General features: G+C 46.4%; 41 protein-coding genes (1 of these 41 cut by a window edge). 14 read left to right on the top strand and 27 right to left on the bottom strand.

The window, feature by feature from the left end; translation table 11 throughout:
- The 3 genes from dgcN to Xkoz_RS00405 form a co-directional block, all read left to right on the top strand.
- A protein-coding gene (gene dgcN / locus Xkoz_RS00415) for a diguanylate cyclase DgcN/YfiN (protein ID WP_099140242.1) crosses the window boundary here: on the top strand, nucleotides 1-881 show its 3' portion. The gene continues 382 nt to the left of window position 1, outside the view; 881 of the gene's 1,263 nt are visible here — the last part of the coding sequence; its start codon lies beyond the left edge, outside the window; it ends in the stop codon at nucleotides 879-881.
- Nucleotides 878-1,363, top strand: coding sequence for an outer membrane lipoprotein YfiB (gene yfiB / locus Xkoz_RS00410; protein ID WP_099140241.1), 486 nt, complete (start codon nucleotides 878-880; stop codon nucleotides 1,361-1,363). The genes dgcN and yfiB overlap by 4 nt, the downstream gene beginning before the upstream one ends.
- Before the next feature lie 341 nt (nucleotides 1,364-1,704).
- Nucleotides 1,705-2,679, top strand: coding sequence for an EAL domain-containing protein (locus tag Xkoz_RS00405; protein WP_099140240.1), 975 nt, complete (start codon nucleotides 1,705-1,707; stop codon nucleotides 2,677-2,679).
- A 95-nt stretch (nucleotides 2,680-2,774) separates the two neighbouring features.
- On the opposite strand, the gene Xkoz_RS00400 is transcribed toward Xkoz_RS00405, so the two are convergent.
- The 3 genes from Xkoz_RS00400 to Xkoz_RS00390 all read right to left on the bottom strand — a co-directional run bounded on the left by Xkoz_RS00400 (nucleotide 2,775) and on the right by Xkoz_RS00390 (nucleotide 4,917).
- Complete coding sequence (locus Xkoz_RS00400) at nucleotides 2,775-4,016, bottom strand: type II toxin-antitoxin system HipA family toxin (protein ID WP_099140239.1); 1,242 nt, start codon at nucleotides 4,014-4,016, stop codon at nucleotides 2,775-2,777.
- The gene (locus Xkoz_RS00395) at nucleotides 4,009-4,284 is read right to left on the bottom strand and encodes a helix-turn-helix domain-containing protein (protein WP_099140238.1); all 276 of its coding nucleotides are present in this window, start codon (nucleotides 4,282-4,284) and stop codon (nucleotides 4,009-4,011) included. The genes Xkoz_RS00400 and Xkoz_RS00395 overlap by 8 nt, the downstream gene beginning before the upstream one ends.
- A 357-nt stretch (nucleotides 4,285-4,641) precedes the next feature.
- Complete coding sequence (locus Xkoz_RS00390) at nucleotides 4,642-4,917, bottom strand: PAAR domain-containing protein (protein WP_099140237.1); 276 nt, start codon at nucleotides 4,915-4,917, stop codon at nucleotides 4,642-4,644.
- Between the two features lie 347 nt (nucleotides 4,918-5,264).
- On the opposite strand from Xkoz_RS00390, the gene Xkoz_RS00385 reads away from it, so the two are divergent.
- From Xkoz_RS00385 to Xkoz_RS00365, 4 genes are all read left to right on the top strand, one after another.
- Nucleotides 5,265-5,594 carry an ArsR/SmtB family transcription factor gene (locus Xkoz_RS00385; protein ID WP_244183352.1) on the top strand — a complete coding sequence of 110 codons (330 nt, stop codon included), beginning with the start codon at nucleotides 5,265-5,267 and terminating at the stop codon, nucleotides 5,592-5,594.
- Nucleotide 5,595: 1 nt separating this feature from the next.
- Nucleotides 5,596-5,799, top strand: coding sequence for a YeeE/YedE family protein (locus Xkoz_RS00380; protein WP_099140236.1), 204 nt, complete (start codon nucleotides 5,596-5,598; stop codon nucleotides 5,797-5,799).
- A gap of 601 nt (nucleotides 5,800-6,400) precedes the next feature.
- Complete coding sequence (locus Xkoz_RS00375) at nucleotides 6,401-7,969, top strand: hypothetical protein (RefSeq protein WP_099140235.1); 1,569 nt, start codon at nucleotides 6,401-6,403, stop codon at nucleotides 7,967-7,969.
- 850 nt (nucleotides 7,970-8,819) lie between these two features.
- On the top strand, nucleotides 8,820-10,484 hold the full coding sequence (locus Xkoz_RS00365) for a cyclic peptide export ABC transporter (protein WP_099140233.1): 1,665 nt from the start codon (nucleotides 8,820-8,822) through the stop codon (nucleotides 10,482-10,484).
- Nucleotides 10,485-10,596: 112 nt separating this feature from the next.
- Here Xkoz_RS00365 and nuoN read toward each other — a convergent pair whose 3' ends face one another.
- The 14 genes from nuoN to hexA form a co-directional block, all read right to left on the bottom strand.
- Complete coding sequence (gene nuoN, locus Xkoz_RS00360; protein ID WP_099140232.1) at nucleotides 10,597-12,054, bottom strand: NADH-quinone oxidoreductase subunit NuoN; 1,458 nt, start codon at nucleotides 12,052-12,054, stop codon at nucleotides 10,597-10,599.
- 6 nt (nucleotides 12,055-12,060) lie between these two features.
- Nucleotides 12,061-13,581, bottom strand: a complete 1,521-nt coding sequence (nuoM, locus tag Xkoz_RS00355; RefSeq protein WP_099140231.1) for an NADH-quinone oxidoreductase subunit M — start codon at nucleotides 13,579-13,581, stop codon at nucleotides 12,061-12,063.
- Nucleotides 13,582-13,600: 19 nt separating this feature from the next.
- Entirely contained in the window at nucleotides 13,601-15,445 is a 1,845-nt protein-coding gene (nuoL, locus tag Xkoz_RS00350) for an NADH-quinone oxidoreductase subunit L (RefSeq protein ID WP_099140230.1), read from the bottom strand.
- Nucleotides 15,442-15,744, bottom strand: coding sequence for an NADH-quinone oxidoreductase subunit NuoK (gene nuoK / locus Xkoz_RS00345; RefSeq protein ID WP_099140229.1), 303 nt, complete (start codon nucleotides 15,742-15,744; stop codon nucleotides 15,442-15,444). Before nuoK ends, nuoL begins: the two co-directional genes overlap by 4 nt.
- Nucleotides 15,744-16,274 carry an NADH-quinone oxidoreductase subunit J gene (gene nuoJ / locus Xkoz_RS00340; RefSeq protein WP_099140228.1) on the bottom strand — a complete coding sequence of 177 codons (531 nt, stop codon included), beginning with the start codon at nucleotides 16,272-16,274 and terminating at the stop codon, nucleotides 15,744-15,746. The genes nuoK and nuoJ overlap by 1 nt, the downstream gene beginning before the upstream one ends.
- Before the next feature lie 12 nt (nucleotides 16,275-16,286).
- Nucleotides 16,287-16,829, bottom strand: a complete 543-nt coding sequence (nuoI, locus tag Xkoz_RS00335; protein WP_099140227.1) for an NADH-quinone oxidoreductase subunit NuoI — start codon at nucleotides 16,827-16,829, stop codon at nucleotides 16,287-16,289.
- An 18-nt stretch (nucleotides 16,830-16,847) separates the two neighbouring features.
- Nucleotides 16,848-17,822: an NADH-quinone oxidoreductase subunit NuoH gene (gene nuoH / locus Xkoz_RS00330; RefSeq protein ID WP_099140226.1), complete on the bottom strand. Its 975-nt coding sequence runs from the start codon at nucleotides 17,820-17,822 to the stop codon at nucleotides 16,848-16,850.
- Nucleotides 17,822-20,545 (bottom strand): NADH-quinone oxidoreductase subunit NuoG, encoded by a 2,724-nt coding sequence (nuoG, locus tag Xkoz_RS00325; RefSeq protein ID WP_099140413.1) that lies wholly within the window; start codon nucleotides 20,543-20,545, stop codon nucleotides 17,822-17,824. Before nuoG ends, nuoH begins: the two co-directional genes overlap by 1 nt.
- A 96-nt stretch (nucleotides 20,546-20,641) precedes the next feature.
- Entirely contained in the window at nucleotides 20,642-22,006 is a 1,365-nt protein-coding gene (nuoF, locus tag Xkoz_RS00320; RefSeq protein WP_099140225.1) for an NADH-quinone oxidoreductase subunit NuoF, read from the bottom strand.
- The gene (nuoE, locus tag Xkoz_RS00315; RefSeq protein ID WP_099140224.1) at nucleotides 22,003-22,548 is read right to left on the bottom strand and encodes an NADH-quinone oxidoreductase subunit NuoE; all 546 of its coding nucleotides are present in this window, start codon (nucleotides 22,546-22,548) and stop codon (nucleotides 22,003-22,005) included. Before nuoE ends, nuoF begins: the two co-directional genes overlap by 4 nt.
- Nucleotides 22,549-22,550: 2 nt before the next feature.
- Entirely contained in the window at nucleotides 22,551-24,350 is a 1,800-nt protein-coding gene (gene nuoC, locus Xkoz_RS00310) for an NADH-quinone oxidoreductase subunit C/D (protein WP_208615182.1), read from the bottom strand.
- 76 nt (nucleotides 24,351-24,426) lie between these two features.
- Nucleotides 24,427-25,101 carry a NuoB/complex I 20 kDa subunit family protein gene (locus Xkoz_RS00305; RefSeq protein ID WP_099140222.1) on the bottom strand — a complete coding sequence of 225 codons (675 nt, stop codon included), beginning with the start codon at nucleotides 25,099-25,101 and terminating at the stop codon, nucleotides 24,427-24,429.
- 15 nt (nucleotides 25,102-25,116) lie between these two features.
- Entirely contained in the window at nucleotides 25,117-25,593 is a 477-nt protein-coding gene (locus tag Xkoz_RS00300) for an NADH-quinone oxidoreductase subunit A (protein WP_099140221.1), read from the bottom strand.
- Nucleotides 25,594-26,310: 717 nt separating this feature from the next.
- Nucleotides 26,311-27,303 (bottom strand): transcriptional regulator HexA, encoded by a 993-nt coding sequence (hexA, locus tag Xkoz_RS00295; protein WP_099140220.1) that lies wholly within the window; start codon nucleotides 27,301-27,303, stop codon nucleotides 26,311-26,313.
- A 798-nt stretch (nucleotides 27,304-28,101) separates the two neighbouring features.
- Here hexA and Xkoz_RS00290 point away from each other — a divergent pair.
- Entirely contained in the window at nucleotides 28,102-29,316 is a 1,215-nt protein-coding gene (locus Xkoz_RS00290; RefSeq protein ID WP_099140219.1) for a pyridoxal phosphate-dependent aminotransferase, read from the top strand.
- Nucleotides 29,317-29,757: 441 nt separating this feature from the next.
- Nucleotides 29,758-30,339 (top strand): 5'-deoxynucleotidase, encoded by a 582-nt coding sequence (gene yfbR, locus Xkoz_RS00280; protein WP_099140217.1) that lies wholly within the window; start codon nucleotides 29,758-29,760, stop codon nucleotides 30,337-30,339.
- Nucleotides 30,340-30,506: 167 nt separating this feature from the next.
- Here the strand turns inward: yfbR and Xkoz_RS00275 are convergent, their stop codons facing one another.
- The 3 genes from Xkoz_RS00275 to yfbV form a co-directional block, all read right to left on the bottom strand.
- Nucleotides 30,507-32,336, bottom strand: coding sequence for an SLC13 family permease (locus tag Xkoz_RS00275; RefSeq protein ID WP_099140412.1), 1,830 nt, complete (start codon nucleotides 32,334-32,336; stop codon nucleotides 30,507-30,509).
- A gap of 222 nt (nucleotides 32,337-32,558) precedes the next feature.
- Nucleotides 32,559-33,218: a sugar phosphatase gene (locus Xkoz_RS00270; RefSeq protein WP_099140216.1), complete on the bottom strand. Its 660-nt coding sequence runs from the start codon at nucleotides 33,216-33,218 to the stop codon at nucleotides 32,559-32,561.
- A gap of 100 nt (nucleotides 33,219-33,318) precedes the next feature.
- Nucleotides 33,319-33,774, bottom strand: coding sequence for a terminus macrodomain insulation protein YfbV (gene yfbV, locus Xkoz_RS00265; protein WP_099140215.1), 456 nt, complete (start codon nucleotides 33,772-33,774; stop codon nucleotides 33,319-33,321).
- A 264-nt stretch (nucleotides 33,775-34,038) separates the two neighbouring features.
- Here yfbV and ackA point away from each other — a divergent pair, with 264 nt between their 5' ends.
- Together ackA and pta are read left to right on the top strand one after the other, a co-directional pair.
- A complete protein-coding gene (gene ackA / locus Xkoz_RS00260) occupies nucleotides 34,039-35,241 on the top strand; it encodes an acetate kinase (protein ID WP_099140214.1) in 1,203 nt (400 codons plus the stop codon).
- A 212-nt stretch (nucleotides 35,242-35,453) separates the two neighbouring features.
- A complete protein-coding gene (gene pta / locus Xkoz_RS00255) occupies nucleotides 35,454-37,598 on the top strand; it encodes a phosphate acetyltransferase (RefSeq protein ID WP_099140213.1) in 2,145 nt (714 codons plus the stop codon).
- An 85-nt stretch (nucleotides 37,599-37,683) separates the two neighbouring features.
- Here pta and Xkoz_RS00250 read toward each other — a convergent pair whose 3' ends face one another.
- Genes Xkoz_RS00250 through Xkoz_RS00220 form a run of 7 tightly spaced genes read right to left on the bottom strand, consistent with a single transcriptional unit; the run spans nucleotide 37,684 to nucleotide 46,032 of the window.
- Nucleotides 37,684-38,361, bottom strand: coding sequence for a hypothetical protein (locus Xkoz_RS00250; RefSeq protein ID WP_099140212.1), 678 nt, complete (start codon nucleotides 38,359-38,361; stop codon nucleotides 37,684-37,686).
- Between the two features lie 45 nt (nucleotides 38,362-38,406).
- Nucleotides 38,407-39,831: an amino acid permease gene (locus tag Xkoz_RS00245; RefSeq protein WP_099140211.1), complete on the bottom strand. Its 1,425-nt coding sequence runs from the start codon at nucleotides 39,829-39,831 to the stop codon at nucleotides 38,407-38,409.
- Nucleotides 39,832-39,866: 35 nt separating this feature from the next.
- On the bottom strand, nucleotides 39,867-40,853 hold the full coding sequence (astE, locus tag Xkoz_RS00240) for a succinylglutamate desuccinylase (protein WP_099140210.1): 987 nt from the start codon (nucleotides 40,851-40,853) through the stop codon (nucleotides 39,867-39,869).
- Between the two features lie 12 nt (nucleotides 40,854-40,865).
- The gene (astB, locus tag Xkoz_RS00235) at nucleotides 40,866-42,209 is read right to left on the bottom strand and encodes an N-succinylarginine dihydrolase (protein WP_099140209.1); all 1,344 of its coding nucleotides are present in this window, start codon (nucleotides 42,207-42,209) and stop codon (nucleotides 40,866-40,868) included.
- 16 nt (nucleotides 42,210-42,225) lie between these two features.
- The gene (astD, locus tag Xkoz_RS00230) at nucleotides 42,226-43,707 is read right to left on the bottom strand and encodes a succinylglutamate-semialdehyde dehydrogenase (protein ID WP_099140208.1); all 1,482 of its coding nucleotides are present in this window, start codon (nucleotides 43,705-43,707) and stop codon (nucleotides 42,226-42,228) included.
- A gap of 58 nt (nucleotides 43,708-43,765) precedes the next feature.
- Nucleotides 43,766-44,797: an arginine N-succinyltransferase gene (gene astA / locus Xkoz_RS00225; protein WP_244183363.1), complete on the bottom strand. Its 1,032-nt coding sequence runs from the start codon at nucleotides 44,795-44,797 to the stop codon at nucleotides 43,766-43,768.
- Between the two features lie 23 nt (nucleotides 44,798-44,820).
- On the bottom strand, nucleotides 44,821-46,032 hold the full coding sequence (locus Xkoz_RS00220) for an aspartate aminotransferase family protein (protein WP_099140206.1): 1,212 nt from the start codon (nucleotides 46,030-46,032) through the stop codon (nucleotides 44,821-44,823).
- Between the two features lie 1,001 nt (nucleotides 46,033-47,033).
- On the opposite strand from Xkoz_RS00220, the gene Xkoz_RS00215 reads away from it, so the two are divergent.
- The 3 genes from Xkoz_RS00215 to Xkoz_RS00205 all read left to right on the top strand — a co-directional run.
- On the top strand, nucleotides 47,034-48,668 hold the full coding sequence (locus tag Xkoz_RS00215; RefSeq protein WP_099140205.1) for a cyclic peptide export ABC transporter: 1,635 nt from the start codon (nucleotides 47,034-47,036) through the stop codon (nucleotides 48,666-48,668).
- Between the two features lie 502 nt (nucleotides 48,669-49,170).
- Complete coding sequence (locus Xkoz_RS00210) at nucleotides 49,171-52,410, top strand: non-ribosomal peptide synthetase (RefSeq protein WP_099140204.1); 3,240 nt, start codon at nucleotides 49,171-49,173, stop codon at nucleotides 52,408-52,410.
- Nucleotides 52,411-52,445: 35 nt separating this feature from the next.
- Nucleotides 52,446-57,671: non-ribosomal peptide synthetase (locus tag Xkoz_RS00205; protein WP_141554390.1), on the top strand; the 5,226-nt coding region annotated here is incomplete at its 3' end.

The raw sequence follows: 57,671 nt of genomic DNA, 5'->3' as shown, positions 1-57,671 counted from the left end.
CGCTGATCCTGCCTATTTATCACCATCAGCAAAAAGTAGGATCAGTCTGGTTAATGGGGAACAGCGATCACATCATCAAATTTATTTATCAGGCTCTGCTGGTGCTATTTGCCTGCCTGCTGTTCAGCGCCGTCATTTCACTTTACCTTTCATTGCGTATGCACGATGGCATCGTCAGATCTTTGCAAAACATTACGGCCGTCGCCCATGATGTGCGGCAACGACGGGCATTTTCACGACGTGTACCTTCCGCCCATATTGCCGAACTGCATGAATTAAGTCAGGTTTTCAATCACCTGCTAGAAGAGTTGGAAGAATGGCAACACCATCTGCAAACAGAAAAAGCGGCTTTAACCTGGCAAGCACAACATGATTCCCTGACCGGCCTGCCAAATCGGGCAACTTTCGAACGTGTCCTTTCCACGGTCATGAACGATAAATTTATGCGTGAAAGTGCAGCGATATTATTTATTGATGGCAACAGGTTGAAATATGTCAACGATATCTACGGGCATGCTGCCGGCGATCACGTCCTTGTCACAATTGCCGCCACCTTAAAGCGCAGGGTAAGAAAAACAGATACCGTTGCCCGACTTGGCGGAGATGAATTCGCTATTCTGTTGCCTTCTGCCAACCTGGAAGATGCAGAACGCGTCGCAAAAAATATTATCCATGCCATGGATACCCCCATTCTCCTCCCGAACGGGCAGCACCTGCGTATCACACTTAGCATCGGCATTGCATTATCCAACGGTGAGCTAACGGCAGATCAACTACTCTCTGAAGCTGATGCGGCGATGTATCACATAAAACAACGAGGCGGGGGCTGGTATTCCGCTGATACAACAAAATTAAACTATCTATCAAGGACTCCCCTATGAGCAGAAACCGTTATTATGTCTTTATCTTTGCATTGATCGGCATGTTCTTTCTCAGCGCCTGCCAGAATAAAGCGGCGTTGACAGCCGCACAAATCGCTGCCCTTAAGCAACAAGGCTTTCGACAAACTGATGAAGGCTGGCTATTTGGCCTGTCAGAAAAAGTGTTGTTTGGTAACAACCAATTTCATTTACGCCCGGAAGGTGAGGCAAGATTAAAAGAACTCGCCAATGTGTTATCTAAAGTGGGTATCTACCACGCACGCCTTGATGGTCATACTGACAACTATGGAGAAGTGAGTTACAACAATCAATTGTCGTTGAAACGAGCTAACACAGTGGCAGACGCACTGACACGGGGAGGCATGCAGCGCACCAATCTGACAACCCGTGGATTAGGCCCAAGCCAACCTATCGCCGATAACCGAAGCTCAAAAGGTCGGGCGGAAAATCGCCGGGTTGCCATTGTGATAACGGCACCGTAATAGCCATGCGATAAATCAGGCCAAATAAATTTTAACCCAATACGATTTATGACAAGAAACCTGACAATATATTGATATATATCAAATAATAATTTTGCCACGGATGGCGGGTAATATTGATTTATTTTGATCATCCCCAGCAATTTTGCGATTTTTTTCCCAAATCTTGCCGTATAACCATATCGCTATTTCCTGTCGCTAAATTCTTCCTGTAACATAGCCAAGATTATTTTCTCAAAAAAAGAACCTCTTTTTTTGTAATCAATAAGTTAACAAAATTTTGCATAGTTTGGATAACAGGCCTACTGTTAAGTCATGAGCTTTATCAAAAAGGAGAAATGATGGGGCTGGATCTGAAATCATACCGATCCCTGTATCGGATATTTGTGATGTTATTCATTGCCATCACTGCCAGCACAGGATTTATATTCTGGGGATTATTTTCCAATTATCAGGATAATATCCAGCCAGATAGGGAATTAGTCTGTATATTTATTTTCCTGTCTCTGCTTACATTCATCTCTGCGGTGTTTTTTTATCAACATACCAAAACCATTACTATTCCAGAATATCGCCTGAAAAAAGCAATAAAAAACAAGCAATTCATTCCCTACATACAGCCCATTATTTGCAGTCAAAACAATCAAATCATGGGTTGTGAAATTCTTGTTCGCTGGCAACACCCGACTCTTGGTCTATTGGCGCCAAATAAATTTATCGCCCAAATTGAAAAATCAGATTTGATTATTCCCTTAACGCATAACCTAATCAGTCAAGTGCGAGATTATTTTGCGCCCATTGCCCATCAATTACCTGCACACTTCCATTTTAATTTCAATATCAGTGCAAGGCATTATAAGGATATTCAGTTAGTTAATGATTGCCAAAATTTTCTTAACTCATTTCCAGACAACGCTGTCAAACTGATATTGGAAATTACCGAACGAGAATTGTTGGAACTCGATGATCAGACTGTTGGCCTATTTAAAAAGTTGAATGAATTAGGCGTATTAATTGCTCTGGACGATTTTGGTACAGGTTACTCTAATTACAACTATTTAAGAAAATTTAATATTAATCTAATCAAAATCGGACATAATTTTGTTAGCAAAATGGATACTGATACGGTTTCAAAACATATTGTGGAAAATATCATTGATCTTGCCTTGAGATTGCATCTGGAAATTGTGGCGGAAGGGGTTGAAGACCAGAAACAAGTCGATCAATTAAGGAACTATTCTGTCAATTATTTGCAAGGATATTACTTTGACCGCCCAATGCCGTTAAACGCGTTCGTTAAGAAATGGTTACAATAAGCATTATCCCTGCAAAACGCCTTCAGGTATATTTAGCGCAAAAATTGTGACTATGCGACAACTTTTAGCTATTTGTTGTCATTAACACTATAACGTCATATTTTCAGTTCTACCCATTTTTGCTCCATATGCTTGCCAATGGTAGTAGCTAATGCTTTATCGATTCCCAACTCTTTGGCAATTGATTGAAAACGACACGTTTCGTCATAAATCTCTTCAAGAATATTTATCAAAGGCGTAACAGCAGAAAATCCCGCTTGCCCAGCTAATTTCTCCAGTGCTGTAGGGGTAATTACTCTATCATTGCCATTAAATGAAGTCATATGCTCGTTATAAAGGGATGGCATATACACCACATCATAAAACGGAGAAAGTCGCCAATTATCAGAATCATCAGACAAATAAGCAAAATTTTTAGCGTGATCATCCTGATTTACGGTGAGATAGTTAAACAAAGCACGTTTCAACAGTTTTTGAGCCTCCTCCACCCCACACAGAAGCCTTGTAACTTTAACCAAGTCAATGTAATCCAAAGAGGGTTCTCTAAATGGTACATCCAGCAATCCACACGCTGAAATCATGTGATAGCAGCCTTGTTCCGAACGATCAAACCGCATTTGCTGTAACCAAAAGCGCCCATTTCCCGCATCCAATAGTTCGAAATCAGGTACTTCAATTCCAACATTTCTCGCCATTTTCATATAGGCATATTCAACAAGACTTTCTGAATGTTTCAAAGAAAATCGATCTGATGTCAATTTAACAATCAGTTTTTCCCCAATAGCATCAGCATAGGTTGAAAATCGACCATCAGCACATTTTGTCACATTGAGTTTGGGGCGAGCACCACCAGAACCGCTAGCATCCATAAGGGAGTTAAGAAAGTCAGATCCCATACCTTCGAATTCTCTGACGGCTTCTTTACCAAGCGTGATAAAATCGATATCTCTCTCATTAGGATCAGAAAAAGACATTGCTGGCTCATAGTAAAGCGCACCGGAACATTGTTCACCCATATAAGCCAACCGTTCTAAAGCCGTCACCATTTGGGGATTATGATCATTTGCCCGAAACACCCGATCCATTAAATATAGTCCCCAACCATCAGGTAGACTATCACCAAAAACGCCATGTAACCCATAATGAGGTTCTTTGGGCGCTTTTTGTAATGCAGTATCTGCCTTAATCAAAAAAGGAGAGATTGATTTCGGATGACTGGCAAGATATGACTCATCATATTGAAAATAAACCCCCTCTTTATTTTCTACCAATTGCCCTACCAGCATGTTACTTCCATCAGAAAACTTCCTTCTGACATTCAATGGTGTATTAAGCATTTTTCAGTACCTCAGCAATCGTGGTGGGTTCACGCTTACGTTCCTTAGTGAGTTCATGTAGTGGACGTAATTCACCTATTGCTTCCAATAACATAAGAAACTGCCGTAATGAAATATTTCCTGTACGCTCAAATTTTCTGATCGTGCTATACGGCACACCAGAACGCTTAGCCAGCTCTTCGACAGATGATTTTTGCTGTTTACGTTGCCGCTTGAGAAAATCTTTTAGTTCATGCTGCACATCATAGGCAGTATAGAGAGAAAGCATTGGCATCATTCCTGTTACTATTATGACAATATTCGATAATTATAACGAAAAATTGTCATAATAATAGCAATTATAGAGATAGAGGCAATCGGCAATGACGGACGCATAAAAACACAATAATTCATCTATACCCATCGCCTTTCAAGATGCGTCTTAGTATTTCCCCGCGCAGCGGGGAGAAATCAGGTTTCATATCGTGTTGTAAATTGCAACTTGAAGTTTAATGCGTATATATCTCATCGCACCACCTCAATTTATTATAATTATCAATTGAAAGGTGATGCAGTTGAAATAAGTAATAACCTGGGATTAAATTCAAATTATCAAAATAATATTGAATACCTCTATTTTTGCTGCCTATTTTTGGTAGCTATCAGGAATAGAATGGATAAGACCAGAATGACAGGGGCAAGTAGTCTGACTATCTAATGTGCCGGCTAATTTTATTCCTTTATCCAGGAAAGAGCCGACGCCCCCCACAATGGCATATTTCCCCGAATACCTTCCACATGTCACGGCAGAACCTTCAATTGCCGCCTGTTTTCCATAAAATTTAATATTGCTACTTCCGGTCAGAATGGCGCCGCCACATGTCGTTTTATCACCAACCGTCAAAAAATTTCCTTTTGCCATTTTATTTTCTCTTGTTTTAGTCTCAATTTTCAGTGAAATAACGGTTCATTGTTGAGTGCAATACTTAAATATTTTAGTCCGCTTTTACTTTACAGTATACTTATTGTACATACTGTTTACTGAAAATATCAAACTCATTAATCTAATTTAATGGAAAGAATACAGAATAATATATTGATTATATTTATTCATAGCAGCCCACGTTGCCGCTTATGTGAGTGTTGATATCTCCCCGCTCAGCGGGGGAGATATCAGACGCATCCTGAAGATGAAAGCGCCTCCATCCCTTGCATTTAATTTATAAAATTATATTATATAAAAAAGTAAAATATTAAGGTGCGAATATAATGACCGTGAATAACCCCTTACAACAAGCCATGCGGGAAGCTGCCGAAGGGGCGGCAGATGTGTTACGCGCACTTGCCAATGACGACCGTTTACTATTGATGTGCCAGCTTAGCCAAGGAGAAGCCTCGGTCGGACAACTTGAAGAAGCAGTAGGTATCCGCCAACCCACTTTGTCACAGCAACTTGGTGTCATGCGGCGGTTGAATCTGGTGCAAACACGGCGGGAAGGAAAACAGATTTTCTATCGTATTGAAGACAAACGCATTCTGACATTGCTTCACACTCTCTATACCTTATATTGCCCGAAACCGGAAATCACAGGAGATTAGCATGGGCATCAATTTAACCCAGTTTACCCCAGGGCTGAGCTTTGTCGGGGGAATATTGATTGGCCTGGCGGCACTTATGCTGGTTTTATTTTGCGGCCGGATTGCGGGTATCAGCGGCATTCTCGGCGGATTGCTACAACGTAAAACCCCTGATCGATCATGGCGGGGAGCATTTCTCGCCGGCCTCATTATAAAACCAATCTGAGTGAAATCCCACCCTGCCCTCACACTTGAGCGATTCATCATCATATCAACAATATTCTCTTTTATATCAGATCGATGCCTATTATAACGATAGCCAGATGAAAGGCTTTTTAGCAATATCTGCAATTCACTTCTATCGTAATAATCATGTGCTTAATGTGCTTTAAATTTCATTTTCTGCGATAACCCCATATAACAAATTCTAATTTTCGAAAAAAAATAACACAAAAAATAACATCACTAATAAATAGCCAATAAAAAAGCGAGTGCGCATACTCTAAAATAGCTATTTTAACATATAGTTACATTTTTAATATCTGTGTTGCTTTTATGATTTCAATTTACGATACTGTCAAAAAATAAACAAATCAGATTTTGAATTAAGGAAGGTTAATGTAATTACTCATTAGGATAATAACATAAAAATAAAATTCAACCAATGCCATTATTAAGAAACAATACGATTTATTTTATGAAATAGTGTTCAGGAAAAATAAACACCTATTTTATTTTTATGGAATGTTATTGTTAGTTTTGCTATTGATAGCTAAATTCCAAAAAATAAAAACCTAAACTAAGTTAGTAAAAAGGAAGAATAAAAAATGACAACTCAGACACAAAAAATAACCGTAACAACAGATAATGGAACAGACTTATATAACAATGCAACATTAATCGCCGATCAACATTTGAAGTTATTAATTAATTTAACAGGAGGAACAAAAGACTTTACAAATACAGACACTATAACGCTTAATCCAACTAGTGATTGGATAACCGTTATTGGAAAAAACCAAGTTACAATTATGCCTAAACATGCTACTGCTGAGATTTTTATTAAAGTGAGTAAAGACAAAAAATTCTTCAATACTCCACAATCTTTTACTGTAAACACATCAAATACAGGCTATAAACCTCAGAGTTTCAGTTTCAAAGTCTCAGATATAAGTTCGGATACTTTATCACTTACAACAGATAAATTCTATATCGAAACACCTTCTGGTGAAAACAAACCAGTCTTGACAAATCCGAATAGAGTAACAATAACAACGATTGTAAGAGATAATTCAGGAGCAGCAATTCCAAATTTAAGAGTCAATATATCGGCAAATAGTCAAGACAGTTTATCAAAAGTTGTTTTAACGGATGTTTGTGGTCATCCATTACAGACTAATACTGATAATTTTGCAAAATATCAACAATTTACCCTAACCACAGATCCTCAGGGTAATTTAAAATTTTATGCATTTCCTCAGGAAAGTCAGTCGGTTGTATTAGCTTTCTATAGTTCAATAGAAGGTTTATTTTCTGAAAGAAAATCTAAAAATATTTTATTCATTTTAGATTTAGAAAATGCTGAATTTGAAGATCATCTAGTTGCTCCCGATATAGCAGAATTATATGATGACATTTTAAAACCATTAGAAGATGAAAAATATTTTAATATAAAAATCCCTCCTTATGACGGAGCAAGAAAAACAGATTTCATCTTGTATCTTGTTAATGATAACGTAGTAGGAGACTATGTTGAAATTTCTGATTTATCAAAATTAGATGATTACTCTTATCAGTTACCATACTCAATATTTTCTACATCAAAGGAAAATAAATTCAGTTATCTTATTGCAAGGGAAAACTCAAATATTAGATATTCAGATAGTATTTTTGTTAAGTATGCTGGTGATCCAAATGATCCGCCAGACTCTGATAAAAATAGAGTTTTTGACCCTCCTAAAATATATTCAAGCTATGGGCTTAATCCAGATTTTATTTTAAACCCAGGGGATACGATTAATTTCACTACAATTAATCAGTATAGATTTAATGGGGGGGATACCCTTTATGTGGAAATTGAAGCTGATTCAGCAGATAACCAGAAAGTAAATCCTGGAGATACTGTTGAGATTAAGTTATTCATTAAATCCTCAAATAGAGGTGATATACCCTATAAGGGTACAATTCAATTACCTAAAGCAACTTCTCCTGCTACAACATCGAAAGGAAATATATCTATCCCTATTTCTGTAACAGGAAATATTGATTCAAGCTCAGATGGCAGAGCTGCTGTTATTTATATTGAATATTATAAAGTGGATGGAGATAATGATCAATACAGTCAAAATTGGCAGGGATATATAGACACGACTCTGCCTGGAGGCGGGATTAATTAACATTAAAATATTATTCTTTTTAATGATAAACTAAGCCGTCTATACTCATTAAAAATGAGTATAGACGGCTCATATACAGGATCTTTAGAAGTTTCCGACCACACCCTTTGGAGCAGGTTTTCGATTATCGGTCATAGCCAGACTTCCATATTTTGGGCTGCTTTGAGCAATGAAACGGCGGGGAATCCTCTTCTGACCAGCGAGTCCTTGGGCAACAATACGGCTACCATCGGAACTGCCGGTCTACACCTTGCAGGCACTTAGCCTCCACACGATTGAGTTCCCTCCAACACCTCAGCACTTGCCATATACCGTCCATTCTCCGTATTCAAGCACATGCCCCTATTACCCGCAGGTAGTGATCGCCTACCAGATAGCTCAACAATTGATTAACCGTGGTGAAGAAATCGAGTTCTTTAGCATGATCGATCCTTATAATTTTAATAGGATAAAAATCGATACTACGAATGGGCGAATTGACAAAGTATTAATGTTGCTGAAACAGAGCATGATGAAAACAAGTGGAGTATCCATGTTACTCAGCTAAGTAAGTAGGGTGCTCATGGCTGGTCATCACATAGCCATGTTGTCCAGTCCACAAGTCGGGCAGTTTAGTTTGCCGTCTGGTTGCAGGAAAAACAGGACTATGTTAACAAGCTGAATTATGAAATTTTACCAAAAAAACAAATCCTTATGATTTTATTAATGAAATGGAGTGACTCAATTTTGTTGGATCAACCCCACGGAACCGGCACTTGAATATTAACTATTAGGCACACAGGCACACTGAATACTCATGAGGGATGCAAAAAATTAACGGCCACTTATACAGAAAATTTATGGATTTTACATGAACAAGTTGACTATCAAATCTCCGGCCTATGGGCTTTTACTCTCACTCCTATATCGTTCACGCTGGGCGCTTGCCATCGCCACTTTCGCCAGTGTAGCCAACGGTATTTCCAGCGTTTCACTGGTCACCCTGATCAACAAATCATTGGCAACCTCCAGCGGCAATCATACCTCTCTCATCTGGTACTTTAGCATTCTCGTTGTAGTGGCGATTGTCTGCCGGGTACTTAGTGGCGTGATTTTCGCCAAACTGAGCCAAGGTACGATGGCCAAGATGCGCGAACTCATCTCAGATCGCGTTGCTTGTGCATCCTTCCGCCAGATTGAAATGCTGGGCGCTTCTCGCGCCCAGTCCATCATCACCGATGATTCAACCAATGTGTCACTTTTGTTCTTCATTCTACCCAACATCGTGATGCAAGGCTCTATTGTACTCGGCTGCCTGGGATATCTGGCCTGGTTGTCGTGGCAAGTGTTCTGTCTGGCATTGGCCGTCGTCCTTATCGGCTCACTGGGTTACAGCCTCGGTGGAACCAAAGCGATCAACGCGTTCAACGCCGCGGGTAAGGCACAAGATCGCCTGTTTACCCATTTCAGTGCCTTATTCTCAGGAGCAAAAGAACTGAAACTTCACTTCTCCCGTGCCCAAGATTTTCTTACCCATTCGCTCGGCAGAGAAATTGATGCGGTACGCCGGCACCGTGCCCGTGCTTTCGGTGTTTACGCCTTTGGCGTCGGCTGGATCCTCTTCCTGTTCTACGTGTTCCTGGGATTGGTCATATTCGCTCCTGCGATGATATCAGGTCTTGAACCAACGACGCTGGCAGGCTACGTCATTGTGTTCCTGTTTATGCTGATGCCCTTAGACAGCCTACTGAATAGTATCCCAACACTGAATTCTGCTCGCGTATCGCTAGACCGTATTGGAAAAATACTTTCTGAACTGGATGAACAAGATCGGATTGAACAACAGATCTCTGCCAGTGAATTCGGTGAAGCAAACTCAATACGTTTGTCTGGACTCACCCACAGTTACTATCGTGAGAAGGAAAATGAAGTATTTCAACTCGGCCCGATCGACATGGAACTCAAAAGAGGGGAAATTACTTTTCTGATTGGCGGTAATGGCAGTGGCAAGACCACACTTGCCAAATTGCTAATTGGTCTTTATACCCCGGAAAACGGCACGATTACCGTTGATGGCCGCACGATCACTGACAGTAACCGAGCCAACTACCGCCAACTCTTCTCAGCGATCTTCTCTGATTTCCATCTGTTCGAGTCACTGATCGGCCTGAGGGATACCGATTCGACACTGGATGGACGCGCTAACGCGTTGCTTGCCAAGCTACATCTTGATCACAAAGTAAAAATTGAAAATGGTCACTTTTCCACTCGCGATCTGTCACAAGGACAGCGAAAACGTCTCGCTTTGGTGGTGGCCTATTTGGAAGATCGACCATTCTATCTGTTCGATGAATGGGCTGCTGACCAAGATCCCCTGTTCAAGAGGGTATTCTACCAAGAATTACTGCCCGAACTGGCTGCGCGCGGTAAGGCGGTACTGGCAATCACCCACGATGATCGCTTTTTCCACTTGGCCGACCATTGTCTCAAATTGGAAAGCGGTCAACTCATCGCCAATGAGACTGTAATGGCCTAATGGTACTCTGACATAACCGAATCCCCTGCCTAGCAGGGGCTTTTCTATATACAAAAAGACCCAGTCAACGATAACTGGGTCTTTAAAATAATCGCTTTCTTTCGCTTGTTATTTACACAACGCTTTTCGCCAACTGAACGATATCAATCAGTGGTTGTGGCCAAATTCCCAGGATCAACACCAATAACGCAGCAAGCAATACGACAATCCCACCAGAAGTAAATGCCCAATTGTGTGGTGTATCACGGTTTAGCGCTTTCGGTGCTGGCAGGTACAAGCTCACCATCACACGTAGATAGTAGTAAAGGCCGATGGCACTCCCCACAACAACGGTGCCTGTCAGCCACCACAATCTTGCGTCAACACCTGTCGCGATGACATAGAATTTACCGATGAAGCCAAATGTTAATGGTATTCCCGCCAATGACAACATCATGACCGTCATCACCGCTGACAAGATGGGTTTATGCCAGAACAGGCCCCGATATGAGAACAGGGAATCCGCATCCGGCCCTCTGTATGGGCTGGACATCAGGCTGACCACGCCAAATGCCCCGATACTGGCAAGTAAATACCCCACCAGATAAATTCCCGCCGTCTCTTCTGCCAAGGTATGATCCTTGATAGCAACCAATACCACCAGCAAATACCCTAAATGGGCAATGGATGAGTAACCGAGTAGTCGTTTGATATTGCTTTGTGTCAATGCCAACAAGTTACCAAACAGGATAGAGGCAATCGCAATCACCGTTAGCACAATACGCAAGGTTGCACTCTCAGCCACTGGCGCTTCAATGAATAAGCGCATAACCACGGCGAAGATCGCCACCTTACTCGCCGTTGCCAGAAAGGTCGATACCGGCGCTGGTGCCCCCTGATACACATCCGGTGTCCACAGTTGGAAAGGCACCAGGGAAAGTTTAAAGCCCAGCCCGACGACCATCATCCCCAAGCCAGCCAATATTAATGGTTCATGCAGTTTACTGTCACTTAAGCTCTTGCCCAGTGTTGCGAATGACAAATCACCCGATTCTGCATACAACAGTGCAATACCGAATAGCAGAAATGAGGATGCAGCCGCAGACAGCAACATATATTTAATGCCTGCTTCTAGCGAACGTTTCTGGCGATAGGCATAACCGACCAGACCAAACAGCGGCAAAGTGATCAATTCAATACCGATAAACAGTGATGCCATATGGTTGGCCGAAGAGAGTAAAATCCCCCCAACCGCCGCGATCATCACTAGCAGATAAAATTCTTCTTTGTTATCGGGATAATTTTCCAGCCATGAGTAGGCAAATGTCGTTGTTGCAAGGCTCGCAATCAGCACCAGGGCAGTGTAGAACATGGCAAAACGATCGACATGGATTAATGGCGTGACATCCATTGGCACCTGCTGTCCCACAAAATAGAGTGAGAGCAGCGCCAGGTTGAGACCAATTACCGTCAAAGTGACATTGGTGAAATGATCGCGTCGCCACGCAATGGACAGCATCACAACCACCACCGTCAATCCGACGATCAATAGCGGCAACAGTGCGATCAATTGTTCAGAAGTTATTGTCATGGCGAATTACGGCCTTGTAGTTAAAAGTGAAGCTGAATACCAATTCTGGATGTTGCTCATTGCTGCGGCTGAGGTATCAAGGATTGGCTGTGGGTAAACCCCCAAAATGACCAACAAGATGACCAACAGCAGCAAAATGGAGATTTCGCGCACATCCATCCGTTGTAAGGGCTTGTCAGTTTTTGGCGTACCGTAATAGGCCCTCTGCATCAAATACAGTGCATAAACGGAGGCAAAAACCAAACCGAACACAGATATCGTAGTCACTAAGGTAAATTGGCTGAAACTGCCAAACAGGATCATAAATTCACCCACAAAGTTACCGGTTCCTGGCATACCCAATGTTGCTACCGCAAAGAACAGGGATATGGCAGGCAAGAGTTGAATTCTTCCCCACAATCCCCCCATTTGGCGCATGTCCCTGGTATGCAGGCGTTCATATAGCTGACCACACAGAATGAACAGCCCCGCGGCTGACAGACCATGCGCAATCATCTGGATCACCGCCCCCTGATAAGCCAATTGGCTACCGGTGTAAATGGCAATAAGAACAAAGCCCATGTGAGAAACACTGGTATAAGCAATCAAGCGTTTGATATCTGTCTGGCTGAATGCCATCCACGCACCATAGAAAATACCAAAGACGCCCAGCCACATCGCAATCGGCGCAAATTCCGCAGAGGCTTGTGGAAACAGTGGCAGGCTGAAACGCAATAAGCCATACGCAGCCGTTTTCAGCAAGATCCCCGCCAGGTCAACTGAACCGGCGGTTGGCGCCTGGCTATGGGCATCTGGCAACCAGCCATGTAAAGGCACAACCGGCATTTTCACCGCAAATGCAATGAAGAAACCCAGCATTAGCAGGTATTGAATGGTATGTGACATCGGCGTATCCAACAGTTTTTCATAGTTGAATGTCCATTCGCCGGTGGCATCATGGTGAATGAAGGCCAATGCCAGAATCGAAATCAGCATCACCAACCCACTGGCTTGGGTGTAGATGAAGAATTTCGTTGCCGCCGTGATACGCGTCTTACCTTCCGATCCTCTGTGTCCCCACAGTGCGATCAGGAAGTACATGGGTACTAGCATCACTTCCCAGAAGAAGAAGAACAGGAACAGGTCGATGGCAAGGAAAACCCCCATCACACCGCCCAGTATCCACAACAGGTTCAGGTGGAAGAAACCTTGGTATGGCTGGTTTTCATTCCACGAACAGAGGATCGCCATTAAACCCAGTAATGCCGTCAGCACCACCATCAGCAAGGACAGACCATCCAGTGCCAGATGAATGCTAATGCCAAAACGAGGTATCCACTGAAGCAAGAATTCTGATTGCCACTGTGGGATACCCTGTGGGTTGGTAAGTGTATAACCGCCCTGCAACCACAAGTACAAGGAGAGTAACAGTGTCAACCCCATCGCCAGAAGCGCTATCCAACGCGGCATACGGGTGCCGAAGCGCTCTGCCTGCCAACATAGCAGGCCGCCGATAAAGGGCAGAAGAATTAGCCAAGGTAATAGCATGGCGCAATGTGTCCCTTAATTAAACCAAAAGCAGCAGAGCTAAAACCAGCACTGCACCCAACCCCATAGAGGTAGCGTACCAACGGACTTGTCCGTTCTCACTCCAGCGAAGCCCTTTATTGCCCCAGCGGGACAATATGGCTGGAATATTCATCAGTGAGTTCAAAGGATCACTTTGTAACAGGTGGGTGATGCCTTTGAAGGGTTTCACAAATACCCAGTCATACAGCGCATCAAATCCCCAGGCATAGAACCACCATGTGGAGAAGAAACGCCCTGGTGCGCTGTTCGCAGTGGCATTGACCACGCCACGTTTACCCAGATACAGCGCAGCCGCCAGCAAGATACCGACAACCGCCACCACACCAGAAACCATTTCCAGTGTCATTTTGCTACCCTGCCCCGTCGCGCTCTCTGGTAAAACGCCCGCCAGCGGTGGCACAATCAGTGCACCAACGAAAGTGGACAACACCAGCAATATTGACAAGGGTAAGGTGTGGGTGATGCCCTTGACGGGATGGGCGTGGGTATTTTCTTCACCGTGGAATACGATAAAGATCATGCGGAAGGTATACAGTGATGTCATCAATGCCCCAATCAGCCCCGCCAGCATCAGGTTTATATGACCATTTGCCAACGCGCCCCACAGGATTTCATCTTTACTGTAGAAACCTGCCGTCAGTAATGGCAGTGCCGACAATGCCGCCCCACCCACAAGGAAGCAGAGATAAACAAATGGGATACGCTTTCTCAACCCACCCATTTTGAAGATGTTTTGTTCATGATGGCAGGCCAGGATCACCGAGCCAGAAGCCAGGAACAGTAATGCCTTGAAGAACGCATGGGTCATGAGGTGAAAAATGGCGGCATCCCACGCCTGTACGCCCAATGCCAGAAACATATAACCAATTTGGCTCATGGTGGAGTAGGCCAGTACCCGTTTGATATCTGTCTGTACCAGCGCAGCGAAACCCGCCAATAGTAAGGTGATCGCCCCAATAATACCGACCAAGTGCAAAATATCCGGTGCCAGCAAGAACAAGGCATGGCTGCGGGCAATCAGATAAACACCCGCGGTCACCATCGTCGCCGCGTGGATCAGCGCTGAAACGGGGGTTGGGCCTGCCATCGCATCTGCCAGCCACGTTTGCAAGGGTAACTGAGCGGATTTACCTACCGCGCCTCCCAGGATCATCAAGGTTGCCCAGGTGATCGCGCTGGAGCCTGCGGCAAGATGTTGTGGTGCTAATATTGCCAATTCGCGGAAACTTAACGTACCAAGCTGGTCGTAAAGGATAAACATGCCAATGGCAAGGAATACGTCACCCACACGGGTCACAATGAAGGCTTTCATTGCCGCCGCACCATTGGCCGGGGTTTTGTAGTAGAAACCGATCAACAGGTAACTGCACAGACCTACCCCTTCCCAACCGAGGTACATTAACAGCATATTGTCTGCCAGTACCAACACCACCATGCTGGCGATAAATAGGTTGGTATAGGCGAAGAAACGGGAGTATCCCTCTTCACCGCGCATGTACCAGGATGCGTAGATATGGATCAGAAAACCAATGCCAGTCACAACACTGAGCATCGTTAGCGACAGGCCGTCCAGCACCAGATTAACGGGGATGCTGAAATTATCCACTGCCATCCAGTTCCACAACGTCTGGCTGTAAACCAGCCCCCCTGCCCCATCCTGGTTAAGAAAATCAAGGGCTACCGAGAAGGTGACCAATGCTGCCAACCCAACAGAACCCATCCCAATGGTGGCTGACACATTTTCAGACCAGCGGCCACGGGAAAATGCCAATAGCAAGAATCCCAACAGTGGCAACAGAATTGTTAAATAGAGTAAGTTCATCCGCGCATCTCACTGACTGTGTCAATATTCAGGTTCTGGCGACGACGGTGCAACTGTAATAACAGTGCCAAACCGATACTCGCCTCGGCGGCTGCCAAAGTAATGGCCAAAATAAACATCACCTGACCATCAGGCTGGAGCCAATAACTACCCGCAACGACGAATGCCAACGCTGAGGCATTGATCATGATTTCCAGCCCGATCAGCATGAATAACAGATTGCGGCGGATAATCAGGCAAGTGAAGCCCAATGTAAATAGAATAGCCGCCAAAATGAGTCCATGATGTAACGCTATCATTATTGCTGCTCCTCCGTACGATTGCTGATCACTTCCCCTTGCCGATTTTCACGGCCGATGTGGTAAGCCACGATCAATCCTGCCAGCAACAACAAAGATGCCAGCTCGACTGCCAATACATAAGGACCAAACAGGCTAATGCCCACTTCTTTGGCACTAATGACTTCACCACTAATTTCAGCAGATGACAGTGTACTGATGGCATAAACCAGCACAATCAACAGCACGATAGACAGGATCGACGGGCCAATCCAGGTGCGGGGTTGCAGCCACAGCCGCTCTTGCTCGACAACGGATTTTCCTAAATTCAGCATCATCACGACGAAGACGAACAACACCATAATGGCGCCCGCGTAAACGATGATCTCCAGTGCACCCGCAAAATAGGCGCCCATCGAAAAAAAGACGATGGAGAGTGCCAACAAGGAGGTAATCAGATACAACAGCGCATATATCGGGTTTGTATGGGTTATCACCCTAAGTGTTGCGAGAATAGCAACCAGCCCTGCGACATAAAACGTAAATTCCATGAATATCGCTCCTTACGGCAACAGGCTTTTAACGTCGATAGGTTTGGCTTCATTGTCAGCTTCACCTTTATCTTTGCCGTCAATTGCCATACCTGCCTTACGGTAAAAGTTATAGTCTGGATATTTACCTGGCCCTGAAATCAGCAGATCTTCTTTTTCGTACACCAGATCCTGACGCTTGAATTCACCCAGTTCAAAATCCGGCGTTAACTGAATAGCGGTCGTTGGACACGCTTCTTCACACAGGCCGCAGAAAATGCAACGTGAAAAGTTGATACGGAAAAATTCAGGATACCAGCGACCATCCTTATGTTCGGCTTTTTGCAGTGAGATACATCCCACTGGACATACTGCTGCACACAAGTTACACGCAACACAACGCTCTTCACCGTCAGGATCACGCGTCAGAACGATGCGCCCACGGTAACGGGGTGGCAGATAAACTGGCTCTTCCGGATACATTTTTGTTTCGCGTTTATGGAAGGCATGCAACCCTATCATCCAAATACTGCGTACCTGGGTGGCGAAACCGACCACTAACTCTTTCAATGTCATGGTTCAATCACCCCTTTATTAAGCGTTGTATAAAATAACGGCGGCAGTTGCCAGCATATTAAGTAACGTTAACGGCAGACAGATCTTCCAGCCAAACGACATCACCTGGTCATAACGCGGACGCGGTAATGAAGCACGGATCAAGATGAACATCATCATGAAAAATGCCGTCTTTAGCGCAAACCAGATGAACGGAGGCAAGAGAGGTCCATTCCAGCCACCAAAGAACAGTGTGACTATTAACGCGGATACCGTCACGATCGCGATATATTCCCCGACAAAAAATAGGCCGAATTTCATACCGGAATATTCAATGTGATAACCGTCAGCCAATTCTTGCTCTGCTTCTGGTTGGTCAAAGGGATGGCGGTGACATACCGCAACACCCGCAATGGCAAAAGTCAGGAAACCAAAAAATTGGGGAATGACATTCCATACATGTTGCTGTGAGTTGACGATATCCACCATGTTAAAGGAGCCGGCTTGCGCCACCACACCCATCATGGACATGCCAAGGAAAACTTCATAACTCAATGTCTGTGCTGAGGCACGCATCGCACCCAGCAAGGCATATTTGTTATTACTCGCCCACCCTGCAAACAGCACGGAATAAACCGCCAAACCCGCCAGCATCATGAAAAATAAGATGCCAATGTTCAGGTCTGCGACCATCCAGGTCGGGCTAACTGGCACGATGGCAAAGGCCAGCAGCATTGAGCTGAATGCAATAACCGGTGCCAGGGTAAAAATGACTCTGTCGGAAAAGCGGGGTACCCAGTCTTCCTTAAAGAACATTTTGATCATGTCTGCAACGAGCTGCAATGAACCGCCCCAACCGACACGGTTAGGCCCATAACGATTCTGGAACAGGCCAAGAATACGGCGCTCAAAGAAACTCATAAACGCCCCACAGACCACCACAACCAGTAGAATGACAATGGATTTTAGTACAGCAATCAGAATTTCAATGACTTCGGGAGTAAACCAGCTCATTATACGACCTCCCGTAAGTTATGGACTGATTTGCCGGACAGAACCGGGGGTATCCCCGGCATCCCCAGCGGCAAGCCGATTTGCCCTTGGGACAATTTGCCACTCAGACGCACGGTCAAACGCAATTGTTGTCCTTCACAATCAAATGCCATCACAGCACCTTCTTTCACCTTCAAATGCGCTGCATCTTGATGATTGATCATCACATACGGCTCAGGCATCCGCTCTTGTATTACCTGAGAACGTTGTGACAGTTCTTCACTGCCGAACAAATGGAAATAAGGCGCAACATGCCATTGATCTTTTTGCGCAGTGAATGCGGGCGGGATCGCGTCAAAATAGTTCAGCCCGCCATCAACCGTTTCTATCAAACGAACCCCTGGGTCACCGAAGCGCAGCTTGCCACCGACTTCAGCCTGGAATTTATTCCACGCTTGTGGTGAGTTCCAGCCCGGTGCCCATGCAAAGGGGATTTGCTGACGTGGCGCATAGGGGCTGTTGTTCCCTTCCATTGAGAAAGCAAAGGCGGTATCGATATCCTGTGGTTGGCGTTGCTCATGGACACTGACATCCGCCAGCATCGCGGTACGGCCGCTATAACGATGGGGAGAACGTGCCAATTTTTGGCCACGAATACGGAATGTTGCATCTGGGGCGGCAGCGACAATGCCCTTGAATTGCGGCATCGATTTGACACACGCGGCAATCACATGATCAAGCTGCGTCCAGTCGGTTTGGCACTGGGTATAGGTGGTATACAGGGAGTGCATCCAGCGCCAGCTTTCTAATACCACTATGGATTTGTCATAAAACGCGGGTTCGTAAACCTGGAAATAGCGCTGGGCACGACCTTCCTGATTCACCAACGTCCCATCACTTTCAGCAAAACTGGCGGCGGACAGAATCAAATGAGCCTTATCCATAATCGCGGTGCGTTGGTGATCCACGACGATCAGGTTTTTCAGGCTATCCAAGGCGCGATCAATCTTATCCGCCGGCGCATGGCGATAGAGATCATTTTCCACCACGATGGCGGTGTCTGAATTCCCTTTAGCGATACGTTGCAACGCGGCATCCAGTGGCTGCGCTTCCATCATCGCCAGCCCCAGGCTATTGGCGTAGGCAGCAACATAAGAAAGGCCAACATCCGAACCTTTATCTTTCAACGCCCAGGCGATATTGGCCGCAGCCTGAATCAAGGTGTCACTGCCTGGATTACTGCCACTGATAATCAATGGCTTTTTCGCTTCACGCAATGCCTGCGCAATGAGTTCTGCTTTCGCTTTCAGTTCATCCGGCAGGTCATTGACAGCAGGGGCGATACTGTTTAGGGCATGTGCCACAGCAAAACCGAAACGAGCCTGATTATCTATCGGGGCACGGTAGCTCCACGCTGCAATGTCATCCAGCCGGGTTTCATCAACACTGGTCAAGAAGAGAGGGTATTTGGCGTGTTGGCCGATATTCATCACAGCCGCAATTTGCCAGTCGGCCACTTTCTGGGCAGCCGCCATTTCACGCGCTTTTCCTTTCACTGCCTGACGCACAGATAATGCCATGCGGGCGGCCGTTTGGGTCAGGTCTTCCCCTAACACCAGCACAGCATCATAATCTTCAATTTCACGCAAGGATGGGGTATAGACGCCGCCTTGCTGGAGAATTTCCAACATCATATCAAGGCGATGTTGTTCTTCCGCTGAAATGCCACTGTAGAAGTTTTCCACCCCCACCAATTCACGCAAGGCAAAGTTACTTTCAATACTGGCACGCGGTGAACCGATGCCAATGGCATTTTTCGCCTGCCGCAAAATGTCGGCACCGCCTTGCATGACTTGCCCGGCATTCAGTGAAATCCACTGATCGCCACGCAATTGTTGTGGCTGGCGAGGACGGTCTTCACGGTTGACATAACCGTAACCGAAGCGCCCGCGGTCACACATAAAATAGCGGTTGACCGTGCCGTTATAACGGTTTTCTATCCGGCGCAATTCCCCATAACGTTCACCTGGACTGGTGTTACAGCCAATGCTGCACTGCTGGCAAATGCTTGGCGCAAACTGCATATCCCATTTACGGTTATAGCGTTCTGAGTGTGTTTTGTCGGTAAATACCCCGGTTGGACAAATTTCAACGAGGTTACCGGAAAATTCACTTTCCAATGTGCCACTTTCAGGGCGACCAAAATAGACGTTGTCATGCGCCCCATAAACGCCAAAGTCCGTTCCATCTGCATAATCTTTGTAGTAGCGAACACAACGGTAACAGGCGATACAACGGTTCATTTCATGGGCGATAAACGGTCCCAATTCCTGATTTTTGTGAGTCCGTTTGGTAAAACGGTATTTTCGGAATGAGTGCCCCGTCATAACTGTCATATCCTGCAAGTGACAGTTACCCCCTTCCTCACAAACTGGACAGTCATGGGGATGGTTGGTCATTAACCATTCCACCACACTGGATCGGAATTGTTTAGCTTCGTCATCATCAATGGAGATATACGTACCATCTGACGCCGGTGTCATACAAGACATCACCAGACGACCACGCGTATCTTCCGCGTTTTGATATTGCTTCACCGCACACTGGCGGCAAGCGCCAACGCTTCCCAGCGCTGGATGCCAGCAAAAATAAGGTATATCAAGCCCCAATGAGAGGCAGGCTTGTAACAGGTTATCAGCCCCGTTGACATCATATTCTTTGCCGTCTACATGTATCGTAGCCATAGTCAGCATGCTTCCCAATGGCCTGCCGTGGCAGGCGTTAATCAAAAATTTTGCCTTAGCGTTGTTTTTGCAAACAAGACTTTTGCAAACAAGCCGCTACCAACGCTGTTTGAGCAAGTTTGGTTGAATACCTGCAATCAGGTTGGTATTGCCATAATCTTTGGTGACAATTCCCGCTTCAAACTCTTCACGGAAATATTTGATGGCACTCTGCAAAGGCTCCACCGCACCCGGTGCATGAGCACAGAACGTTTTGCCTGGGCCAAGGAAACGGCAGAGTTGTTCTAACGTTTCAATATCACCTGGCTGGCCTTTGCCATTTTCAATAGCCCGGAGGATTTTGACACTCCACGGCAAGCCATCACGACACGGTGTACACCAGCCACAAGATTCACGGGCGAAGAATTCTTCAAGATTGCGGGTCAGGGAAACCATATTGATCTCATTATCTACCGCCATTGCCAGTGCGGTTCCCAAACGGCTACCCGCTTTGCCAATATGTTCAAAATCCATCGGCAGATCCAAATGGTCTGCGGTCAGGAAATCGGTGCCTGCCCCGCCGGGTTGCCATGCCTTGAATTTCAAGCCATCACGCATTCCTCCCGCGTAATCTTCAAGAATTTCACGGGCGGTGGTGCCAAAAGGTAATTCCCAAACACCTGGGTTTTTGACCCGGCCAGAAAAGCCCATCAATTTGGTGCCAGCATCTTGACTTTTGCCTGCACTTAAACCGATGTACCACGCTTGCCCATGTTCAAGAATGGCAGGAACGTTGCACAGTGTTTCAACGTTGTTGACGCACGTTGGTTTTCCCCATACGCCAGCCGTCGCAGGAAATGGGGGTTTTGAACGTGGGTTCGCCCGGCGCCCTTCAAGGGAGTTAATCAACGCGGTTTCTTCACCACAGATATAACGACCCGCGCCAGTATGAACAAACAGTTCAAAATCAAAACCACTGCCCAAAATATTCTTGCCAAGCAATCCAGCCGCTTTCGCTTCTTCTATCGCCTTGCGTAAATGGATAGCCGCCTCGACATATTCACCCCGTAGAAAGATGTAGCCACGGTAGGCTTTCAATGCAAAGGCACTGATTAACATGCCTTCCACCAACAGATGGGGCAATTGCTCCATCAGCAGGCGGTCTTTGTAAGTACCTGGCTCCATCTCATCCGCATTGCACAATAAATAGCGGATATTCATGCTTTCGTCTTTTGGCATCAGGCTCCATTTCAAGCCTGTTGAAAAGCCCGCCCCACCACGGCCTTTTAAGCCGGCATCTTTCACCAGTGCGGTAATTTCATCAGGAGCCATGCCCTTCAGTGCTTTTTCAGCTCCCTTATAACCATTTTGGCTTCGGTACTCATCCAGCCAGACAGGTTGTTGGTCATCGCGCAACCGCCATGTCAGGGGATGAGTTTCCGCTGTGCGGATAATGTCTTTCACTCCTGAATGCGTTGTCATGGATACTGCTCCAGTAATTTTTCAATTTCTTCGGGTTTCACGTAACTGTGAGTGTCCTCATCAATCATCATCGTTGGCCCCTTGTCACAGTTCCCCAGACAGCAGGTTGGCAACAGTGTGAAACGCCCATCTGCCGTGGTTTGCCCCGGACGAATGTCCAGATGCGACTCTATCGCTGCCTGAACGCCCTGAAAGCCCGTGATGTGACATACCACACTGTCACAGTAACGGATGATGTGGCGTCCCACCGGCTGCCGGTAGATTTGGCTGTAAAACGTCGCCACCCCTTCCACGTCACTGGCGGGAATACCCAATACCTCAGCAATGGCATAAATGGCGCCATCCGGCACCCAACCACGCTGCTTTTGCACAATTTTCAATGCTTCAATTGACGCAGCACGCGGATCTTCGTAGTGGTGTTTTTCCTGCTCAATGGCATTACGTTCGTCAGCACTCAATACAAACTCATCCGGTGTCTGAGCGTCCGTTACGTTAACCACATCAAGGCGTGCTTGCTTGTTTGCGTTAAATTCACTTTGCATCGTTAGCGATCCACATCAGACATAACAAAATCGATACTGCCCAGATAGACGATAAGGTCAGAAACCAGGCTACCGCGGATCACCGATGGAATTTGCTGTAAATGAGCAAAACTGGGTGTACGAATGCGGGTACGGTAACTCATGGTGTTACCATCACTGGTCAGGTAATAACTGTTGATCCCCTTAGTCGCCTCAATCATCTGGAATGATTCATTGGCCGGCATGACCGGTCCCCATGACACTTGCAGGAAGTGGTTAATCATGGTTTCGATGTGCTGTAAGGTCCGTTCTCTCGGTGGTGGCGTGGTCAGTGGATGATCAGCCTTAAATGGGCCTTCTGGCATATTTTTCAAACACTGTTCAAGGATGCGCATACTCTGGCGGATCTCTTCGACTTTCAGCATGACCCGATCATAGCAATCGCCGTTGTAGCCGATCGGGACTTCAAAATCGAAATTTTCATAGCCGGAATAAGGGCGCCATTTACGCACGTCAAAGCTAATGCCGGTTGCACGCAGCCCCGCGCCGGTAACCCCCCAGTCTAACGCTTGTTTAGCGTTGTAAGCCGCAACCCCTACGGAACGCCCTTTCAGGACACTGTTTTTCAGCGCGGCTTTGACATAGGAATTCAAACGTTTCGGCAGCCAGTTCAGCAATTCACGTAAAAGTTTGTCCCAACCGCGCGGCAGGTCATGGGCAACCCCGCCGATTCGGAACCACGCCGGATGCATACGGAATCCCGTAATCGCCTCGACGACGTCGTAAACTTTTTGTCGGTCAGTAAAGGCAAAGAAAACCGGGGTCATCGCACCAACGTCCTGGATGAAGGTACTGATATAAAGCAGATGGCTATTAATGCGGAACAGTTCGGACAACATGACACGAATGGTTTTCACCCGATCCGGCACGTCAATACCTGCCAGCTTTTCGACCGCCAGCACATAAGGCATTTCGTTAACGCATCCTCCCAAATATTCGATGCGATCGGTATAAGGGATATAGCTGTGCCATGACTGCCGTTCCCCCATCTTTTCGGCTCCGCGGTGGTGATAGCCGATATCGGGAACACAATCGACGATCTCTTCGCCATCAAGTTGCAAAATAATGCGGAATGCGCCGTGAGCAGAAGGGTGGTTTGGGCCGAGGTTAAGGAACATGAAGTCTTCATTATCAGTACTGCGCTTCATGCCCCACTCTTCGGGTTTGAAAGTCAGGGCTTCCATTTCCAGATCTTCTTTCTGCTTAGTCAATACGAAAGGATCAAATTCCGTGGCACGTGCAGAATATTCTTTGCGCAACGGATGACCTTCCCACGTTGGTGGCATCAAGATGCGGCGTAAGTTTGGATGGCCGTTAAATGTAATGCCAAACATTTCCCACGTTTCACGTTCATACCAATTGGCATTTGGGTAAATGGGTGTGATAGTGGGAATATTCAGGTCTTGTTCAGTGAGCGCAACTTTCAGCATGATGTCACGGTTACGCTCAATGGAAAGCAGGTGATAAAACACCGAAAAGTCAGCCGCGGGCAGGCCATCTCGGTGAGAGCGCTGACGCTCATCAACGCCATGCAAGTCAAACAGCATGACATAAGGTTTGGGTAATTTTTTCAGGAATGTGATTACTTCCAGTAACTGTTTCCGTTTGACCCAAACAACGGGCATACCGGTACGGGTCGGCTGAAAGTCAAAGGCATCCGAGCCAAATTGACGATTAAGCTCGCTGACAATAGGATCATCAAGATGATCTCGTGTTGCCCAAGCTGGCCGGGCGCTTTCTTGCGCTATCTGATCTGTCATCATTCTTCACCACAACGCTTGATCAGGGTTTTTGTGATCGCAACACATTGCTCTTGGTTACGCTATATGGCTAGAAGCCTTAAATTTCGTCTGGGGTACGCAGATTTTTCACTGCAATACGTTCACCGCGTTTTCGTTCTCTTTCTGATTGCATATTGGCACGGTAAACCCCCTGATCGCCAACCACCCATGACAGTGGGCGTCGTTCTTTGCCTATGGACTCCTGCAACAGCAGCAGTGCCTGCATATAGGCTTCTGGACGAGGAGGACAGCCAGGAATATAAACATCGACAGGGATAAATTTATCAACCCCTTGAACGACAGAGTAAATATCGTACATACCCCCGGAGTTTGCACAGGCGCCCATTGAAATGACCCATTTCGGTTCCAGCATTTGGTCGTACAGGCGCTGAATAACAGGCGCCATCTTGACGAAACAGGTGCCAGAGATGACCATGAAATCCGCCTGACGGGGGGATGCCCGTAATACTTCTGCACCAAAGCGTGCGACATCGTGAACCGCGGTAAACGACGTCACCATTTCCACGTAGCAGCAAGAAAGTCCGAAGTTATAGGGCCACAGGGAGTTTTTCCTCCCCCAATTCACCATATTATGCAGAGCATGTTCCAATTTCCCCATATAGACACTTCGGTGAACATGCTGTTCCAGGGGATCGCTAACAGTTTCCTGTTTTTGCAGGGGATAACGGTCATTCTCACCGTTCGGATCTATGCGGGTGAGCGTATAATCCATCTTTATGCCTCGCTATTACTGCATGTGACTGTTGTTGGTATGATTGCCAGTGTTGACATCCGTCGTGTTTGTATAAGTATCAGCACTCGGTTTACTGACCTGACGTTTTGAACGCACAGGGGTCCAATCCAACGCCCCAATGCGCGCCAGATAAACCAAACCGGCCAATAACACCAGAATGAAAATGCTCGCTTCGGCAAAGCCTAGCCAACCGCTCTCTTTGATTGAGACGGCCCATGCATACAAGTAAAGGACTTCAATGTCGAAGATGACAAAGAACATGGCAACCAGATAAAACTTCGCCGACAGACGCAAGCGGGCGCTGCCGACAGAATCGATACCTGATTCATAAGGTACGTGTTTTGCTCTGGCTTTTGCCCTGCCCCCCATGAAGTACCCACCCAGTAGCATGAGCACACACAAACCAAGAGCACCTATTAGAAAAATCGCAAAAGCCCAGTGATGGGCCAGAATTCCAGTGGATGTAGACATACTCGTTGCTTACTCATCAAAAGTTGGTGTCAAGGTGTCTGCTCTTTTGGCTGGCAGTGTTGCACCACATCGATTCATAGGAAGGGATAACAACCAAATCTGAAACAACGCTAATCAATATATCCTATAGCTTGAATCGTCTTGGTTTTTATTCCTCTCAACAAAATTTGCCATAACGGCAAAAACACTCACATATTTATTCACAAACAACAAACCATTAATTAACGGCTTGTACTAATGTATCGCTAAAACGTGTCAGTCGTACAAAAAAACGTCTTCCCGATATCACTAGTCTAACCGATAATTCGACTTTACTACATCATTATCGCAGGAAAAACCTGTCTTTCCACTGCGTTATCTGAGGTATTTTTATGATCAAGTGCACAATTTCATTGAAAAACATTCAACACTTGAACGCAATTCATTCAACTATAGATAAATTGTTTCGAAAAGAAACGATTGAAGTACAACAAGCGCACTATTTCTGAAAATAGGTTTATTTTAGCAAGTTAAAAAATGAAACTTGTTAACAAATCAACATTCTTTTAACCAAAATTCGAAAGATATAGAAAAATTAGTAGGGTATATTTCTTATTAGAAATATCAGAAATAGAAATGAAAATGGAAAGCGAGGAGGAGGATTATTAATAAGTAATTAGCAACAGGCTAATATCTCCACAAATAGAATGGAAATATTAGCCTATAAACACATAATACTTATTCGTCTATATTTTCAACGGAATTTTCATCAACTGTTTCAGTCGATTTGATAGGTTCAATCGTGTCGATGGATTCATCCGTTTCGTTGGATTCATCGGATTCAACCGTTGTTACGGTATAAGGTGTTTTTTTATTTTCTATTGCATCAAAAACAGTCAGAACGGATTCGTTCTGTTCGTTATTGTTACGGTATAAGAAGAATTGAATTTCCGGCAGGCGTGGTAATCCTTCTATTTCACCTAGAATTCTCAGGTCTGCATTTTGCATTTCCAGAGGGCGGGCGGTAATACCGACTTCTGCATTCACAGCCGCACGAACAGCAGATAAGGAAGCAGCTTCATAAGCGATACGCCATGAAATGCCCGCCATATCCAGCGTTTCCAGAGCGATCTGGCGGAAAGGGTTAGTCTCATCCATCACAACCAACGGTACAGGCTCGTTCATCTGTAATTGGAAATCTGGTGCACAGTGCCATAGGACAGGCGAAGAGCGTAAGATCGTTTTAGGATGGTGGTTGATTTTTGCTGTGGTTAAAGCCAAATCAATCTCATGGTTATCCAACATGCTTTCGATAAACTGCGCACGCTTAATGCGTACATCAACAGCCACACGTGGATAGACAGAGGCAATACGGTTTAGTAAGAAAGGAAGCAGTGTATCAACAGCATCATCTGATACACCTATTCTCAATTCACCGTCTGCATCATTGTAGGTTAATGATGCTGTTGCATCGTCATTGGCACGAAGAATTTGACGTGCGTAACCAAGAAGTTGAAGCCCATGCTCGGTCAGAAGTTTATTGCGGCCGTGGCGAGCAAACAACTCTCTTCCCACGAGGTGTTCTAACCGCTGCATTTGCTGACTCACAGCTGACTGCGTTCTAGAAACAGCTGCTGCTGCTGCTGCAAAAGTATTTAAGTCAGCAACGGCAACAAAAGTTCTTAGCAGATCGAGATCGAGGTTTATTATCTGACGATTTGCATTTATCATTGTTTATTCATCACTTTTTTTTGATTTTAATTACTAACTAACCTGGTGTTTTTACTTCAGCAGTATCAAATAAAATAATACCGATTGTGACATTACTCTACTCTATTAAATAGGGCAAAGGATTACTGCATTTTTTTTTACTATTTAGATCATCATGGGGTTTTATTTTCTCCTTCTCTTAACAAAATTTATGCAATCCCAAAATAAATGAAAGTTAAAACTCTATTTACATCACATAATCACTAATTTCCAGTACAAATACCCTTTTTCTGACTTGCTTCAAAGAATAACGTAATCTGAATTAGGAACACTTAACATCACCGGATAATATTAGTATTTTTAATGGATTAACATCCCCATTGAATAGACCTGAAAATGTCATGGGTAAAAATCCAAAAATTTGTCTAAGTATCATATGATAAAAACCTAAATTAACTTTAGGCCAGTAAAGATAAATTATAAGAATACATTATACAAATCTTCTTACTTTTATTGACAATTTCAAGTATCCGTAAACGAACGATTAAAAAACGTCATAAAAATGTCACCTCTGGCCTCCCCTGTCAACTAAAAACCAGCCATTATGCAAAATTTAAATCCAACCTAACAAATAAATTAGAAATAAATCACCAGAAAAAGACCAAAATTTAGAGAGCAAACTTATTCATTTATTCTTTAAACAACCATTTTAACCAAAGATATCAAAGCACCTTCAAAACACAGACCGAGAAGAGTACATTGGTCACTACACTTTTTATGCCGGGTAGTTACATTTTCGCCGAGAGGTCAAGGCACCCTATGTTTTCCATTAATAAATCCAGTAAATTAGATAATGTCTGCTATGACATCCGAGGAAATACCCTCAAAGAAGCTAAACGACTTGAAGAAGAAGGTAATAAGGTACTGAAATTAAATATCGGTAATCCGGCGCCATTTGGATTTGAAGCGCCTGATGAAATTTTAGTCGATGTTATCCGTAATCTATCAACTGCCCAGGGGTATTCTGATTCAAAAGGACTGTATTCCGCACGTAAGGCAATCGTGCAGCATTATCAAGCCAGAAATATGCTGGATGTTACCGTTGAAGATATCTTTATCGGTAATGGCGTTTCTGAACTGATCGTTCAATCCATGCAAGCCCTGCTGAATACCGGCGATGAAATGTTGGTTCCTGCGCCTGACTACCCCCTTTGGACGGCGGCAGTGTCACTCTCCAGCGGTAATGCCGTCCACTATCTGTGTGATGAACAGCAAGGCTGGTTTCCTGATTTAGATGATATCCGCCGTAAAATTACCCCGCGTACCCGTGGTATCGTGATTATTAACCCGAATAACCCAACCGGGGCGGTATATAGCAAAGAATTGCTGCTGGAAATCGTAGAAATCGCTCGCCAGCATAATCTGATTATTTTTGCTGACGAAATTTACGACAAGATCCTGTACGATGATGCCCAACACCACTCCATCGCAGCATTAGCGCCGGATCTCTTTACTGTGACGTTTAATGGCCTGTCCAAAACCTATCGCGTTGCCGGTTTCCGTCAAGGCTGGATGGTACTAAACGGCCCTAAAAAACAGGCCAAAGATTATATTGAAGGGTTAGAAATGCTGGCATCAATGCGCCTTTGTGCCAATGTGCCGATGCAGCATGCGATCCAGACCGCGTTAGGTGGCTATCAAAGCATTAGTGAATTTATTTTTCCGGGCGGAAGACTCTATGAACAACGCAACCGCGCATGGGAGTTGATTAACCAGATCCCCGGAATTTCCTGTGTGAAACCTATGGGTGCTCTCTATATGTTCCCGAAAATAGACAGCAAACGTTTCAATATTTATGATGACCAAAAAATGGTACTCGATCTCTTATTACAGGAAAAAGTTTTATTGGTTCAAGGGACGGCATTTAACTGGCCAAACCCTGACCATTTCCGCATTGTAACACTGCCGCATGTCACTGACTTGCAAATGGCTATTGAAAAATTTGCCCGTTTTATCGGTCACTATCGCCAATAACCATCCTATTTTTCATTTAAAGTTCCCTCCGGTAAATAAATAAGATCCTAAAATTGTCGGTTACTTCCTTACTCTTCGCGCAGCGAGGAGTAAGGAAACCGTATACTTTGGGTGTATCGCTATTATGAAAACCCATTTTATTAACACATTAATAGGGCGGGCCATTTCTGAGATAAATACTTATTTCTTACTCACCGCTATTTTTCACGTTATATACCAATCCAACTTCAAGTTGCAGTTTGCAAACCAATGGAAGTGCTTATATCTCCCCGCTGCGCGGGGAGATATAAAACGCATCTTGAAAGGCGACTGGTATAGGTTAAAAGATGGCGGGAATATATTGGAGAAAATTGACACTTAATAGGTTTACTTCCCCCCCTGCTCCGCTCACAATTAATCCTAATTATTCCGCTACACGTTATTCAGCCACTAGAGGAAATTATGAGTCATTTTTTCGCCCAATTATCCCGCCTAAAATTAATTAACCGTTGGCCCCTTATGCGAAATGTGCGTACAGAAAATGTATCAGAGCACAGTTTGCAGGTTGCTTTTGTCGCACATGCTTTGGCAATCATCAAAAACCGTAAATTCAACGGCAATGTTAATCCCGAACGGATCGCCCTGTTGGCCATGTACCATGATGCCAGCGAAGTTATTACCGGCGATTTGCCAACCCCGATTAAGTATTACAATCCCCAAATTTCCCATGAATATAAGAAGATAGAAAAAATAGCCCAGCAAAAATTATTAGATATGTTGCCAACTGAATTACAGGATGATTTTCGCCCTATCCTGGATGAGCATCACCATAATGAAGAAGAAACCCATATTATCAAGCAAGCTGATGCATTATGTGCTTACTTGAAATGTCTGGAAGAACTTTCAGCAGGCAACACTGAATTCAATCAAGCCAAAAAACGCTTAGATAAAACACTGACAGAACGTCGCAGCGAGGAAATGGACTATTTTATAGCGGTATTTGTGCCCAGTTTCAGTCTTTCCCTTGATGAAATCAGCCTATAGATAACACGCGCTACAGGGACAACGGTTTGACGAAGATCGTTGACGACAGATAGCTGACCACCATCATTTTGTTGTAATTATTAATATTTATTATTGAAATCATATAGAAATGTTAAACCATGTTTATAATGCAGCTCCATGCCATGCGGAGCTGCGCGATAGAAACATTAGAATGGAAAAAGTATCGGGATAATTGCCACGCTAATCCCCATCACAATTAACGTAAAAGGTACACCCAGTTTCAGGAAATCGGCAAATCGATATCCACCTGGTCCCAGCACCAATGTATTAACAGGCGATGATACCGGTGTCATAAAGGCTGCCGAGGCCGCCAGGCCAATGATCATCGCAAAGGGTAAAGGGGAAACGGCCATCTCATTCGCCGCCGCAATCGCAATCGGCGCCATCAGCACAGCCGTCGCTGTATTAGAAATAAACAACCCGATCATGGCACAAAGCACAAACAGGCACATCAACATCACCCGTGGCCCCATATCGCCTGCGACATCCATCAGGCCATGAACAATGAGATCAATTCCCCCCGTTTTCTGTAATGCCAGTGCAAAAGGCATCATACCGACAATCAAAATAAGGCTCGGCCAGTGAATGGCGCGATAAGCACTTTCCATATCGATACAGCGGAATTTTCCCATGAGCAGGCAGGCAATTAATGCAGCAATAAAATTGGGAATTTCATTGGTCATCATCATGGCAACCATCAGGGTCAGGCAGAATAGGGCATGAGGTGCCTGTGAGGTCGCGGGCGCCGCACTTTCCACTTCCAGGGGCAGATTCAGCACAATAAAATCAGGGGTTTTGGTTTTTAACGCGCGGATCAATTTCCAATCGCCAATCAACAGCAAGGTATCACCAAGTAACAAAGGCTCATCGACTAATTTCCCTTCTAACGCTTTTCCCCCGCGACGAATTCCCACCACATTAAGACCATAACGGGTACGAAATTTCATAGCACGCAATGATTGCCCCAAGAGTTCGGATTCAGGGATCACGGAAACCTCAGCCATACCAACATGACGGGAGTGCTCAGAAAAATATTCCCCCCGCAATACCCTCGGTTCTAGCTGTTGCTCACGGCAAAATTCCCGCAAATCAACATCACTATCCGACAGATCCACCAACAAGACATCCTGCCCTTGCAATTCGATATCCCCCGTGGCAGCCACCATCACGCGACGGAACTTACGCCAACGTTCGATACCAATGACATTGGCACCATAACGGGCACGCAGTCCCGATTCATCCAACGTGTGTCCAACCAAGGGAGAATTCTGGCGGAGAGTAAAACGACGAGCACGGCCAGACAATTTATAGTCACGGATCAAATCACGAAATGTCCGCTGATAACGTTCGTCCGCCGCCTGATGGTTTATTCCCCCCAGCCAACGACGGGCAACTAACATGTAAGCCACGCCAGCCATCAACACCAATATGCCAATTGGCGTAATAGAGAAGAAATCAAACCCTCGCAGGCCCTCGCGCACCAACTCACTATTGACAACCATATTGGGTGGGGTTGCCACCAGGGTCATCATGCCACTGATCAAACCAGCAAATCCTAATGGCATCATTAATCGCCCTGGCGAAGTTTTCATTCTGGCCGCCACACTCAGGACAACGGGAATAAATATCGCCACAACCCCCGTTGAACTCATGAACGCACCTAATCCAGCCACCGATAACATTAACCAAACCAACATCTTGGTTTCACTGTTACCCGCAACACGAACCAACCAATCTCCCATTTGATAGGCAACCCCAGTCCTCACCAGCCCTTCGCCAATGACAAATAAGGCTGCAATCAACAACACATTGGGATCACTAAAACCGACAGTGGCCTCACTTAACGTCAGTGTGCCACTCAAGACAAATGCGATGATCACCAATAAAGCCACGACGTCCATCCTGACTTTATTGGTGGTAAAAAGCACAATGGCTATTAATAGCAGGGTTAATACCCACAACAGTTCGCTGCTCAATCTGGCCTCTATCAACGATACCTTTCAAATATGATCTCTCTACACCTCCAATCTGCCGATGGGCAGATTGGATACATATCAAAAACCTACAGGTACAAACGTTAACAAGATAAGTAAACCCTTTTTCTCAGGGAAAATACCTCGTTCTGATCAAGGAACCTTCTGATTTATGGCGGATATCCCCCATCTGTCAAGTTGCTACTTTGCTGCGAGAAGCGAAATTTATTGGCTATAAATCGATACATAACCGCCAGATTTGACAATTTCAATCTCTTCCAGGTTATTAATCGTCAAATGAACTTCATCACGGCGCGGAATATCTGGCGAATCGTGGACAACGACAACCTGACAGCCGGCATCCAGCCCGGCATGGATACCCGCCGGAGCATCTTCAAACACCACGCAATCTTCTGGCAAAAGTCCCAGTTTTTTAGCCCCCAGCAGATAAGGTTCCGGGTTGGGTTTTCCATGTGTGACAGACTCTGCCGTCACCCAATGCGCTGGCGCCGGTATTTCTGCCACCTTATGGCGTGCAGAGGCAAGCGGAACGGTTCCCGATGTCACAATTGCCCACGGAATATCCAGCGCATTCAGTTTATCAATCAGGGCGATGGCACCCGGCAAAGCGGTAATGCCTTGCGTATCTTCTGTTTCAATTTTTTCAATCCATTTAAACGTGCTGAGGATCTCTTCTTCGCTCGCGTCTGGCATAAAATGCCGCAGTGACAATATCGCCGGCGTGCCATGAACATAGTTCAACACTTCATCCCTATCGATACCCATCTTATCAGCGAACTGAATCCACGCTCGCTCAACCACGGGCAATGAATCAATCAGAGTACCGTCCAAATCGAATAAAAAACCTCTGCATCTCAGAACCAAACCCGACTCCTTCAAACGCCACTATGCGTTAATCATCATGTATTAATAATAAGCTCAATCTTAACAGCGCTCAGCAGTATTGCCGAGGGCAAGAATGAGATTAAATATCATCAAGAAAAGAGTTGTCCAATTGCTTAAAAGCCCGCTTAAGCAATTCAGCCAGTGAGAAATAAGTCGGGGCACTTTCCACCGGCGCCATCGCAATGCCGGCCTGAGAAAATTTCTCCCGAATTTCATAAAACCAGTTCAGCAATCTCTCCGGCAACGGGGTTGCCGCACGTTTTCCCAGCCACCATAATCCCTGTAACGGCAAACTACAGGCAAACAGTGCCGTTGCCACCGAAGGTCCCAATTGCCCGCCAAGCGCGATTTGCCACGTCAACGTAAAAATGGCCAATGGCGGCATAAACCGAATCCCAAAGCGAGTCGCCTTAATTACACGATTTTCAGGAAAAACAGGGGCAAGCTGTTTCTCTAGCGGCCAGGTTTTTAAATATTGCTGTCCTAGCTGCATGCGTTTGAACCAACCCTGGCTAACAGGCGGTGTCGTGTTCATCATGACCTCAATCAATTAAAGGTATAGTTTTTAAAAAAACCCTACAAAAGATAAAATCTTTTTCGTAGTATTAATACTATTAAGTATATTTTGTCTTTATTGCTAGCAAACGGTATCCTACACAGACTTTTATGTTGTTGCAGTAGCAAAACAGGAATTTTGCCCTTTTTCGCAACAATTGGGTTCGGTTTGTTAATAAATTATTTTATTTTTTAACATTGTTCTTATTTAAGATTAGATCACAACAAGATAATAGGTATTTCCATGTCAAGTAAGCTGGTACTGGTTCTTAATTGCGGTAGCTCCTCCCTGAAATTCGCTATCATCGATCCTGCCAATGGTGAAGAATATCTTTCTGGTTTAGCTGAGTGCTTTGGCCTGCCAGAAGCCCGTATTAAATGGAAAATGGATGGCGCGAAAAATGAAGCTGCTTTAGGTGCCGGCGCAGCACACAGCGAAGCCCTGAATTTCATTGTTAATACTATCTTGGCTGAAAAGCCAGAGCTTTCTGCACAAATTTCAGCCATCGGACACCGTATTGTTCATGGTGGTGAGAAGTTTACTTCTTCCATGGTTATCACCGATGAAGTTATCGCAGGCATTGAAGCGGCGATTCCATTTGCCCCACTGCACAACCCTGCTCACCTGATCGGTATTGCGGAAGCGAAAAAAGCCTTCCCTCATCTACTTGAGAAAAACATTGCCGTATTTGATACCGCCTTCCACCAGACTATGCCGGAAGAAGCCTACCTGTACGCACTGCCTTACAACCTGTACAAAGAGCATGGCATCCGTCGTTACGGTGCACATGGCACCAGCCATTTCTACGTTTCCCGTGAAGCCGCTAAATTGTTGAACAAACCGGTTGAAGAACTGAATGTCATTACTTGTCATTTGGGTAACGGGGGTTCGGTTTCTGCCATCGTCAACGGCCAATGTGTTGACACTTCCATGGGTCTGACGCCACTGGAAGGTCTGGTGATGGGAACGCGCAGTGGTGATATCGATCCCGCTATCGTATTCCACCTGCACGACGCAATGGGTATGAGCATCGCTCAGATCAACACCCTGCTGACGAAAGAGTCTGGCTTCCTGGGTCTGACCGAAGTGACCAGCGACTGCCGTTACGTAGAAGATAACTACGAAACCAAAGCGGATGCTAAGCGTGCAATGGATGTTTACTGCCACCGTCTGGCTAAATACATCGGCGCATACAGCGCATTGATGGAAGGCCGTCTGGACGCAATTATTTTCACTGGCGGTATCGGCGAGAACTCTGCGCTGGTTCGTGAACTGACTATGAAAAAAGTGGCTCTGCTGGGCTTCGAATATGACCACGAGCGTAACCTTGCCGCTCGCTTCGGCAAATCTGGCGTTATCACTACCGATAACAGCCGTCCTGCCCTGGTTATCCCAACCAATGAAGAATTGGTTATTGCTCAGGATTCAGCACGTCTGACCGCATAAGCAGCACGATTTTAGAACCGCCAGCCATACTGGCGGTTCTCTATTCATGAATGCGATTTTCATCAACACCGTATCCATGAATAGATTGATTAATATTTCCTTAATAAATATTGCGTTGGCTCATGGTTTGTGTTTTGTCTATTCATATAGCATCGAATATCTCTCACTGAGTCACCTATATTGACTGACGAGCAACCGTTAAAGAGGTTTCCGTGTCCCGTACAATTATGTTGATCCCTACTGGCACTAGCGTTGGTTTAACCAGTGTCAGCCTGGGTGTTATTCGCTCCATGGAGCAAAAAGGCGTTCGCCTGAGCGTTTTCAAACCTATCGCACAACCCCGTCACACGGGTTCTCAGGATCAAACCACTGCCATTATTCGTTCACATTCCAGTATCCATACTGCTGAACCTCTGGAAATGGCCTATGTGGAATCACTGCTGACCACGAACAAAAAAGATGTGTTGATGGAAGAGATCGTGGCGCGTTACCACGAAAATGCCAAAGATGCAGAAGTGGTTCTGATCGAAGGTCTGGTTCCGACCCGCAAACATCCGTTTGCCCAATCCCTGAACTATGAAATCGCCAAGACACTGAACGCTGAAATCGTGTTCGTGACTGCTCAGGGAACCAACACCCCAGAGCAACTGAAAGAGAGCATTGCACTGACCCGTGCTGAATACGGCGGCAGCAAAAACCAAAACATTATCGGTGTTATCGTCAACAAACTGAACGCCCCTGTTGATGACCAAGGCCGTACTCGCCCGGATTTGTCTGAGATCTTTGACGAAGCAACCAAAGCGACGATTACCAACATCGATCCAAAAACGATCTTCAAAAACAGCCCACTGCCTATTCTCGGTTGCATTCCGTGGAGTTTTGACCTGATCGCTACCCGTGCGATTGATATGGCTAAGCACCTGAAAGCTGACGTTATCAATGAAGGCGCGATCGGAAGCCGTCGCATCAAATCGGTGACGTTCTGTGCCCGCAGCATTCCTAATATGCTGGAGTATTTCCGTCCCGGCTCCCTGCTGGTGACTTCGGCTGATCGTCCTGACGTCCTGATCACCGCCTGTCTGGCGGCCATGAACGGGATTGAAATTGGTGCCGTATTACTGACCGGTGGCTATTCTATTGATGATTCTATCCGTGAACTGTGCGAACGTGCATTTAGCACCGGCCTGCCTGTTTTCACGGTGAAGACCAATACATGGCAGACTTCCCTGAACCTGCAAAGTTTCAGCCTGGAAGTGCCAGCCGATGACCATGAGCGCATTGAAAAGCTCCAGAACTACGTTGCACAACATATCAGCAGCGAATGGATCGATTCTCTGGCGGCCACATCAGAGCGCCCAAATCTCCTGTCCCCGCCGGCATTCCGCTATCAGTTGACCGAACTGGCACGCCAGGCTGGCAAGCGTATCGTGCTGCCAGAAGGCGACGAACCACGTACCGTCAAAGCAGCGGCGATCTGTGCTGAGCGTGGCATTGCAGAATGTATCCTGTTGGGCGATCCAGAAGAAATCCGTCGTGTCGCGGCAGCTCAAGGCGTTGAACTGGGCGCAGGGATTGAGATTGTTAACCCTGCGTCAGTGCGTGAACGCTATGTGCCACGTCTGGTTGAACTGCGCAAGAGCAAAGGCATGACCGAAGTCGTTGCCCGCGAACAACTGGAAGACAACGTTGTACTGGGCACCCTGATGCTGGAGCAAAGCGAAGTTGACGGCCTGGTTTCCGGTGCGGTTCACACCACGGCGAACACAATCCGTCCGCCATTGCAGTTAATTAAAACGGCACCAAATAGCTCCCTGGTTTCTTCTGTCTTCTTTATGTTGCTGCCAGAGCAAGTACTGGTTTACGGTGACTGTGCGATCAACCCAGATCCAACCGCAGAACAACTGTCTGAAATTGCGATCCAATCTGCGGATTCAGCAAAAGCGTTCGGTATTGAACCTCGCGTTGCGATGATCTCTTACTCCACCGGTAACTCGGGTGCCGGCAGCGATGTTGAAAAAGTGCGTGAAGCAACCCGTTTGGCACAAGAAAAACGCCCAGACCTGATCATCGACGGCCCATTGCAGTACGACGCGGCTATCATGGCAGATGTGGCGAAATCCAAGGCGCCAAACTCACCGGTTGCAGGCCAGGCAACCGTGTTCATCTTCCCGGATCTGAACACCGGTAACACCACTTACAAAGCGGTACAGCGTTCAGCGGATCTGGTTTCCATCGGGCCAATGCTGCAAGGTATGCGCAAGCCAGTTAACGACCTGTCCCGTGGCGCATTGGTCGATGATATCGTTTATACCGTTGCACTGACTGCAATTCAGGCAACCCAGCAAGAAAACGCCTAATTTTCTCGCTGCATAAACATGAAATAGCCCTACGTTGTTAGCGTGGGGCTATTTTTTATGGTTCAGGGAGCCAGAAACTTCCTGTTTATACACAATTGGCCTTAAAATAATATCCCTTTTCCCAAAACCCCCATTTATCACTTTTGCCGGGTTCTAATAGCATGTAACCTCTTTGATACCCAAACCCATATTGAAGGTAAACCCCCCTCGCAGCAGACGCTGGTATTAGTTTGACGTTCCCATTTTTACCCAGTGTGTTTGATTTATTTACCGCATATTCCATGAGAAAAATTCCACAATTTCTAATACCTATGTGAGTAGCGAATTCTATAATAGAGGGAGGTTCTGTGGCTTTTTCCTTGTTATTAGAAAATATTAATATCCCAATGGGGACTTCTTGAAAAAACATAACAAAGGAATAATGCGCTATTGAAGCTGAGACACCCTCAAATTTACTTTCTAAGATAGAAGAGATTTGAGTCAGTATCCCATAGGTAGCCTTATATCTTGAATTCCACTGTACCTGCTCCCGACTTAATTGACCGCCCTGATTAGCGCCGATGAGCCAATCACCATTAATCATGTTCGTTCTTATTCGATTAGCAATACATAAAGCATCCTGAAGTCCAACTTCTCTGATAGTGATATGACTTTTAACATTAAATAACCTGGCAGCCCTATTTGTTAGATGTGTTTCACTACGCGTCAATGGCCCGGTTCTATCTGGGTTCAAAATGCTAAAAAATTTTGATTTAAGTATCATGATGTGCCCCAACTAATCCCGCCAATTTCCGTTGGCATCCAAAACTTAATTTACCATTTCATCCTGCATACGCTGCTGTTTGCGATTTTTCCGCATACGCCACGAAATTTCTAATATCACAAACCACACTGGCGTACCGTAGAGCGCAACACGGGTATCATAATCAAACACCATGATCACCACCGTAAAGGCAAAAAATATCAAAGTACACCATGTCATGGGAATGCCCATGGGCATTTTATAGAGAGACTTTTTATGCAGATCAGGACGTTTCTTACGATAAGCCAGGTAAGCAAGTAGTATCATACACCAGCTATAAATCACCATGATGGCTGCCACGGTCGTCACAATCGTAAATAATTTGATGACATTGGGGATAATAAATAGCAGGAATACACCACTTGCCATACAAAGGACTGAAAATACCAAGCTAAAAATGGGAACAGCACTGCTGATTGAGAGTTGACCAAACTTGTGGTGCGCCAGCTTTTCTGTGGACAAACCATAAAGCATTCGGGCACACGCATATAACCCACTGTTTGCCGAGGACATCGCCGAAGTCAGGGCAACAAAATTAATCACCGCCGCCGCTGCCGGTAATCCGGCTAATGCAAACAACGTCACAAAGGGGCTGGCTTCCGGTGAAATCTGTGGCCATGAAGTCACCGCGATGATACACATCATGGAGAGGACGTAAAAGATAATGACCCTGATCGGAATACTGTTAATCGCTTTCGGTAAGATTTTCTCTGGCTCTTTGGTTTCCGCCGTCACTGTGCCAACCAATTCAATGCCCGTAAAAGAGAAGATAGCGATTTGAAAACCCGCCAAAAATCCAAATACCCCATTGGGCAGGAATACGTCAGGCTCTGTCAAATGACTTATCGAAGCTGTCACGCCATTGGGCGAAGTCCAGCCGACAAAAACCATACCAACCCCCACCATAATCAAAGCCACTATCGCTACCACTTTAATCATGGCAAACCAGAATTCCGTTTCACCAAACAGCCGTACCGAGAAGAAATTACACCAGCACATCAATCCCAAAACAAACAGTGCCGTTAACCAAAGCCAACTTTCTGGAAACCAATACTGAATATAGCCACCACATACCACGACATCTGCGATACAACTGACGATCCAACTCATCCAATAAGTCCAGCCCAGAAAATAGCTGGCCTTATCCCCCAGATAATCCGCGACAAAATCCGCAAACGTCCTGTAATCCAATTTGGTGAGCAACAGTTCCCCCATTGCCCTCATCACCATAAAAGCAAAAAAACCAATCAAAAGATAAGTCAGGATAATTGAAGTCCCAGATACCGCGATGGTTTTCCCTGTTCCCATAAACAATCCCGTACCAATAGCACCACCAATGGCGATCAACTGAATATGGCGCTTGCCTAGTCCACGGTGAAGTTTCTGCTCACCGGCAGATTGTTCCACAGGCGTCTTTAATGATCTCGTCATCAATAACCTCTACGGTTTGCTGTTTTATGAATTGATTAGGTTAATTTCTCTAACAACAATCCTGCCCGTAGCCCAACAGCAACATGAGCATTAGGAAACAAGATAAAGTTTGCCGGCGATCTAATCTTCCAGGATTGATGTTGCTGGCGGGCGATCTCAAAACCTTCTGATAATTCAGTGAAGTTTTTCGTATCTTCTGGAAGATTGAGCTGGAAACTGTCATGTTGTTTGATAATGGCATCAACCACACGATAATGTTTCAGCGCCGGTTTGGTTCGTTTTCGGGAAGGATCACCCGCGATTAAATCCTGCAAGGCCGTGGTCATGTTGCTAAACTTTGCCAAATCGTTTTGTCCAAAAGGCAGTGCCTTGCCGATTTCCAGCGTGCAACTATCCACATTGAAATGTTCACTGGTAAAGTGACTGAATGTTCCCCCTGCCGTGTTATGAAATACCAGGGCATCGAGCTCGCTATCTTCCAACCATTGTAAAAAATCCGCCGCATATTCACGTGCCTGATAGGGCAACAGGGCAAACTGCTCATGGCAGGAACCTCGGATGGCGGTATGCAGATCAAGGTGCCTGCGTTTTGTTGAAGCCATCACCGCAGGATCATTAAAAAATTGCTGGATAACTGACTCCAGCTCCATCGCACGGCTCGATTCATTCCCCAAAGAAAAATGTTGATAACGCCCGCCAAACAAGCGGTTGAGATCATGATCAAGATATCGCCGCCCTTCCCGTATGGCGGGTAAGTTGCCAAATACCAACAGAAGGTGAGATTGCAATGGCAACTTGCCCTGCGCCAGTTGTGACAATAACTGGATAAGGATTTCAACAGGTGCCGTCTCATTGCCATGAATGCCGGCAGAAATAATCAATGCATCGGCCGGTTTTTCTTGTGGTTCGCTCTGCGGTAATAACTGCAATACCCCTTCCGCTAACCATGATGATTTGATCGTTGGCGGAAAATACAACTTATTGTCGATTTTGTTTTCACGCAATAAAGTCAGTAAATCCATTACGTCTCCTGATTAATTCTGGAACTCATAAATTGAACCCAAATTAAGGATCTGCGTCAGTTCATCAAGGGCAGAATAGACTTCCCTTAATAGTTGTGGATCAGTGAGATCGGACGCATACAGGGAATCCCGATAATGACGATCAACCCATACCGTCAGGCGTTGATACAGTTCTGGTGTCATCAGAGTCGCTGGATTTACGGCCGCTAACTCTTGTTCATTTAACACCACCCTGAGTCGCAAACAGGCTGGCCCGCCGCCATTACGCATACTCTCGCGCAAGTCAAAAAAGTGGAGCTTATTGATGGGGGTATTTCCTTTCGCAACCAACGCTTGCAAATAGGCGGATACTTTGTGATGTTGACGGCATTCTTCCGGTAAAATCAGCATCATGTTGCCATCCGGCTGGCTCAACAACTGGCTGTTAAACAGATAAGATTCAACGGCATCCTGAATGGTGACCTGTTCCGCCGGCACTTCAATCGCAATCAAGCTCTGCCCGAACCGAGCCATTTTTTCTCTCAGCTCGTCCAATACTGCCTGCTGGTTTAAAAAAGCCTGCTGGTGACAGAAAAAAACATGACGATTGCTCACAGCAATAACATCGTTATGAAACACCCCACTGTCAATAGCAACCGGATTTTGCTGGGCAAAAACGGTGCATTTATCTTCAAGTAAGTGCAAGCGAGCAATGGCTTGGCTGGCTTCCAGCGTCTGCCTTGCAGGATAGTGATTAGGCGCTATCCCTTCCTGCAATGCCTTACGTCCATAAACAAATAGTTGGATGCCTGCGCCATCATATTCGCCGCAAAAACGATTATGGTTTGCTGCCCCTTCATCCCCCCAATCCGCATGTTGTGGCAGAGGATCATGATGGACAAAATGGCGTTGATCAGGAAACGTCACCTTCAGGACGCGTGAAGTCGTGGTACTCTCCAGCGAGCGATGCAACTTATTATTTAAGTTTGCCACCGTGAAATGGACACGCCGATCCGCACTGTCTGCCGAAGGCGAAACCGTTGCCGCATTTGCCGCCCACATGGAAGAGGCCGAACTGAGGTTGGACAACAATAATGGGGAATATTGCGCGGCTTTTTTTAATACCTGCTCGTCAGTGCCGGTAAACCCTAGCTGTCGCAATGCCGGCACGTTTGGGCGCTGTTGCGGTGGGAAGACCCCTTGTACAAATCCCATATCAGACAACGCCTTCATTTTCATCAATCCCTGAAGGGCGGCTTTACGCGGATTGGATTCTCGCCCCTGATGGTTCATGGAAGCCTGATTACCGTTTGATAGCCCCGCGTAATGGTGCGTCATCCCCACCAAACCATCAAAATTTGCTTCAATTCCTGACATACTCACCTCTCACTGTCTATTGGTTGATGAAAAAATTCAGCCCTGGAGCGAGCGTCTCAGGCAAAACCAAACTTTCCGTTGTCAGGGAGGCCATCGGCCAGGCGCAATAATCTGCGGCATAATAAGCACTGGGGCGGTGATTGCCGGATGCGCCTATGCCACCAAACGGTGCCTTGCTGGATGCGCCTGTCAGCGGCTTATTCCAATTGACGATCCCCGCCCTCGCCTCTTGCAATAACTTTTCAAACAGGCGGGCATCAGGAGAAATCAGCCCGGTTGCCAGCCCAAACCGGGTATCATTGGCTATCGAAATGGCTTCGTCGAAAGTGGTATAACGCCTCACCGTGAGCAACGGACCAAAATATTCTTCATCAGGAATGTCGTTGCCGTTGCTCAGATCAATAATGCCCGGCGTCATAAACGTTGAGTGCGGTTCAGGCTGCGTTAACGTGAGCAAGGCGATCCCCCCTGCGGCCAACAACTTGGCTTGGGCGTCCAGCAAACTTTTTGCCGCCGCTAAGGAAATGACCCCGCCGATAAACGGCTGGGGATCGGCATTCCAATGGCCTGGCACAATCTGGCCGGCAGCATCAATTAACCGTCGAATTAAGGCATCCCCCTTCTCCCCTTGCTTCACCAGCAACCTCCGGGCACAAGTACAGCGCTGCCCTGCGGAGATAAATGCCGACTGGATAATGGTGTAAACTGCGGCGTCAATGTCATCATAGTCGTCTACAATCAGGGCGTTATTACCCCCCATTTCCAGTGCCAGCATTTTTTCTGGCTGCCCCGCCAATAGGCGATGGAAATGAAACCCGGTCGCCGCACTGCCGGTAAACAGCACACCATCAATGGCGCGATTATCCAGCAAGGCGCCCCCCGTTTCTTTCCCCCCTTGAACCAAATTCAGCACACCGACCGGCAACCCGGCCTTAATCCACAATTCCACGGTTTTCTCCGCCGTCACCGGCGTCAATTCGCTGGGTTTGAACACCAAGGTATTCCCGGCAATAAGTGCCGGAACAATATGTCCATTCGGTAAATGCCCCGGAAAATTATAGGGACCGAAAACCGCCATCACGCCGTGAGGACGGTGCTGTAATATGGCTTTGCCGTCTGGCATCGGTGTTTCACAGTAGCCCGTTCTCTGCATCCATGCTTCAATCGAAATGGTGATCTTACCTATCATGGATTGGACTTCTGTCCGTGTTTCCCACAAGGGCTTACTGGTTTCCTCGCTGATCACCTGCGCCATCGTTTCTTTTTCCTGAGCCAGCAAATCAGCAAATGTCTGGACAATCGCGATCCGCTTTTCAACGGCCAATCGAGACCAGGCAGGAAATGCCTGGCGAGCGGCCTGGCAGGCCTGATCAACCTGAGGGGCAGAAGCGCCATTCGCCTGCCATAAGACCCGCTGATCGACGGGGGAGGATTTAACGACGGGCAGGCCTTGCCCTGCTATCCACTCACCGCCAATGTAATTCGCTTGATGATCCATTGTGAAATTCCTCAATTGCAAAAACGCTTAATGACAAAGCGGTTAATCGTGAGAACATCTAAGAAAAAAGAGAAACGAAGCGTACCGGATCGCCATCATCCACCTGCAACGCCGCCATTTCTGCGCAAGTAAGCAATAATTCATCGCCATTTAGCGGCTCAGAAACCGGTAAAAGCAGGGCTTTAAACGCCTGAAATTTCAAGTTAGAGACAATGCACTGTACGCCGTCCGGTGATCGGGAAACGTGATCGCTCCTTTTCACATGCACAAGCCGGCTGGCTTGGATGGTGCGCACGTTGTCAATCTCGGTATCCAGGATGGCGCCCGCGTCAAAAATATCGACCGCATCGTGATAAGCAAATCCCTCTTTTTCCAAAATGGTGCGGGCGGGCTGAGTATTTTCATGTACCTGACCAATAACCTGCCGTGCATCTTCTGGCAACAAAGGGACATAAATCGGATGAAATGGCATCAATTCGGCGATAAACGTTTTAGAACCAATGCCCGTCAGGTAATCGGCTTCGGCAAAGGGAACATTGAAGAAATGTTTCCCAAGGGCATCCCAAAATGGCGATTCGCCCTGTTGATTCACAACGCCACGCATTTCCGCAAAAATACGTTTCGGGAAGAGATGTCGGAATGCGGAAATAAACAGAAAGCGGCTTCTGGAAAGAAAAACGCCATTGCCTCCCCCCTGGTAATCGGGATCAAGGAACAAGGTACACAATTCAGTACATCCGGTATAATCCTGCCCGACAATCAACGTTTCAAATGTGTTATAAACGCCTAATTCGCGGGAAGCCCGCACCGATTTATGCAGACGAAAATTATAGAAAGGCTCTTCCAGACCAACAGCAACTTCCAGCGCACTGACACCAACAACACGATGCTTTTCCGTGTCTTCCAGGGTGAATAAAAACCCCTGTTGTGCCCGTCCCTTTGTTGTATCGTTGAAAGCATCAATGCTGCGTGAAATCCGTGCCGTCAGATATTCCTGATTATTGGGTAATGTCGTCAGGCCAACGCCAGCACGGGACGAAAGATTAAGGAGATCCCCGACATCTTCATATTGAACGGATCTAAATAGCATCATGATCTCACCTCGAATCGACGTTAATCCTGAATAAATCGCTTGAGGGCACTTTCAAGGCGGATAAAACCGTCGTTGATATCCCGCAGTTCGATATTTAACGCAGGGGCAAAACGCAACACATCAGGGCCGGCTATCAAGGCAATTAATCCCTCTTGTGCCGCAAGATTAGTCAGGGTTTTTGCTTTGCCTTGATATTTTTCAACCAACTCTGCCCCCAGCAATAATCCTTTACCGCGCAGCTCACTGAACACTTGATAACGTTGATTAAGCTCGGACATGCGCCGCATAAACTCGTGGTGGCGCTCTTGCACGCCGGCAAGAAATGCTGGCTGATTGACTAACTCAACGACTTTGTTGGCAACGGCTGCGGCCAGCGGGTTGCCGCCAAACGTTGTGCCGTGTGATCCTGGCTGAAAAGCCTCTGCGATAGGTTGCCTAACCAACATGGCGCCAATCGGGAATCCACCACCAAGCCCTTTGGCACTGGTCAGAATATCCGGTGCTACGCCAACTTCCTCGTAGGCATACAAATACCCCGTCCGGCCAATCCCGGTCTGGATTTCATCAAAAATCAGCAACGCCTGATGTTGATCACATAACTCCCGCAATGCTCGCAAAAATGCCGGTTCAGCGGGGATCACCCCCCCTTCCCCAATAATCGGCTCAACAATCACGGCACAGGTTTTGTCTGACATATGGGCTTTGATCGCGTCGATATCGTTGAAAGGCAGGTGAGTAATTTGTTGTGGTAATGGCGCAAAGTCCTGAGAATATTTAGGCTGCCCTCCGACCGTCACCGTAAATAATGTTCTGCCGTGGAAGGAGTTCTCAAATGAAATAATTTCGTTCTTATGATCGCCGTAATTATCCAGGGCATATTTTCTGGCAATTTTTAATGCGGCTTCATTCGCTTCGGCGCCTGAATTACAGAAAAAAACCTTATCTGCAAATGTATTTTCAACCAACGCTTTAGCCAGTTTTAAAACCGGTTCATTGGTATATCCATTACCAATATGCCAGATATTTTCCATTTGAAAATTTAATGCATTCTTTAATTCATCATTCGCATGGCCTAATGCATTCACGGCAATTCCACCCGCAAAATCAATATATTCCTTACTATCCTGATCCCAGACACGCGAACCCTTGGCGACGACTGGGATAAAATTTGCCGGCGAAAAACAGGGAACCATATACTGGTCAAACCAATTTCTTTGGATCGTGTTTGGCATTTGTTCTTCCTCAATTAATTAGGATGTAAAAATAAGGATCATTTTATATATCATTAAATTTTCTTTTTAATGATTGATCTAATTTAGGCTATCAACTCATTGCTTCGATAAGCCCACAAGAACATTATCGAAGATGATTGGGTTCCTCTTTGAGCAATAATTAACCTCATAATCCCTTTGGGATTTAACAAAGTCAATACAATTAAATCACAATGAATTTACTTTATGATGCTTTTCACAAATTATAAAAATGCATTTATTCTTAATTTATGCATTATTTGTGCATAAAAAATAAATAAAAAGCGGGATTGAATTGAAGGTAATGGAAAATAAATACTTTTGTTCAATAATTATTCAAAAATAAGGGTTATAAGTTATAACCATAAACCCAAAAATGTATTTGCAATTAGCCATTTTTGCTCTATACCAATTCAAGTTGCAGTTTGCAAACCAATGGAAGTGCTTATATCTCCCCGCTGCGCGGGGAGATATAAAACGCATCTTGAAAGGCGACTGGTATATATAAAGATATTATGGTTAAAAATCAAAGCATTATAAACAAAATCATCTGTTTTTAGTGCCTTGCAGTAAAATTCAATCTAAGCTCTTCATACATCTTGATACAACACTTACGACATTCTTTTCCCCATCCCTTAAAAATTAGGGACTTTTTTGAAGATCCCGCACTCCTTGTCATTATTCAAATAATCCATCTATACCAATCTAACTTCAAGATGCGTGTGATTTCTCCCCGCTTCGCGGGGAGAAATCAGGTTTCATATCGTGTTGTAAATTGCAACTTGAAGTTTAATGCGTATATGTAATTACGTATAATAACCATTAATATGGTGAATAATTTTTATCTCAGTGATATTTATTAATATTGCCCTGCTATAAATCACACTTGCAGTTTCATAAAAAAACAACAACCATAGTGAATTGAGTAAACATATATATGAATTTTCATATAAATTATAACCTTCGACAATGGCTTGTTTTTTATGACTCTAATAGCTTATTTATATCGTCAATCTTGGGTATTACTGCTGGTATCGACAATAAGCGCATTAATTAGTGGGTTTGCCGGTGCTTCGATAGTCGGGATGATCAGTCAAGGAGTAACAGAAGAAATTCATCTGACGACATTTCTTTGGAGCTTTTTTGGTATCTGCTTTATTTTTTTTATTACTAAAACCGTATCAGAAATTACCTTATCTCATTTAGCTCAATCCACTATTTTTTCATTACGCCTCAGTTTGAGTAATAAAATCTTGCGCGCGCCACTTAAAAAACTCCATAAACTTGGGCGGCACGGTTTATTGGCGGTCTTAACCAAAGATGTCGATGTTTTCGTCCATTCCTTTATGTTGGCACCGTCTGTTTTTGGCAATATCACCCTAATCATGGCCTGTTTTGGTTATTTAGCCTGGATGTCCTGGCAACTGTTTCTTATTTTGGCAGTACTCAGCCTTATTGGAATGTATGTCTTTTATCTGTGGGAAAAATATCCATTAAAATTAATGACAGAGATGCGCGATCAAGTTGATAAAATATACCTTAATTTCCAAAGCCTGATTGATGGCAGTAAAGAGCTGCAACTCAATAAACAAAAAAGCCACCTTTTTATTAATAGAGTGATTGCTCCAGCCGCTAAAGTTTTTCAAGAGATTTGCGTAAAAGCGAATTCCAGTTATGCCTGGGTGATTAATGCCAGCTCTGTGACCTTTTATATCATTATTGGTGTCATTGTTTTTGTTGTGCCGATTTGGTTTCCCCAAGAACCCTCAACACTGGTGACGGTATCGCTGCTGGTTCTCTTCTTATCAGGCCCCATCAGTGAAGTGATTGGTGCAATCCCGGAGCTGCGGGAAGCGGAAGTTTCATTGGAAAAAATGCGCCGCCTTGACAGCCAACTGGAAGAAGCGCTATCCATTCAGGTTGAAGGCACTAACCCATTTAACGCGCAACAATCCCTAGAGCTTGAGCTGAAAGATGTTATCCACCATTACACAACCGATAAAGAAGATCGCCAGTTCGCACTCGGCCCATTAAGTTTGAAAATATCACAAGGCGAAATTGTGTTTATTGTCGGCGGGAATGGCAGTGGAAAAACCACGCTCGCCATGCTGCTGGTTGGCCTGTTTGAGCAAGAAGCCGGGACTATCTCGCTAAATGGTGTGCAGGTAACCCCCGCGAATAATGAGTATTATCGTCAACATTTTGCCGCCGTTTTTTCTGATTACCATCTATTTGAACAATTACTCAACAGTGATGCCAATGTCACCGAAAAAGCAACGCATTATATTGCAGCATTAAATATGGCGCACAAAGTGAAAATCGTTGATGGCAAATTTTCCACCACAAACCTTTCGGCGGGTCAACGGAAACGGCTGGCTTTAGTGGCAGCTTATCTGGAAGACCGTCCTGTTTATCTGTTTGATGAGTGGGCTGCCGACCAAGATCCCGTGTTTAAGCGCTTATTCTATACTGAGTTGTTGCCAGAATTAAAAGCCAGCGGTAAAACGGTTCTGGTTATCAGCCATGACGATGCTTACTTTAATGTTGCCGACCGCATTATCAAATTAGAAGATGGTCATATTAAAGAAGTGAGTGATAAAGACCATTTCATCTCATAAAATGAAATAAATCTCATCATAAAGAGCCTCATAAAACAGGCTCTTATTTCACTTTACACAGTCGAAAAAATTTGAGCAACGCAATGAACATAAAATCACCAACAACAAAACCCGTTAACACATAATAATAAAATGAGACGCATTAAAAAACATTATTATAAGTATGTAATAAAATAACTTAATGCAAGATTATATCCTATCATGAAGAATATATTTTTTATGGCAGGCAGGAATTAAGCAAACAAAAAAAATAAGGCTGTTCTTTTTTATTAGAATAGTCAGTCATTTTTATTTCGCGAGTTTCTGGATATATAATCGTTTATATCAAATTATGCCAAATGGTACTGAAAACAGTGCTAAAAACAGTCATTTTCCAACAGGAATAGATTTATCATCTATTTCATAGGGCTATTTTTATCTATTTAAACTCAAGTGTGATTTTTTGTTTTATCAGTTCTCATGTTTTTATTTTTTAATGTACCCATAAAAAGGGAGCTATAGAATGAATTACCCTGAAATATTGAAATCATTCCCTTTATCAGAAGCCCAACGTAGCCGCTGGTTTCAATATCAAATTGATCCTGATAAACGTGGCCAAAATAACAGTGCATTTTGTGCCCGTATTACAGGATTAACCGCTAAGCGTTTAGAAGAAGCGCTCAATAAATTGGTGCAACGGCATCCCATGCTGCGAGCAAGTTTTGGACAATATCACGGTGAATTGGGCTATTGCATCGCAGACCACTCTGAAATCACACTCACAATCCATGATGCCCGGCACCTTCATGAAGAAGTGCTTAAACAACGTGTTCAGGATGATTGCTGGCACCCATTTGATCTGGCACATCCGTTGCGGGTTTATGCCAGTTGGTATCAGTGCAATCAGCAAGAAAGCATCATGGTCTTGACCTTCGACCATCTGGCGGTCGATGGCTGGTCTTATTGGCTACTGTTAGATGAACTCGACACCCTGTTATCTGCAAAACCGCTGGAAGGCGCCCCCGAAAACAGTTTCCACGATTATGTAAAATGGCAACAACAGTGGCTAACCAGCGCCAGCGCCAAAAAGCAGCAACAATTCTGGCAAAACACCTTGGCGGGCAATCTGGCCGTATCGCAATGGCCACCTAAAAATAGCCCCCTGCCCGCCACAGGAAAAATCTCTTTAAAGAAAATCATCAACGCAACACTGGCACACAAACTGCATGCACTGGCGCTAAAATATGATAACAGCCTGTTTGCCGTCTTTCTGGCCGCCTACCAGATCCTTTTGAGCCGTTATACCGACGTGGATGATGTCATTATCGGTTCTATTCTGCCGGGAAGAGGCCGTGCCCGTTGGGGAAAATTGGTTGGCGAATTTATCAACCCGGTTGCCTTACGCAGCCAGATAAACGGTGATATGACCGTACAGGAACATATCACACAAGCCATGAAAACCATCCGGCTGGGTATTGAAAACCAGAAATATCCCTTCTCCAAAGTGCTGGAACAACTGAAATTGCAACGCAATGCCGATGTCCATCCCGTTTTCCAGACAGTCATGATATTCCAAAAAGCCCGATATATTGGCGATCTAACCACCCTTTGGATGGCGGAAGATGACCCTGTCACGGTACAGTGGGGCAATGCCCAGTTGCGGCCTTTTCCGTATCCTTACTATGCCGATGTCCCCGTTCCATTGATGGTCAATGTCTTAGAAGCCGGCGATCAGATCGGTTATACCTTTTATTATGACACGGCAATATTTGATGCTGAATTGATCGCCCAGCTTATGCAGAATCTCCTGACGCTGCTGGAAGCTATGGTGGATGATGAACAGCAAACCGTGGCGCGTTTGCCACTCATGGATGAACAGGCACGCCGGCAAGTCATCCATGATTTTAACGCTACCGACAAACCTTTCCCGCAACACGCCTTAATCCATCAATTGATTGAACAACAAGTGGAGCGCAGCCCAACGGCCATTGCCCTGGGGTATGGCAATACTCAGCTCAGTTATCGGGCGTTAAATCAACGGGCTAACCAACTGGCTCACGCCCTTGTCCAGACGGGCATTCATCCCGATGATCGCGTTGCCATCTGCATGGAGCGCAGTCTGGATATGGTCATCAGTTTGTTGGGGATCTTAAAAGCGGGCGCAGCTTATGTGCCACTCGATCCGGAATATCCCACCGATCGGCTCGCCTATATTCTGTCAGACAGTGAACCGGTGATCCTGCTCACCCATCACCGCTTGCAAGAACAACTGCCGGTGACCGAAATCCCTGTCTGGTTTTTAGATGATCCAACCGTTCAGGCCAATATTGCCCGCCAAGACGACGGTAACTTAGCGCCCACGCAGTTAGGGCTGATATCGCGTCATCTGGCCTATGTGCTCTATACCTCTGGCTCAACGGGATTACCCAAAGGCGTGATGAATGAGCACCGTGGGGTGGTTAACCGTTTGCTCTGGGCACAGGAGACTTACCAATTAACCCCTCAGGATCGCGTGTTACAAAAAACGCCGTTCAGTTTTGATGTGTCCGTTTGGGAATTCTTCCTGCCCCTGATGTTTGGCGCCCAACTGGTGATAGCCCGACCCGGCGGCCATAAAGAGCCGCACTATTTATTGGCAGAGATAGAAAACCGTCATATCACGACGATCCACTTTGTGCCCTCCATGTTGCAAAGTTTTCTCCATTACATTCCGGCCGGCCGTTGCCTTTCCCTGCGCCAGATTTTATGCAGCGGGGAAGCCCTGCCTTATGCCCTGCAACAACATTGTCTGTCCCACTTGCCACACAGTGAGCTGCATAATTTATATGGCCCCACGGAAGCGGCCATTGATGTCACCGCCTGGCGGTGCGTGCCGGATCGCTATCGCGGGCAAGTGCCGATTGGACAGCCGATTGCCAATATCCAAATCTATATTCTCGATGCCTACGGGGAACCGGTTCCCATCGGTGTCACCGGTGAAATTTACATCGGGGGAGTGGGGGTCGCCCGTGGTTATTTGAACCTGCCAGCGTTGACGGCTGAACGCTTCATTACCGACCCATTCAGCGCCGATCCTGCCGCCCGTCTGTACAAAACCGGTGATCTGGGACGTTGGCTACCGGATGGCAGCATCTCCTATCTGGGGCGCAATGACTTTCAGGTCAAAATCCGCGGATTACGCATTGAACTGGGCGAAATTGAAACCTGCCTGACCCAATGTACTGGCGTCCATGAAGCGGTGGTGGTCGCCCGTGAAAGCGGTGCCGGTGACAAGCGACTGGTCGCCTATGTGATCCCGGATCAGGATGGCGCGCCGGGCATTTCTCAACTGCGTGCGCAACTGAGCCGAAACCTTGCCGATTACATGATACCGAGCGCCTTTATCATGATGGCGGCCTTTCCGCTCTCGCCCAATGGCAAACTCGACCGTCAAGCCCTGCCCGCCCCCGACCACTCAGCCATGTCAACCCGTGAATATGCCGCGCCAGAGGGCGAAACCGAAGCGCAATTGGCCGCCATTTGGCAAACACTATTGGGGCTGGATCGGGTGAGCCGCTATGACAACTTTTTTGAATTGGGCGGGCATTCCCTGTTGGTGTTACAGCTACAGACGGAAATCAAACAGACATTTGAGGTTGAATTATCCATTCATCAACTGTTTTCTCACCCGACCCTCTGTCAGCTTGAAGAATGCCTTATCGACTCTCTGTTACTGCAATTCGATTCAGAGTCTCTGCAAGATGTTTATAAATCCATGAATTAGATTTTACTTACCTTATTTTACGTGGTGATAATCAAATGAATAATAACGCGCTTTCATCTCTACCCTTAGCCGAACGCCGAAGATTACTTGAGTTAGCCCAATCAGCGAAACTGAGCCGCAAGTCAACACAAAAAACAGCCATCATGGCCCAATCGCGTGATAACGGCGTGCCATTATCCTGGACACAGCAACGCTTATGGTTTCTGGCTCAACTGGATCCGGCGGCACAAACGGCATACCACATGTCCGTAGGGTTGGATCTCCAAGGCAAACTCAATCGGAATGCCCTGCAAGCCGCCCTGGATCGTATTGTGGCGCGCCATGAAATTCTGCGTACCACAATCGTGACGGTAGAAGACGAGGCACAACAAATCATTCATGATGAAAATTGTGGTTTTCCCTTGCAACAAGACGATCTCAGCCCGCTATCGTCAACACAACAAACCGCCGCAATTGAAAACATCGCCTGCCTTGAAGCCAATCATCCCTTTGATTTTGTTAACGGCCCATTGGCACGGGGACGCCTGCTAAAACGGGCAGAAGAGCAGCATATCCTGCTGTTAACCCAGCACCATATTATCTCGGATGGCTGGTCAGTCAGTGTCCTTATGCAAGAACTGTCCACGCTTTATCACGCATTCAGCCAGGGGCTACCTGATCCCATGCCAGCCCTGACAATTCAATATGCGGATTATGTCCTCTGGCAGAAAAATGAATTACAGGGAGAGGTGCTGGAAAAACAGGTCGAGTTCTGGCGTGACACCCTGCAAGGCGCCCCCGCACTTTTGGCATTACCGACAGATCGGCCGCGCCCAGCCAAGCAGAGCTATACCGGCAGCCGCGTTAATATTGCGCTATCCCCCGCATTGCAGGCTGGTTTAAAAGCGCTTAGCCAGCGCCACGGAACCACCTTATTTATGACGTTATTGGCGGGCTGGGCGACATTGCTCTCCCGCATCAGTGGTCAGGATGATATGGTGATTGGCACCCCCATCGCCAACCGCCAACAACCTGAATTAGCCCCTTTGATCGGTTTTTTTGCCAATACCCTGGCATTACGGGTGCAATTGCATAATAACCCCACGGTCAGTGAACTCCTGTCACAAGTGAAAAAACAGGCGATCAATGCATTTGCCCACCAAGACCTGCCCTTCGAACAACTGGTTGAGCGCTTACAACCGCCGCGCAGCCTGAGCCATAGCCCCATTTTTCAGGTCATGCTGGCAACCAATAATACGCCGGGACAACGGCATTTTGCGCTGCCGGGATTAGTCCTGGATGAGCGGCCATTAATCAGGGACAGTGCTTACTTTGACCTGACATTAACCCTGGATGAGACTGAAAAGGGTTTAGTGGGTGATCTGGAATATGCCCGTGATCTGTTCGATCACGCGACGATTGAACGTCTGGTCAGCCAGTTACACACCTTGCTGGCGGCGATGGTGGCTGATGACAGCCAGCGCGTGGCGCAATTGCCGCTCTTGACCCCGCAACAGAGCAAACAAGTGTTGGTGGATTTTAACGACACCGCCCTCGCCTACCCACAAGATAAATTGATCCACCCGCTCTTTGAACAGCAAGCGGAAGCGATGCCTGAAGCTATTGCCCTGGTGTACCACGATACGCAACTCAGTTATGCCGCATTGAACCGGCGTGCCAACCAACTGGCGCACTACTTAATCGCCTTTGGCATCCGCCCAGACGATCGCGTGGCACTGTGTGTCGAGCGGAGTCTGGATATGATCATCGGTATGTTGGCGATTCTCAAAGCGGGCGCCGGTTACGTTCCCTTCGATCCCGAATACCCCGCCGAACGGCTGGCTTATCAGTTAGCCGATAGCGCGCCAAAGTTATTGCTGACGCAAAAATCGTTACAGACCCGTTTACCGCCGACGGCAGTGCCGGTTTGGTTACTCGATGATGAAAATCACTGCAATGTGGTCGACCAGCAACCAAGCCATAATCCTGATGCCAGCCAATCAGGGCTGCTGCCGCACCACCTGGCCTATGTCATCTACACCTCCGGCTCCACCGGCCAGCCCAAGGGGGTGATGCTGGAACACCGCAATGTCGTCAACTTTATCCACGCCCAACAGCAAATCAGCCAGCCCCAGCCAGCGGATCGCATTTTGCAATTTGCGACGATGGCATTCGATACCTCCGTATCCGACATTTTTCCAACACTGGCGGCGGGGGCAACGTTAGTGCTGCGCCCCGCCCATATCCGTGTACCGAATAGCGAATTTATTGACTTTTTGCGGCAACAAAAAATCACCATCATGGATGTCCCCACTGCGTTCTGGCACCAATGGGTACAGGAGATGAAAGCCGGTCGTACCGGTTTTAGCCCGTCCCTGCACACGGTGATTGTGGGGGGTGAGAAAGCGGAATACCGCCATTGGGCGGATTGGCAATCGTTACCCGAAACGCAATCTTGCCGTTGGATCAACACCTATGGCCCGACGGAAACCACGGTGATCGTCACGTCATTGAGGCTGCATGCTGGCTCTTCTTCGGGGATTGAACACAACATTCCCATTGGCCGCCCCAATGCCAATTCCCGTATTTATATCCTCGATCCCTTCGGCCAACCGGTTCCCATCGGTGTCAGCGGGGAGATTTATATCGGTGGTGCCGGCGTCGCACGGGGTTACCTGAACCGGCCAGCACTGACGGCTGAGCGCTTTGTCCCCGATCCCTTTAGCAAGGAAGCCAATGCCCGTCTGTACCAAAGCGGCGATCTGGGGCGCTGGTTGCCTGACGGTAACATTGAATATTTAGGGCGCAACGATTTTCAGGTCAAACTGCGCGGGTTCCGTATTGAATTAGGGGAAATCGAAACGCAATTAGCCGCTTGCGACGGCGTCAAAGATGTTGTGGTGATTGCCCGTGAAGAAGCCGATGGCGACAAGCGTCTGGTGGCCTACCTGCTACCACAACCAGAAGTTACCCTCACCCCTTCCCATCTGCGTAAGCAGCTTAGCACCCATCTGATGGAGCACATGATCCCCAGTGCATTTGTCATACTGGATGCCTTCCCGCTAACTGGCAGTGGTAAGCTAGATCGCAAGGCCTTGCCTGCACCGGATCGCGCTGCCATTGCCAGCCGTGAATACGCCGCCCCCCAAGGGGAAATTGAGCAAAAAATGGCGGAAGTCTGGCAGTCCTTGCTTGGGCTGGAACAGGTGGGACGTCATGACAACTTCTTTGAGTTGGGTGGTCACTCCTTGCTGACGGTACAAATGGCGACCCGCTTACGCCAGGTTTTCAACACCGAAGTGGCGTTGCAGGATCTCTTCTCCCGTCCCGTGTTGTCCGATTTGGCGCAAACACTGGATATCGCCAACCAACCTGCACAGCCGGTGATATTGCCCGCCGACCGACAACAAGCGCTGCCGCTCTCCTGGGCACAACAACGTTTGTGGTTCCTGGCGCAGTTAGATCCGGCCGCCCAGACGGCGTATCACATCGCGGGCGGCTTGCGTCTGACAGGCCAGCTAAACCTGAACGCGCTGCAAAGGGCGCTGGATCGGATTGTTGCCCGCCATGAAATTCTGCGCACCACCATCAACATGGTGGATGGGATAGCCCGGCAAGTGATTGCCGAGGCGGACAGCGGTTTCAATTTAACCCTTAAAGATCTCAGCCCGCTCACAGAGGCAGAAAAACAGGCGGCTATTGATGAAGCCGCTCAATTTGAAACTCGCCACCCCTTTGATTTTGCCCTGGAGCCATTAATCCGCGGGCAATTGTTGCAGCTCAGCCACAATGAACATGTTCTGTTATTGACCCAGCACCACATGATTTCGGATGGCTGGTCAATAAACATCCTGATATACGAGCTGACCACCCTCTATCGCGCTTTCATTCAGGGGCAAGACGATCCGCTGCCGGCACTGACAGTGCAATATGCCGACTATGCCCTCTGGCAGCGGCAATGGCTGCAAGGTGAAGTACAGGAAAAACAGGTCAATTTCTGGCGGGAAGCGCTGCAAGGCGCCCCTGCTTTGCTGGCACTGCCGACAGACAGGGCACGCCCGGCGGTTCAAAGCTACCGTGGCGATCAAGTGGCATTTAGCCTCTCGCCGGCATTAAGCGATGGCTTAAAAGCGTTGAGCCAGCGCCACGGTTCCACTTTATTCATGACATTGCTGGCGGCATGGTCAATCCTGCTTGCCCGTATCAGTGGCCAACACGATATTGTGATAGGAACGCCGGTCGCAAACCGACAGCACAGTGAATTAGAGCCGTTGCTCGGTTTCTTCGCGAATACCCTCGCGCTGCGGGTTAAACTGGAAGATAACCCCACCGTTGGCGCGTTATTGGCACAGGTAAAAGCCCACGCATTGGCGGCTTATGTACATCAAGACTTGCCATTTGAACAACTGGTCGAAGCGCTGCAACCACCACGTAACCTGAGCCATAGCCCGATATTTCAGGTCATGCTGGCGCTGGATAACACACCGATCCAACACCCTCTGACGTTACCCGGTTTAGTGCTGGATGAACTGCCGCTAACCCGGAAAAGCACCCATTTCGATCTGTCACTTTCCATCAACGATACGGATAATGGGTTAGTGGGTGAACTGGAATATGCCAGTGATCTGTTTGATCGAGCCAGCATTGAACGGCTGGCAAGTTACCTGCAAACCCTGTTAGGGGCGATGGTTGCCGATGATCCCCTGCAAGTACAAGATTTACCGCTGCTGCAACCGCAACAACGCCATCAATTATTGGTGGATTTCAACAAGACCACTTTAGCTTATCCGCAAGAGACGCTGATCCACCAACTGTTTGAACAACAAGCAGAACGAACCCCTGATGCCACCGCCTTGGTGTTTGGCGATAGCCAACTGAGTTACCACGAATTAAACCGCCAGGCCAACCAACTGGCTCATCATCTGGTTGCCTCCGGTGTACGCCCCGATGATCGCATCGCTATCTGTGCCGACCGCAGCCTGGATATGATCATCGGCATGTACGGCATCCTTAAGGCGGGGGCGGGCTATATTCCCCTCGACCCGGAATACCCCGCCGAACGGCTGGCTTACCAGTTATCGGACAGTGAACCGGCCTGGTTGCTGACCCAAAGCCATCTACAGGCGCGTTTACCCGCGCAAAATATTCCGGTTTTGCTGCTGGATGATGACAACCGGCGGTACGCAGTGGCACAGCAACCTTGCCATAATCCCGATCCCCACCAATTGGGGCTTAAGCCACACCATCTGGCCTATATCATCTATACCTCCGGCTCCACCGGC

Origin of the sequence: Xenorhabdus kozodoii, from assembly GCF_002632875.1 — a bacterium.
GTDB lineage: Bacteria > Pseudomonadota > Gammaproteobacteria > Enterobacterales > Enterobacteriaceae > Xenorhabdus > Xenorhabdus kozodoii.
The sequence above is the reverse complement of the archived record's forward strand: the minus strand, read 5'-3'. Positions and strand labels throughout refer to the sequence as shown.

Excerpts from the sequence above, each read along its gene's own strand:
- astE (WP_099140210.1), bottom strand. The coding sequence starts at position 40,853 with ATGGATTTACTGACTTTATTGCGTGAAAACAAAATCGACAATAAGTTG.
- Xkoz_RS00400 (WP_099140239.1), bottom strand. The coding sequence starts at position 4,016 with ATGCTTAATACACCATTGAATGTCAGAAGGAAGTTTTCTGATGGAAGT.
- Xkoz_RS00290 (WP_099140219.1), top strand. The coding sequence starts at position 28,102 with ATGTTTTCCATTAATAAATCCAGTAAATTAGATAATGTCTGCTATGAC.
- Xkoz_RS00300 (WP_099140221.1), bottom strand. The coding sequence starts at position 25,593 with ATGTCTACATCCACTGGAATTCTGGCCCATCACTGGGCTTTTGCGATT.
- nuoC (WP_208615182.1), bottom strand. The coding sequence starts at position 24,350 with ATGATGACAGATCAGATAGCGCAAGAAAGCGCCCGGCCAGCTTGGGCA.
- nuoK (WP_099140229.1), bottom strand. The coding sequence starts at position 15,744 with ATGATAGCGTTACATCATGGACTCATTTTGGCGGCTATTCTATTTACA.
- yfbR (WP_099140217.1), top strand. The coding sequence starts at position 29,758 with ATGAGTCATTTTTTCGCCCAATTATCCCGCCTAAAATTAATTAACCGT.
- nuoH (WP_099140226.1), bottom strand. The coding sequence starts at position 17,822 with ATGAGCTGGTTTACTCCCGAAGTCATTGAAATTCTGATTGCTGTACTA.
- nuoJ (WP_099140228.1), bottom strand. The coding sequence starts at position 16,274 with ATGGAATTTACGTTTTATGTCGCAGGGCTGGTTGCTATTCTCGCAACA.
- astB (WP_099140209.1), bottom strand. The coding sequence starts at position 42,209 with ATGTCAGGAATTGAAGCAAATTTTGATGGTTTGGTGGGGATGACGCAC.
- Xkoz_RS00375 (WP_099140235.1), top strand. The coding sequence starts at position 6,401 with ATGACAACTCAGACACAAAAAATAACCGTAACAACAGATAATGGAACA.
- hexA (WP_099140220.1), bottom strand. The coding sequence starts at position 27,303 with ATGATAAATGCAAATCGTCAGATAATAAACCTCGATCTCGATCTGCTA.
- Xkoz_RS00405 (WP_099140240.1), top strand. The coding sequence starts at position 1,705 with ATGGGGCTGGATCTGAAATCATACCGATCCCTGTATCGGATATTTGTG.
- Xkoz_RS00215 (WP_099140205.1), top strand. The coding sequence starts at position 47,034 with ATGACTCTAATAGCTTATTTATATCGTCAATCTTGGGTATTACTGCTG.
- nuoN (WP_099140232.1), bottom strand. The coding sequence starts at position 12,054 with ATGACAATAACTTCTGAACAATTGATCGCACTGTTGCCGCTATTGATC.
- Xkoz_RS00210 (WP_099140204.1), top strand. The coding sequence starts at position 49,171 with ATGAATTACCCTGAAATATTGAAATCATTCCCTTTATCAGAAGCCCAA.
- Xkoz_RS00305 (WP_099140222.1), bottom strand. The coding sequence starts at position 25,101 with ATGGATTATACGCTCACCCGCATAGATCCGAACGGTGAGAATGACCGT.
- Xkoz_RS00365 (WP_099140233.1), top strand. The coding sequence starts at position 8,820 with ATGAACAAGTTGACTATCAAATCTCCGGCCTATGGGCTTTTACTCTCA.
- Xkoz_RS00395 (WP_099140238.1), bottom strand. The coding sequence starts at position 4,284 with ATGCTTTCTCTCTATACTGCCTATGATGTGCAGCATGAACTAAAAGAT.
- nuoF (WP_099140225.1), bottom strand. The coding sequence starts at position 22,006 with ATGACAACGCATTCAGGAGTGAAAGACATTATCCGCACAGCGGAAACT.
- Xkoz_RS00245 (WP_099140211.1), bottom strand. The coding sequence starts at position 39,831 with ATGACGAGATCATTAAAGACGCCTGTGGAACAATCTGCCGGTGAGCAG.
- Xkoz_RS00380 (WP_099140236.1), top strand. The coding sequence starts at position 5,596 with ATGGGCATCAATTTAACCCAGTTTACCCCAGGGCTGAGCTTTGTCGGG.
- nuoG (WP_099140413.1), bottom strand. The coding sequence starts at position 20,545 with ATGGCTACGATACATGTAGACGGCAAAGAATATGATGTCAACGGGGCT.
- nuoI (WP_099140227.1), bottom strand. The coding sequence starts at position 16,829 with ATGACATTGAAAGAGTTAGTGGTCGGTTTCGCCACCCAGGTACGCAGT.
- astD (WP_099140208.1), bottom strand. The coding sequence starts at position 43,707 with ATGGATCATCAAGCGAATTACATTGGCGGTGAGTGGATAGCAGGGCAA.
- yfbV (WP_099140215.1), bottom strand. The coding sequence starts at position 33,774 with ATGAACACGACACCGCCTGTTAGCCAGGGTTGGTTCAAACGCATGCAG.
- yfiB (WP_099140241.1), top strand. The coding sequence starts at position 878 with ATGAGCAGAAACCGTTATTATGTCTTTATCTTTGCATTGATCGGCATG.
- Xkoz_RS00385 (WP_244183352.1), top strand. The coding sequence starts at position 5,265 with ATGACCGTGAATAACCCCTTACAACAAGCCATGCGGGAAGCTGCCGAA.
- nuoM (WP_099140231.1), bottom strand. The coding sequence starts at position 13,581 with ATGCTATTACCTTGGCTAATTCTTCTGCCCTTTATCGGCGGCCTGCTA.
- nuoE (WP_099140224.1), bottom strand. The coding sequence starts at position 22,548 with ATGCAAAGTGAATTTAACGCAAACAAGCAAGCACGCCTTGATGTGGTT.
- astA (WP_244183363.1), bottom strand. The coding sequence starts at position 44,797 with ATGCTATTTAGATCCGTTCAATATGAAGATGTCGGGGATCTCCTTAAT.
- Xkoz_RS00250 (WP_099140212.1), bottom strand. The coding sequence starts at position 38,361 with ATGATACTTAAATCAAAATTTTTTAGCATTTTGAACCCAGATAGAACC.
- ackA (WP_099140214.1), top strand. The coding sequence starts at position 34,039 with ATGTCAAGTAAGCTGGTACTGGTTCTTAATTGCGGTAGCTCCTCCCTG.
- Xkoz_RS00220 (WP_099140206.1), bottom strand. The coding sequence starts at position 46,032 with ATGCCAAACACGATCCAAAGAAATTGGTTTGACCAGTATATGGTTCCC.
- nuoL (WP_099140230.1), bottom strand. The coding sequence starts at position 15,445 with ATGAACTTACTCTATTTAACAATTCTGTTGCCACTGTTGGGATTCTTG.
- Xkoz_RS00390 (WP_099140237.1), bottom strand. The coding sequence starts at position 4,917 with ATGGCAAAAGGAAATTTTTTGACGGTTGGTGATAAAACGACATGTGGC.